Source organism: Kitasatospora sp. NPDC001660, from assembly GCF_053596725.1.
Genome location: NZ_JBSFGU010000032.1, coordinates 1 through 56,489, shown reverse-complemented (window position 1 = coordinate 56,489; position 56,489 = coordinate 1). Strand labels below are relative to the sequence as shown.

The following is a 56,489-nucleotide window of genomic DNA, read 5'->3' as shown; positions in this document are numbered from 1 at the left end:
TTGGTCAGCTGGCCCGCGTTGGCCTGGACCTCGACGACCTTGCCGACCGGGACGCCGGGCACGAACGGGCGGCCGCTCTGCGAGCCGAAACTGACCAGCCGGTCGCCGGTCTTGACCTGCGCCTTGCCGTTGAGCAGGGAGACCTTCATCGGGCTGTCGCCGCCGCCGGAGGCGAAGCCGATCTCCCCGGTGCCCTCCAGCCGGGCGCCGGCGGTGAAGCCGGGGTCGGAGGCGAGCAGGACGGTGGCGGTGGTGGGGGCGACGGTGGTGATCCGGCCGACCAGCCCCTGGCCGTTGATGACGGTCATGTCGCGGGTGAGGCCGTCGTCGCTGCCGGCGTCGATGGTGATGGTCCAGGAGAAGCCCTGGGCCGGGCCGATCGCGATGACCTGGGCGGCCTTGACGGTGTATCCGCCGGCGCCGGCGGTGCGCAGCAGGTCGTCGAGCTGCTTGGTGCGGCCGGCGGCCATGTCGGAGGAGGCGAGCTTCTGCCGCAGTTCGGTGTTCTCGCGGGCGAGTTGGTCGGTGCGGCCGCTGTTGGTGGCGGTGTCGCGGAAGGCCCGGACGGTGTTGGCGACCGGGTCGACGACGGTGGCGGCGCCACGCTCGACCGGGCCGAGGATGCGCGCGGCGGCGCGCCGGGCACCGCCGAGCGGGGAGCTCTCACCGCCCTTGATGTCCACGGTGATGAGCGCGAAGGCGACGGCCACCAGCAGGATGAGCAGCAGCCGGCTCTCTCGTGTGTCCCTCACGGTGCTGGTACTGCCCCTTCGTACCTGGCCGGCCGCCGGGGCTGTGGGGCCCGGGCGGCGGCGGCCCGTTCAGTTGAGTGTCGGATGTGTCGTCGGTACTAACGGCGCGGCTGCGCGTCGAGTACCTGCTGGAGCGCCTCGAACTCCTCGACGCACTTGCCGGAGCCGAGCGCGACCGAGTCGAGCGGGTTCTCCGCGATGTGGATCGGCATGCCGGTCTCGCGGCGCAGCCGCTCGTCGAGGCCGCGCAGCAGGGCGCCGCCACCGGTGAGCACGATGCCGCGGTCCATGACGTCGCCGGCGAGCTCGGGCGGGCACTGGTCGAGGGTGGTCTTGACGGCGTCGATGATCGAGTTGACCGGCTCGTCGATGGCCTCGCGGACCTCGGCGGCGGAGATGACGACGGTCTTGGGCAGGCCGCTGACCAGGTCGCGGCCGCGGATCTCGGCGTGCTCGTCCTTCTCGCCCTCGAGGCCGAAGGCGCTGCCGATGCTCATCTTGATCTGCTCGGCGCTGCGCTCGCCGAGGAGCAGCGAGTACTCCTTCTTGATGTGCTGGACGATCGCGTTGTCCAGCTCGTCGCCGGCGACCCGGATGGACTGGGCCGTGACGATGCCGCCGAGGGAGATGACCGCGACCTCGGTGGTGCCGCCGCCGATGTCGACGACCATGTTGCCGGTGGCCTCGTGGACGGGCAGCCCGGCGCCGATGGCGGCGGCCATCGGTTCCTCGATGATGTGCACCTGGCGGGCGCCGGCCTGCGAGGAGGCCTCGATGACGGCGCGGCGCTCGACCCCGGTGATGCCGGAGGGCACGCAGACGACCACGCGGGGGCGGGCGAGGTAGCGACGGCGGTGGATCTTGAGGATGAAGTAGCGGAGCATCCGCTCGGTGATCTCGAAGTCGGCGATCACGCCGTCCTTGAGCGGGCGGATGGCGACGATGTTGCCCGGGGTTCGGCCGATCATCTTCTTGGCCTCGGCGCCGACCGCGAGGATGCCGCCGGTGTTGGTGTTCACCGCGACGACGGACGGCTCGTTGAGCACGATCCCCTTGCCCCTGACGTACACCAGCGTGTTGGCAGTTCCGAGGTCGATCGCCAAGTCGCGGCCGATGAACGACAGGTTGCTCGCCATGGGGTGTGGGTGCCTTCCCGGGCTCGGAGTTCTGGGGGTGGACGAATGCGCACGCCCACGCTTGGGCGGAGACCAGCTGAGCTGCCTTACCGGGCCCTTGAGTCGCGTCCATCGTAGTCACGCCCCGCGGCACGGACGTCGACGTGGGGGCATACCGTCCATTGTCCGGAGCGTGATCGCTTCTCCGAGGATTGGGACGCCGTGTCGGCATCGCCAGTTCCCTATTTCCCGATAAGAATGCCCCGGCCGGGCCAATGGTCCCGACCGGGGCAGTCCCCGGGTCCTGCGGGCGTGTCGCCCGGGCCGGATCAGGCGTGCGCCGGGAAGAAGATCTTGATCTCGCGCTCGGCGGACTCGGGCGAGTCGGAGGCGTGGATCAGGTTCTCGCGGGTGATCGTCGCGTAGTCGCCGCGGATGGTGCCGGCCCCGGCCTCCAGCGGGTTGGTGGCGCCGGCCAGCATGCGGATGCCCGGGACGACCTCCTCGCCCTCGACGATCATGGCGATCGACGGGCCGGAGGTCATGAACTCCAGCAGCGGCTCGTAGAACGGGCGGCCGACGTGCTCCGCGTAGTGCTGCTCCAGCGTCGCCCGGTCGAAGGTGCGCAGCTCGACGGCGGCGAGCCGCCAGCCGGCCTTGCGCTCGATGCGGCTGATGATCTCGCCCGCCAGGCCGCGGCGGACGGCGTCGGGCTTGAGCAGGACGAGAGTGCGCTGGGACACGGTGCGTCTCCTGGGGATTCGGTCCGGCAGATGGTATGCGGTACGGCAGAGATTACCTTGCGTGAACGACCTGCCGGTTCCGCCGGTCTAGGCCTTCGCTGCTGCCACGGCGGCGGCGCGGGCGGCCTTGAACTCGTCCACCTTGCGGCCGTAGTGGACCGAGCACCACCACAGGGCGGCGAAGACCGCCCCGAGCCCGAACATCGTCGGCAGGATGAAGCCGCTGACGATCAGGCCGATCTGCAGTGCCCAGCCGAGCGCCACCGCGCCGGGGCGGTTGATCATGCCGCAGAGTGCGATGCACAGCGCCATGGCGATGCCGCTGACGATCCAGACCGAGGCCGTCGAAACGCTGGAGAGCCGCATCGCGACCAGCGCCGCGAACATGATCAGGAGAGCCTCGCCGATCAAGGTCGAGGAGCAGAGCGTCCTCATCTCACTTCCTCCCGAGCAGCAGGCGGGCCTCGCCCACCGTGATGACCGAACCGGTGACCAGCACCCCGGCGCCGCCGAGGTCGCCCTCCTCCTCGGCGAGGGTGACGGCGGCGGCGATGGCGTCGTCGAGGCGGGGCTCGACCTGGACGCGGTCCTCGCCGAAGATCTCGACGGCGAGCGCCGCGAGGGCGTCGACGTCCATCGCGCGGTGGGTGGAGTTCTGGGTGATGACGACCTCGGCGAGGATCGGCTCGAACGCCTCCAGCAGGCCGGCCACGTCCTTGTCCCCGGAGGTGCCGATCACACCGACCAGGCGGGTGAAGCCGAAGGACTCGCTGATCGCGGAGACCGTGGCCCGGGCGCCGTGCGGGTTGTGGGCGGCGTCCAGGAGGATCGTGGGGCTGCGGCGGACGACCTCCAGGCGGCCCGGCGAGGAGACGCCGGAGAAGGCCTGGCGGATCTTGTCCGGGTCGAGCTGCCCGCCGCGGGCGCCGCCGACGCCGAAGAAGGCCTCGACCGCGGCCAGCGCGAGCGCCGCGTTGTGCGCCTGGTGCTCGCCGTGCAGCGGGATGAAGACGTCCTCGTACTCCTCGCCGCCGATCCCGCGCAGCGTCACCAGCTGGCCGCCGACGGCGAGTTCACGGTGGATCACGCCGAACTCCATGCCTTCGCGGGCGACGGTCGCGTCCACCTCGACGGCGCGCCGCAGGATGACCTCGGCGGCGTCCAGCTGCTGCTGGGCGACCACGGCGACCGCGCCGGACTTGATGATGCCGGACTTCTCGACCGCGATCTCACCGGTGGTCCCGCCGAGCTTGTCGGTGTGGTCCAGCCCGATCGGGGTGATCACCGCGACGACGGCGTCGATGACGTTGGTGGCGTCCCAGGAGCCGCCCATGCCGACCTCGACCACGGCGACGTCCACCGGGGCGTCGGCGAAGGCGGCGTAAGCCATGCCGGTCAGCACCTCGAAGAAGGACATCGGCACCGGCTGCTGCGCGTCGACCATCTCGACGTAGGGCGCGATGTCGCGGTAGACCTCGACGAAGCGCTCGGGGGTGATCGGGGCGCCGTCCAGGCTGATGCGCTCGGTGACGGTCTCCACGTGCGGGCTGGTGTAGCGGCCGGTGCGCAGCTCGAAGGTGTTGAGCAGCTGCTCGATCATCCGGGCGGTGGAGGTCTTGCCGTTGGTGCCGGTGATGTGGATGGACGGGAAGGACCGCTGGGGCTGGCCCAGGATGTCCATCAGCGCCTCGATCCGGTCGAGCGAGGGCTCCAGCTTGTTCTCCGGCCAGCGCTTGGCCAGTTCCAGCTCGACGTCCCGCAGGGCGTCGCCGGTGCCGCCGTCGGCGGGGCGGAGGGTGTACGGGTTCGGGTCGGCCTTGTCGCTCACGACCACAGTCTACGGAGGGTCGGCGGCGCGTCCTCACGGGGTGAGAGCGACCACTTTGCCCGTTCTCGACCCATCCCCTCCAGTTTCCTCCCTTTACTATTGATTTAGCGAGTTCGAGCTGCAAGAAGCATCGATTCACATCTCCGAGGAGTCATCAACCTTTGATCACTAGGGACGCCGCGCCATGCCTGCCGTCCTGCACAACTGAATCGTCCTCCGACAGGACGCGGTCGTCCGGTTCGCCGGGCTGATCTCGCCGACGCTCGTCGCCCACATGCTCCGGGCGTTCAGCCGCTTCCTCGCCCACTGGGCCGGCTCCCGGCACGCCTTCAAGTGCCTCGTCGGGCAGTCCGGTCGCGAACACCATCGGCACGCACCCGCACCTCATGTCGTGACGCACCCCGGCAGCCCGACCCCGGCGAGGTCTCAGACCCCGGCCCGGGCCTCCGGCACGTGCGGCGCGCCACCGTGCCGGCGGCGCAACTCGGCGGTGATCTCGGCGAGTTCGCCCTCCGACAGGAACGGCAACATCATCGCGACGCCCTGCAGCAGGCCGCCCAGCAGGAAGGTGGTGTCGGAGGTCGAGGCGACCAGGGCGCGAACCCCGGCCACGTCCCCGACGGCCACGGCCTCGATCAGCCGGGCGGCGTCGGCGGTCTCCTCGTCCACGGCGACCGCGCCGGTGTCGGCCGGGGCGCGCCGGGCCATCGCGCGCAGCACCTTGTCGCCGACCGCGGGGGCGTAGGCCTTGCGGACCGCCTCCGCGGCGATCCAGACGAGCAGGGTCGTCACCTCGCGCTCGGCGTGCTCGGCGAACAGCACGTCGAGCTCGTGGTCGAACGCGAGCTGGTTCCCGTGCCGGAACGCGAGCAGCAGGGTCGCCGCCCTGGCCTTGGCCTCCTCGACCGCCTCGGCAGGAAGTTCGTCGACCAACTCTTCGGTCACCACCACGCCATGCCCTCCCGTTTGTCGGCTCAGCAGAACGCCCAGCAGAAACGCCCGCAGGAGCGCCCGCAGGAACGCTCCGCGCAAACTCAGAGCACACCGTACACATCCGACCTGCAAACTTCCGCGAACCCGCGCAGGCAAGACCGGAATGAATTCGAGCGGAATAGGACCTCACCCGGTCCAGGATGAATATTCGCCGGAAGGGAGCAATGTTGCTGGGCTATTCGGTGCAAACGGCGAGGGGCCGTACTCCGCTCCTCGCGGAATACGGCCCCTCGTTGGACCGGTGGGGCGGCTCAGCCCTGCGGCAGCGCCGCGAGCTGGGCGGTGATCCGGGCGATGTCGGCCTCGGCGGCCTCCTGGCGGGTCCGGATCTTGGCGACCACGTCGTCCGGCGCCTTGGCGAGGAACGCCTCGTTGCCGAGCTTGGCGGTGGTCTGGGCCTTCTCCTTCTCGGCGGCCGCGAGGTCCTTGGCGAGGCGCTTGCGCTCCGCCGCGACGTCGATGGTGCCGGAGAGGTCCAGCGACACGGTGGCGCCGGCGACCGGGAGCGAGGCGGTGGCCGCGAAGCCCTCCTCGGGGACGGTCAGCCGCAGCAGCGAGCGGATCGCGTCCTCGTGGGCGGCCAGCGCGGTGCCGTCCAGCTCCAGGGCGGCGGGAACGCGCTGGCCCGGCTTGAGGCCCTGGTCCGTACGGAACCGGCGGACCTCGGTGACGACCTGCTGCAGCGTCGCGATCTCGGCCTCGGCCCCGGCGTCGCGGTAGCCGCTGTCCTTCGGCCAGTCGGCGATGACGACGGACTCGGCGCCGGTCAGCGTGGTCCACAGGGTCTCGGTGACGAACGGCACGACCGGGTGCAGCAGGCGCAGCGTGACGTCAAGGACCTCGCCGAGCACCCGGCGGGCGGCGTCGGCCTGCGGGCCGCCCTTGGCCAGGGTGGTCTTGGAGAGCTCGACGTACCAGTCGAAGACCTCGTCCCAGGCGAAGTGGTACAGCGCCTCGGAGAGCTTGGAGAACTGGTAGTCCTCGTACAGCCCGTCCACCTCGGCGACGGTGCTGCCCAGGCGCGACAGGATCCAGCGGTCGGTGGCGGTCAGCTCCTCCGGCGCGGGCAGCGGGCCCTCGACGGTGGCGCCGTTCATCAGCGCGAAGCGGGTGGCGTTCCAGATCTTGTTGGCGAAGTTGCGGGCCGCCTGGACCCAGTCCTCGCCGATCGGCACGTCGACGCCCGGGTTGGCACCGCGCGCGAGCGTGAAGCGCAGCGCGTCGGAGCCGTACTTGTCCATCCAGTCCAGCGGGTTGACCACGTTGCCGAAGGACTTCGACATCTTCTTGCCGTTCTGGTCACGGACCATGCCGTGCAGCGCGATGGTGTGGAACGGCGGGGTGCCGTCCATCGCGTAGAGGCCGAACATCATCATCCGGGCGACCCAGAAGAACAGGATGTCGTAGCCGGTGACCAGGACGGAGTTCGGGTAGAACTTCGCGAGGCTCTCGGTCTGCTCCGGCCAGCCGAGCGTGGAGAACGGCCACAGGCCGGAGGAGAACCAGGTGTCCAGGACGTCGGTGTCCTGGTGCCAGCCCTCGCCGGCGGGCGGCTGCTCGTCCGGGCCGACGCAGACGACCTCGCCGTTCGGGCCGTACCAGACCGGAATGCGGTGGCCCCACCACAGCTGGCGCGAGATGCACCAGTCGTGCAGGTTGTCGACCCAGTCGAAGTACCGCTTCTCCATCTCCTGCGGGTGGATCTTGACCTTGCCGTCGCGGACCGCGTCGCCGGCGGCCTTCGCGAGCGGGCCGACCTTGACCCACCACTGCATGGACAGCCGCGGCTCGATGGTGGTCTTGCAGCGCGAGCAGTGGCCCACCGAGTGGACGTACGGACGCTTCTCGGTGACGATCCGGCCCTCGGCGCGCAGCGCGGCGACGATCGCCGAGCGGGCCTCCAGCCGGTCCAGGCCGAGGAACGGGCCGTGCGCGGTGATGACGGCGTGCTCGTCCATCACGGCGATGTTCGGCAGGCCGTGCCGCTGGCCGATCTCGAAGTCGTTCGGGTCGTGCGCGGGCGTCACCTTGACGGCGCCGGTGCCGAACTCCGGGTCGACGTGCGCGTCGGCGACGATCGGGATCCGGCGGCCGGTGAGCGGCAGCTCGATCTCGGTGCCGACCAGGTGCCGGTAGCGCTCGTCCTCCGGGTGGACGGCGACCGCGGTGTCGCCCAGCATCGTCTCGGCGCGGGTGGTGGCCACGACGATCGAGTTCTCGCCCTCGCCGTAGCGGATCGAGACGAGCTCGCCGTCGTCGTCCTGGTACTCCACCTCGATGTCCGAGATGGCGGTCAGGCAGCGCGGGCACCAGTTGATGATGCGCTCGGCGCGGTAGATCAGCTCGTCGTCGAAGAGCTTCTTGAAGATGGTCTGGACGGCCTGGGAGAGGCCCTCGTCCATGGTGAAGCGCTCGCGCGACCAGTCCACGCCGTCGCCGAGGCGGCGCATCTGGCCGGAGATCTGGCCGCCGGACTCCGCCTTCCACTTCCAGACCCGCTCCACGAAGGCCTCGCGGCCCAGGTCGTGGCGGGACTTGCCCTCCTTGGCGAGCTCGCGCTCGACCACGTTCTGGGTGGCGATGCCGGCGTGGTCCATGCCGGGCTGCCAGAGCGCCTCGTAGCCCTGCATCCGCTTGCGGCGGACCAGCGCGTCGATCAGCGTGTGCTCGAAGGCGTGGCCCAGGTGCAGGCTGCCGGTGACGTTCGGCGGGGGGATGACGATGGTGAACGGGGGCTTGTCGCTCTTGGCGTCCGCGGTGAAGTAGCCACGCTCTACCCAGCGCTCGTACAGCTCGCCCTCTACGTCCGCGGGGGTGTAGGTCGTCGGGAGGGTTGCCGCATCGTCCCCGGTGGTGCTCACGGGGCGCTGGTTCGTCGTGTCGGTCACGACGCACAGTTTACGTAACCGCGGGCGCGGGTCACGAACCGCTTTCGGTCCGGGCACTGCGCGCTCCCGGCCGGGTCCGCCGTGGGCGGGGTGCGGTAGCGTGCCCGGACAATCGTCCGGATTTCCGGACGTACACGGGAACAACTCCACACCAGAGACAGGCCGCGGGTGCGGCGGGGGAGCACAGACAGATGTACGGCCAGGGTCAGCAGTATCCGCAGGGACAGCCGCAGCCCTACGGGGGACAGCCCCCGTACGGCGCACCGCAGCCGCAGCCGCCGTACGGGGCACCGCAGCCGCAGTACGGGTACCCGCCGCAGGGGCAGCAGCCCTACGGCCCGCCCCAGCAGCCCTACGGCGTGCCGCCGCAGGCCCCGTACGGCCAGCCCGGGTACCCGGCGCCGCCGAAGAAGGGCAAGGGCGGCCTGGTGGTCGGCCTCGTGATCGGCGCGCTCGTGCTCGGCGGCGGCGGCTTCGCCGCCTGGAAGTACCTCGGCAAGGACGCCGCGGGCGGCAACTACAAGATCTCCGCCCCGCAATCGCTGCCGGACGGCTACGTCAAGAAGTCCTCCGAGGAGAAGCCCGCCGACAACAGCAAGCCCGAGACGGCGAAGTACGGCTCGAACCTCACCGGTGTGATCGCCAGCTACACCAAGGGTTCCGACCCGCTCGACACGATCTCGGTGATCGGCATCTACGGACAGCTGAACAACCCCGACCAGATCATCCAGGAGTCGAAGCAGGACAGCGGCGGGCTCACCTGGTCCTCGCCGATGGCGGACTTCCCCGCCCAGGACAGCACGAGTTCCTCGGCGAAGCTCGCCTGCGGCGCGTCCAGCATCATCGGCAAGCCCGGGCCGGTGATCTGCGTGTGGGCCGACAAGTCCACCTACGGCCGCGTCAGCTTCAACCACGTCAGCCTCGGCGGCAACGCCCCGGCCCAGCTCACCCCGGCCCAGGCCGCGGACAAGACCCGCGCCATCCGCGACGCGATGAAGGTTGCCAAGTGACCGACCAGAGCCCTTACGGCGCCCCGCCGCCGCCCAACCAGCCGTACGGTGCCCCACCCCCGCCGCCCAACCAGCCCTACGGAGCCCCGCCCCCACCGCCCAACCAGCCCTACGGAGCGCCCCCGCCGCCCGTCGGCCAGCCGTACGGCGCGGTTCCGCCGCAGGCGCCGCCGCCCGGGTACCCCGCACCCGACCAGGCCGGCTACCCCGGGTACGGCATGTACCCGCCCCCGCCGCCCCGCAAGTCGCGCAAGACGCTGTGGATCGTCCTCGGCGCCGTCTTCGGCGTGCTGCTCCTCGGCGGCGGCGCACTCGCGTACTTCGTCTTCGACCTGACGAGCAACGCGGGCACCCAGAAGATCGTGATGCCGACGGCCTTCAAGGACCTGAAGGCCAACGACGACCCGTCGGTGACTCAAAAGATCCAGGACGAGATCACGTCCAAGATCGGCAACGGCGACGGCAACTGGAAGCCCACCGGGGTGGCCGCCGTCTACCAGGACGCGAACTCCGACCCGCAGTTGGTCGCCGTCGGCGTCTACGGCAAGGTGCTGCTGCCGAAGCAGGAGCTGGACCAGATGTTCCAGGGGTTCTCCGGTGCGGGTGGGACGGTCAACGACCGGCACGCGGTGGACCCCGGCCCCAAGGGCGGCACCATGGAGTGCGGGACGTCCGTGGACGGCGACACCAAGATGGCCCTGTGCGCCTGGGCCGACAGCAGCAGCCTCGTCATGGTGATGAAGGGCGCCGACGACGGCACCCAGCCCGACGTGGAAAAGCTCGCCGCCGACACCCGCGACCTGCGCGCGGTCGCCGAGATGCCGAAGTAAGCCGGTAAGCCGAAGCAATCCACTGGTGGACACGCGAGAGGGCCCCGCACCATCGTGGTGCGGGGCCCTCTCGCGCTGAACTGCCGGGCTCAGGCGCTCTTCTCGCGCCGCTCGCGCTTGATCATGTCGCGCGGGACGAGCGTCGGGATCGCGTGCTTGGAGACCACGTCCCCGGTGACCACCACGCGGGCGACGTCCTGGCGCGAGGGAACCTCGTACATCACCGACATCAGCACCTCCTCCATGATGGCCCGCAGACCACGCGCGCCGGTGCCGCGCAGGATCGCCTGGTCGGCGATCGCCTCCAGCGCGTCCCGCGAGAACTCCAGTTCCACGCCGTCCAGTTCGAAGAGCTTGCGGTACTGCTTGACCAGCGCGTTCTTCGGCTCGGTGAGGATCTGCAGGAGCGCCTCGCGGTCCAGGTTGTGCACGCTGGTGATCACCGGCAGACGGCCGATGAACTCCGGGATCATGCCGAACTTCACCAGGTCCTCGGGCATCACCTGGCGGAAGTGGTCGCTCGCGTCCGACTCCCGCTTGGAGCGGATGTTGGCGCCGAAGCCGATGCCCTTGGCACCCGCGCGGCCCTCGATGATCCGCTCCAGACCGGCGAACGCGCCGCCGACGATGAACAGGACGTTGGTGGTGTCGATCTGGATGAACTCCTGGTGCGGGTGCTTGCGCCCGCCCTGCGGCGGCACCGAGGCGGTGGTGCCCTCCAGGATCTTCAGCAGCGCCTGCTGCACGCCCTCGCCGGAGACGTCCCGGGTGATCGACGGGTTCTCGCTCTTGCGCGCGACCTTGTCGATCTCGTCGATGTAGATGATCCCGGTCTCGGCCTTCTTGACGTCGTAGTCGGCCGCCTGGATCAGCTTGAGCAGGATGTTCTCGACGTCCTCGCCGACGTACCCGGCCTCGGTCAGCGCCGTGGCGTCCGCGATCGCGAACGGCACGTTGAGCATCCGGGCCAGGGTCTGCGCCAGCAGGGTCTTGCCGGAGCCGGTGGGGCCCAGCAGCAGGATGTTGGACTTGGCCAGCTCGATCGCGTCATCGCGGCCGTTGCCGCCGCTGCGGCCCGCCTCGCCCGCCTGGACGCGCTTGTAGTGGTTGTAGACGGCCACCGACAGCGCCTTCTTGGCGAGGTCCTGGCCGACCACGTACTGGTCCAGGAACTCGTAGATCTCGCGCGGCTTCGGGAGTTCCTCGAAGCGCACCTCGGAGGTCTCGGCGAGTTCCTCCTCGATGATCTCGTTGCACAGGTCGATGCACTCGTCGCAGATGTACACGCCTGGGCCGGCGATCAGCTTCTTCACCTGCTTCTGCGACTTGCCGCAGAACGAGCACTTGAGCAGGTCGCCACCGTCTCCGATGCGTGCCACGAGGTGCTTCCCCTTCGCCAGGGGCCCCGCAGGGGTTCCGGGGCCTGGTGCTGTGGACCGTCAACGCCGACGGCGATCGGTCTCGCTATCCGACGGTACTCTGCCGGGCCCCTGATTCCGTCCTCTTCGCCGGGTCTGCCCTACGCCCTGGGCGAATTGATACCGAACAGATGCCGTTGCGGAGGCCGCCGACGGGTCCGGGGCGGGGCGCGCAACCCGTGCGCGCCCCGCCCCGGACTGGGCCCCTCTCCCCCCCGCCTGACGGCTGGGCGGTGCCCCCAGCCCGCCGGCGGGCAAGAGGAGGGGGATGCCGGCCTCAGGAGGTCAGCGAGGTCTTGCGGGTGGAGATGATCTGGTCGATCAGGCCGTACTCGACGGCCTCCTCGGCGGTCAGGATCTTGTCGCGCTCGATGTCATCGCGCACCTGCTCCACCGACTTGTTGGAGTGCTTGGAGAGCATCTCCTCCAGCTGCTCGCGCATCCGGAAGATCTCCTTGGCCTGGATCTCCAGGTCGGACACCTGGCCGCGGCCGGTCTCGGTGTACGGCTGGTGGATCAGGATCCGGGCGTTCGGCAGCGCCATGCGCTTGCCGGAGGTGCCGGCCGCGAGCAGCACGGCCGCGGCGGAGGCCGCCTGGCCCATGCAGACCGTGGTGATGTCCGGCTTCACGTACTGCATGGTGTCGTAGATGGCCGTGAGGGCCGTGAACGAGCCGCCGGGCGAGTTGATGTACATCTGGATCTCGCGGTCCGGGTCCATCGACTCCAGGCACAGCAGCTGCGCCATGATGTCGTTCGCCGAGACGTCGTCGACCTGCGAGCCGAGGAAGATGATGCGCTCCTCGAACAGCTTGGCGTACGGGTCGTACTCGCGGATGCCCTGCGTGGTGCGCTCGACGAAGCGCGGGACGATGTAGCGGCCCTCGGCGCGCATGTCCTCGACGCGGGCCTGGGCGGCCGACAGGCTGGGGATGTTCATGGGGGTTCTTGTCCTCCGGGGCGTTGGGGCTGTGGTCTCGTGGGCCGGGCCGAGGCTCAGGCGCCCGTGCCGCCGCCGCCGGGAACGTCCGCGGCGCTGTGCATGATCGCGTCGATCAGGCCGTACTCCAGGGCCTCCTCCGGCGTGAACCACCGGTCGCGGTCGGAGTCCCTGGTGATCTGCTCGAAGGACTGGCCGCTGTGGAAGGCGATCAGCTCGGACATCCGCTTCTTGGTGCGCAGCAGCTGCTCGGCCTGGATGCGGATGTCCGTGGCGGAGCCGCCGAGGCCGGCGGACGGCTGGTGCATCAGGATGTTGGCGTTCGGCAGCGAGAAGCGCTTGCCCTTGGCGCCGGCGGTCAGCAGGAACTGGCCCATCGAGGCCGCCATGCCCATCGCGATGGTGACGACGTCGTTCTTGATGTACTGCATGGTGTCGTAGATCGCCATGCCGGCCGAGATCGAGCCGCCCGGGGAGTTGATGTAGAGGAAGATGTCCTTTTCCGGGTCCGCGGCCAGCAGCAGCAGCTGCGCGGTGATCTTGTTGGCGATGTCGTCGTCGACCTGCTGGCCGAGGAAGATGATCCGCTCGTTGAGCAGCCGGTTGTAGACCTGGTCGCCCAGGCCGCCGAGCACGTCACCAGAGGCGGCGTGCGGCGCCATCGGGCCCATCTGCATCTGCGGGAACGTCACTTAGCCACCTGCTCAGTCGATTTGGACGGTCGCGTGGCGGCCGTCACGGTGTCGCACAGCTTCCGGGTATCACGTCGTGATTGTTGCTGTCCAAGGACCCTAACGCGCAGGCCGGGCCGCAGAATCCCCCACGCAGAACTGTTCGCTGTGAGCGCAGGGTCGCACGCGCCGGACCGGGCTCCTCCGCTTGGGACGGCTCCCGGGCGGGCCGAATCCGGGTGGGACGGCTGCGGGCCCGGACGCCTTGACGGCGTCCGGGCCCGCTGCGTGCCTCAGGGGCTACCGGGGCGATCAGGCCTCGGTCTTCTCCTCGGCAGCGGCCTCGGTGGCCTCGACGGTCTCGCCCGACTCGTCCTCGTCGTCGAAGTTGACCTCGTTGCCCTCGGTGTCGACGACCTTGGCGGCCTCGACCACGGTGGCCAGCGCCTTGCCGCGGGCGACCTCGCCGACCAGCAGCGGCACCTGGCCGCCCTGGACGACCTGCTGGGCGAACTGGTCCGGGGTGAGGCCGGAGCCGGCGGCGCGACGGATGAGGTGCTCGGTGAGCTCCTCCTGGTTAACACCCAGCTCCTCGTCGGCGACGATCTGGTCCAGGACGAACTGGGTCTTGATGCCCTTCTTCGCCTGCTCCTCGATCTCCGCGTCCCACTCCTCGCGGGACTTGCCCTGGGTCTCCAGGTAGGCGTCCAGGGTCAGGCCCATGGGCTCCAGCTGGTGGTGCTCCAGGTTGTGCTTGCGGGTCTGGATCTCGTCCGCGAGCAGCTTCTCCGGGTACTCGATGTCAACCAGCGCGAGGAGGGCGTCCAGCACCTTCTCCTGGGCCTGGGTGGCCTGGTCGTACTCCTTCATGCGCTCCAGGCGCTTGCGGGAGTCGGCGCGCAGGTCCTCCAGGGTGTCGAACTCGCTGGCCAGCTGGGCGAACTCGTCGTCCAGCTCGGGCAGCTCCTTCTCCTGGACGGCGGTGACGGTGACGGTGACCTCGGAGGTCTTGCCCGCCTGGGTGCCACCCTTGAGCTCGGTGCTGAAGGTCGCGGTGCCACCGGCCTCCAGGCCCGTGACGGCGTCGTCGATGCCGTCGATCAGGCGGCCGGAGCCGATCTCGTAGCTCACGCCGTTGGCGGTGCCGTCCTCCGGCACCTCGCCGTCGACCTTGGCGACCAGGTCGACGACCACGATGTCACCCGCGGCGGCGGCGCGCTCGACGTCCTTGACCGAGGAGAAGCGCTCGCGCAGCTGCTCCAGGGACTTCTCGACGTCCTCGTCGGCGACGACGATCGGGTCGACGGTCACCTCGATGGAGGAGTACTCCGGCAGGGTGATCTCCGGACGGACGTCCACCTCGGCGGTGAACTTCAGGTCGCCGCCGTCGGCGATCTTCTCGACACCCTCGATGTTGGTGATGTCGGGCTGGCCGAGGACCTCGATCTTGCCCTCGTCGACGGCCTGCGTGTAGAAGCGCGGCAGGGCGTCGTTGACGGCCTCCTCCAGCACGGCGCCACGGCCGAAACGCTGGTCGATGACGCGAGCCGGGATCTTGCCCTTGCGGAAGCCCGGAACCGTGACCTGCTGGTTGATCTTCTTGTACGCCGCGTCGAGGCTGGGCTTGAGCTCCTCGAAGGGCACCTCGACGGTGAGTCGAACCCGGGTCGGGTTCAGAGTCTCGACGGCGCTCTTCACGGTTAGGTCTCCTATGGGCTTGCGGTCAGGTTGCCTCCGCCATCCCCGGTTCCGCCGGCCGGGGCCGGTACGGGTGGGTCTGGCGAGACGGGCGATGGGCGGTTGGAGCTGCATCTCCCGTGGGGGGTGGACGGTGAGCGTGACTCCTCGCCCTCGTGCGGTTGACCTGGGTGGACGCCGCAGGGACTACCGCCAGCGCCCCATCCTACCGGTACCACGAAAGGCGGACGCCAGACGCCACCGTACCCGGGAAACAGAACAGGGCCCCGCCCGGTGGGCGAGACCCTGCCGCACGTCGGGGTGACCGGATTCGAACCGACGGCCTTCCGCTCCCAAAGCGGACGCGCTACCAAACTGCGCCACACCCCGTGGTGCCGAGAGGAAGCGTACACGCCGGGCCCCGGCGGTTCGCCGACTTATTTCGGGGCCGCCGGACGGGGTTTCGGGAGACCGCCGGGGGCGTGCGCGGAAATGCGGTGTGCACGGGAGCGACCGGACCAGGTAGTCTGTTCCCCGAACTTCCGGCTCCGCCCGGAGGATCGTGCGGGCGTAGCTCAATGGTAGAGCCCTAGTCTTCCAAACTAGTCACGCGAGTTCGATTCTCGTCGCCCGCTCTCCGGCCCGGCCCCGGTGCGTCCTCGCACCGGGGCCGTCGGCGTTGTGGCGGCGGACCGCGGGGTCGTCGCGGGTCACAGCGCCAGGCGGGCGGCGCGGGCCGCGGCGCGGTCGAGCAGCAGGTGGACGTCGGCCTCCCGGGTGGTCGGACGGTCGTTGTACTCGTCCGGGGAGCTCGCCGGGCGGCCGGTCGCGTGCAGGACCTCCATCAGCTGGACGCGCGCGGCGCGGACGGTGCGCGGGGTGCCGTAGCCGTGCGCGAGGACGGCGGCCTGGGCGCCGAGCAGGCAGACCCGGCCGCGCGTGTCCCACATCGCCCCCTGGAGCCAGCCGAACGCGCCGATGTAGCGCGAGGCGAGCCGCAGGTGGTCGGCGGCGGTGACCGGCACCGGGCGGGCGGGGCGGCGCAGCACCCGGTCCAGCAGGGTGGCCCGGGGCTGCGGGTGGCCTGCGTGCCAGGGGCGGAGGGCGGCGCCGTACGGGCAGACGTACGGCACGGGGGTGCGCGCGGGGGCGGGCAGGGAGGCGAGGTAGGCCTCGACCTCGGCGGCCAGGCCGGAGCCGTCCGCGCCCCTCAGGATCGGTGAGGAGAGGGGCACGAGCGGCGGAGGGGGTGTCAGGTCGGTGCGGGGCATGCGGGTTCTCCGGGCGGACGGCCTTCAGGTTCCGCTCCCCAAAATGGTGCATTCAGGGCATTTCCGCGACCGGAGGACCGGGCGGTCCGGGCGGTTTCCCGGCAGGCTGTCGGGCCGATAGCCTCGGCGGCGTTCGAGCGCAGTTCGAGCGCGCGTCCGGAGCGGCACGCGGAACAGGGCATCACGCAGATCGCTGCGGTCCCGAGGTGGAGGAGTCCCGGTGCGTCCGGAGGAGCGGCTTGCCGTCATACAGCGCTGCGTGGTGCGGGAGATGGCGCAACTCGGGCAGGTGTTCACCGTGGACGGCGAGGTGGTGCGCGGCCCGGGCACGACGGCGGTGGCCGTGCGCGAGCACCCGGGGGGCGACGGGGGCGGCCACGTCGACCTCGGCTTCGCGCTCCACCTGGGCCGGGCGGACGCGCCGGTGGTGTGGGATTGCGCTGCGGGCCTCGGCAAGACCGAGGAGGAGAAGCTCGCCAACGCGGTGAAGATGTGGGCGACCACCACCGCCTCGGTACTGGTCGAGCTGACGGACGGCCGGGGCGTCTTCGCCGACCACGCCGACCACCCCGAACTGCCCGGCCGGCACGCCGTGCAGGGGCCGGCGGCGGTGTTCGGCTTCGGCAACGAGCGGCTGGCGGCCTGGCTCGCGGAGCACCGGGTGCTGCCCGCGCTGGCGCCGGCGCTGCGGCCGGAGCTGACCGGGACGGGCCCGGTCGGGGTGAAGCTCTTCCTGGGCGGGAAGGCGGGCGACGACGTCGCCGAGGTCCGGGTCAACGGCGAGGTGTCGGAGGCGGCTTCGGCGGCGCTGCGCGCGCTGGACTGGCCGCGCGGCGAACGGCTGTGCTGGGCAAGGCTGTTCGTCCTGCTGACGACGGTGGAGCCGGCCCGGCCGACGGTGGCACCGACGGGTGCCGGGGCACCCGCGCCGCTGCGCACGTCGGCCCCGGCGGCGGTGCGCCCCCGGGGACTGTTCGCTCGTTGGCGGCAGGCCAGACGGGCCGGCCGGTGACCTCGCGCGGGTGCCGCCGGCTCTCCCGGCGGCCGGTCAGCCGCCGGTGATGCCGGAGATGCTGTGGGCCAGGTTGGCGAGCAGGGAGTTGATCGAGCCGGCGACGGTGGTCTCGTGGAGCATGAAGCCGAACAGGGCGGCGATGATCGCGTGCGGGATCTTCAGCTGCTTGTTGCGGATGAAGATGATGCACAGGATCGCGAACAGGACCAGCGCGGAGACGGAGAGTGCCACCCGGACTCACTTCCTCGTTTCATAGCGGGGCGCCACCGGCCGGCGGCACCTGCGAAGCCGGACCCCGGCCTGTCCGACGGTCCCGAGGCGGAATCGCGGACCGTCCGGCACACCCCGGCCGGGCAGGGAGCACACAGCGATCGCACAAGGTCTGCCGTGCCGCACGTGACGCCCCCCATCCCCCGAATCCTGACCAGTCCCGCCCGGACTCAGTGTGGTCGAACGTGCCGATTGCGTAAAGGTCTGACAGTCAGCCCAACGCCGATATCCTGCGATGCGAGACGAGTTTCCGCCGTCCGAGACGATAGCCGAGCCGCTCCGACGAATCGTCGGCGGGGCCTCGCTGAGCGGCCGGGAAACGTGCGGGGGCGGGGAACGGAAGGCTCAGGTCCGCTCCGCTGACGGGGCGCCCGATTTGGCCGAAGATCGGCACCCGAACTTGACAGTTCATGCCGACGGCACGTGCCACCAGCGGGCGCTTGGCGCCGGCCGACGGCCCGCCGGACGGCCCGTCAGCCGCTCAGTCGCGCCAGAGGAGCAGCACCGCGCGGTCGTCGTTGATGTCCCGGGCGACCGTCTCGATCAGCGCGGCCGCGGCGCCGGCGCCCGCGCCCGGACCGCTGCCGGGTACCAGCCGGTCGGCCTCCCCCATCAGCCGGTCCATGCCCTCGGCGAGGTCCCGGCCGGGCTCCTCGACCATGCCGTCGGTGCACAGCAGCAGGACGTCGCCGCGGTCCAACCGCCCGCGCACGCCCTCGAACTTGGCGCCGTCGTAGATGCCGAGCAGCGGGCCCTCGGCGGCCTCCTTGACCTCCCAGCGCCCGGCGCCGGCGAGGCGCTGCATGCCCGGCAGGTGCCCGGCGGACAGCAGTTCGTACTCGCCGGTGTCCAGGTCCAGCACCAGGTGGACGGCGGTCGCGAAGCCCTCGTCCCAGGACTGGCGCAGCAGGTAGCCGTTGGCGGCGGGCAGGAAGTCGTGCGCGGGCAGCGAGCCCACCAGGCCGCCGAAGGCGCCGGACAGCAGCAGCGCCCGGGATCCGGCGTCCATGCCCTTGCCGGAGACGTCCGCGAGGACCACCTCCAGCACGCGCTGGCCCGGGCCGGTGCGGGCGGCGACGACGAAGTCCCCCGAGAACGACTGCCCGCCGGCCGGGCGCAGTGCCATGTCGGCGTGCCAGCCGTCCGGCAGCGCGGGGACGCGGCTCTGCACCCGCAGCCGCTCGCGCAGGTCGAACAGCATGGTCGATCCGCCCCACCAGGGCACGCCGACCCGGGCCCGGAACTGGGCCAGCAGCAGGCCGCCGACCCCGGCGGCGCCGACCACGAGGGCCGCGCCCGGGGTGACGCCGTAGACGTAGGCCTCGGGGTTCAGGCTGGCGACCCGCTCGCCGGTGTGGATCACGGACTCGGCGGACAGGCCGAGCGCGGCGAGCGCGTACAGCACCACCAGGCTGCCGGGACGCAGCAGCAGGGCGCCGGCCAGGATCGGCAGGACGAGAGCGGTGGGCGGGGCCCAGGCGGGGATCCAGATGTTGAGCAGGATCAGCAGGGGGACGAGCAGGGCGAGCGCGCAGAGCACCGGCCAGTCGGCGGCACCGCCGCGGAAGTAGTCGACTCCGGCGGTGCGCAGCCTTCGGCGGACCCGGCGGAGCATCCTGCGCAACCGAGCCGTCACGGGCTCGGGCGCCGGGGCGGCGCCGGGCCTCGTCGCAGTCGTCTGGGGCGGTGCGCCCGGCGGTCTGCCAGCCATGGGCTCCGACCTTATCCACGGGCACCGCCCGGCGTCGACGGCCCGGCCTGGCGCGGTCGCGCCGAGACGCGGGCGCGTCAGCGGGTTTCGGCCGATCGGTGCGGTGGCGGGCGCGGCGTCAGGAGGCGTACGCCGGTTGGGCGTACGAACCAGGCGGACGGCGCATGCTCCCCGCGTGCGGGGGTGTCCGCGCGCTGGTGGGTTGTGGCCGATGCCACAGGGTGCACCGGGCTCGGAACGACGGCGGCCGGCCGCGCCGGGGTGCGCGGCCGGCCGCCGAGGGGGTCGGTGGGGAATTCGGGGGAGGAGCGTCTCAGCCCTGGGGGTGGTGGGCCGGGATGGGCGGGAGCTCGCCGGTGGTCTCGTACTCGCTCAGCATCTCGATCCGGCGGGTGTGCCGGGGCTCGCCGCTGTAGGGGGTGTCGAGGAAGACCTCGACGAACCTGGTGGCCTCCTCGACGGTGTGCATGCGGCCGCCGATGGAGATCACGTTGGCGTTGTTGTGCTGGCGGCCGAGCTCGGCGGTCTGCACGCTCCAGGCCAGCGCGGCCCGCACGCCCTTGACCTTGTTGGCGGCGATCGCCTCGCCGTTGCCGGAGCCGCCGATCACGACGCCGAGGGCCTCGGCGTCGGCGGCGGTGCGCTCGGCGGCGCGCAGGCAGAACGGCGGGTAGTCGTCCTCGGCGTCGTAGATGTGAGGCCCGCAGTCGACCGGCTCGTGGCCGGCCTCCTTCAGCCACTCCACGAGGTGGTTCTTCAGTTCGTATCCGGCATGGTCGGAGCCCAGGTACACGCGCATGCCCATGAGTGTGGCATGCGCGGGCACCCGGGCTCCGCAGGGGGCGCTCGGCGTGGGTCAGCGCCGGCCGAGGAGCTTCCAGACCAGCGGGAGGGCGCCGGCGGCGAACGCGGCCTTGATGGCGTCACCGACGAGGTACGGGTAGAGGCCGAGCTCGGCGGCGCGGGCGAGCGGCACGTGCAGCGAGAACGCCAGGTACGGGACGCCGACGGCGTAGATGGCGAGGGTGCCGAGGACCATCGTCACGGCGGTGTTGACCGGGGTCCGGTCGGCGCCGCGGCGGGCCAGGGCGCCGGTCAGGCCGGCCGCCAGGACGAAGCCGAGCACGTAGCCCAGCGACGGCATCGCCCAGCCCGAGGTGCCCTCGGCGAACCAGGGCAGGCCCGCCATGCCGGCCAGCAGGTAGAGCGCGAGCGAGGCGACGCCGCGGCGGGCGCCGAGCGCGGTGCCGACCAGCAGGGCGGCGAAGGTCTGGCCGGTGACGGGCACCGGCGAGCCCGGGACGTTGACCGACAGCTGGGCGGCGACGCCGGTCAGCGCGGCGCCGCCGGCGACCAGGGCGAGGTCGCGGGCCTGGGCGCCGAGGCGGGTGGTGGCGGCGGGCAGCAGGTCGGCGAGGACGGCGCGGGTCGGTATCGACGTGCCGGCAGTGGCCATGGGGGTCTCCTCGTGGGGGTCCAGGTGAGTGAACACCTGTGAACCTACGTGGTGATCGACTCCGTCACCGGCACGGTTTCGGACAAACCGCCACCGGAGGCGTTGTCGGAACCGCCCGATCGACGGAGCGTGACCGCATTCCCGACCCAGCGTCACGGCGGGGTCCGCATGGTGGGCCCGCCTCCCCCGCCCTTGGCATGGACAGCGGTGTCCCCGGATATTGGACAACCCATGCCGCATTCCGCACAGTCTGGATCCACCTCCATGGCCCCAACCTCCGCGCCCCCGGCGCCCGGGAGCAGCGACACCGCTCCCCCGGCCGCCGGCCAGCAGCTCTCGCACGGGCTGAAGCAGCGCCACCTGTCGATGATCGCGCTCGGCGGGGTGATCGGCGCCGGCCTCTTCGTCGGCTCCGGCGCGGGCATCGCGGCGGCCGGGCCCGCCATCATCCTCGCGTTCACGCTCTCCGGCCTGCTGGTCATGCTGATCATGCGGATGCTCGGCGAGATGTCCGCCGCCCGCCCGGCCTCCGGCTCGTTCTCCGTCCACGCCGAGAAGGAGATCGGCCCCTGGGCCGGCATCACCGCCGGCTGGATGTACTGGGTGATGCTGTGCTGCGGCGTCGCCGCCGAGGCCACCGCGGCCGGGAAGATCGTCAACGGCTGGATACCCGGCGTCTCGGCGTGGGTCTGGGTCGGCCTGTTCATGGTCTTCTTCTGCGCCAGCAATCTCACCGCCGTGAAGAACTTCGGCGAGTTCGAGTTCTGGTTCGCCACCATCAAGGTCGCCGCGATCGTCACGTTCCTGGTCCTCGGCGGGCTCGGCATCGCCGGCGTGATCGGCCCCGGCACCCCCGGCACCACCAACCTGACCGGCCAGGGCGGCTTCCTGCCCAACGGCGTCAGCGGACTGATCGTCGGCCTGCTCGCGTCGGTGTTCGCGTACGGCGGCCTGGAGACGGTCACCATCGCCGCCGCCGAGTCCGACGACCCGAAGAAGAACGTCGCCAACGCGGTGCGGACGGCGGTCTGGCGGATCGCGATCTTCTACATCGGCTCGATGGCCCTGGTCGTCACCCTGGTGTCCTGGAAGGACCCGGCGGTCGTCCAGGACGGCCCGTACGTCACCGTGCTGCGCCACCTCGGGGTGCCCGCCGCCGGGACGATCATGGAGGCGGTGGTGCTGATCGCACTGCTGTCCGCGATGAACGCCAACATCTACGGCGCCTCCCGGATGGCGTACTCGCTGGTCGGCCGCGGGCAGGGCCCCAAGGCGCTGGCCAAGGTCGGCGGGGGCGTGCCGCGCCGGGCGGTGCTGGCTTCCTGCCTGTTCGGCTTCGGCGCCGTGCTGGCCGCCAAGTTCTGGCCGGCGACCGTGTTCACCTGGCTGATGAACACCACCGGCGTCGCGATCCTCGTGGTCTGGCTGTTCATCTGCGCCGTCCAGCTGCGGATGCGCCGCCGGCTGGAGCGCGAGGCGCCCGAACTGCTCACCGTGAAGATGTGGGGCTACCCGTACCTGACCTGGGTGGCGATGGCCGCCGTGGCCGGCATCCTCGCGCTGATGACCACCACCGAGGGCGACCGGCAGCAGCTGTACGCGGCCGGCGTGCTGGTCGCCGCGCTGACGGCCGCCGGGCTGCTCAAGCAGCGCCGGGACGCGGCCGCGCGGTAGCCGCACGTACCCGAAGGGGCCCGGTACCACCTGGTACCGGGCCCCTTCGCACGACTCACGTGCACGACTTCACGTGTGCGACTTCACGTGTGCGACGCGAACCTCACTCGAAGGACGGGCCCGCCGTCCGGGTGCGCTTGATCTCGTAGAAGCCCGGGGTGGAGGCCACCAGCAGGGTGCCGTCCCACAGCCGGGCCGCCGCCTCGCCGCGCGGGGTCGGGGTGACCACCGGGCCGAAGAAGGCGACCCGGTCGCCGTCCGCGCCCTCCACCGCGATCACCGGGGTGCCGACGTCCTCGCCGACCAGCGAGATGCCCTCCTTGTGGGAGGCGCGCAGGGCCTCGTCGTACGCGTCCGTGTCGGCCGCGTCCGCCAGCTCGGCCGGCAGGCCCGCGGCCACCAGCGCCGCCTCGACCGTCGCCCGCTCCAGCGGCATCGCCTGGTTGTGCAGGCGCAGGCCCAGCTCGGTGTAGAGGCGGCCGAGCACCTCCTCGCCGTACTGCTGCGCGGCCGCGATGCACACCCGCACCGGGCCCCAGCCCTTGTCCATCAGGTCGCGGTACTGCTGCGGGAGGTCGCGGTCCTCGTTGAGCACCGACAGGCTCATCACGTGCCAGTTCACGTCCACCGGACGAAGCTGCTGGACCTCGATCAGCCAACGGGACGTCATCCACGCCCACGGGCAGATCGGGTCGAACCAGAAGTCGGCGGTCTTGCGCTCGGCGGCGGTCGTCACTGCGGTCGTCCTTCGTGAGGTGTCCGAGGAATGGGGGAAAGGCTTTCCCCCCATCCGAGGGCCAACGCCCGCCCGGCCCCGCTGATTCCGCCCCGGCCCACCGGCCTGTGCAATGGTACCGGCGCGGGACGGCGTGAAAGGATGCCCCTGATGCGCCGAACCCCGCGCAGGACCGCACAGACAGAAGCGCACCACCGTGCGAGCCGGACAAAGGAGTACCGCCGTGCCGGGCAAGAACCTGAGCCGCGACGAAGCCCAGCAGCGGGCCAGCATCCTGACCGTGGACGGCTACCAGGTCCGGCTGGACGTGACCTCCGCCCCCGACCCCGCGGCCGCGACCTTCCGCTCCACCACCACCGTCGCCTTCCGCTGCACCCGGCCCGGCACCGGCACCTTCCTCGACCTGCTCGCCCCCGCCGTCCGCTCGATCACCCTGAACGGCCGCGCGATCGACCCGGCCACCGCCTTCGACGGTGCCCGTGTCCACGTCGACGGGCTCGCCGCCGACAACGTCCTCACCGTCGAGGCCGACTGCGCCTACAGCCGCACCGGCGAGGGCCTGCACCGCTTCGTCGACCCGGCCGACGGCGAGACCTACCTCTACACCCACTACGAGCCGGCCGACGCCCGCCGGGTCTTCGCCAACTTCGAACAGCCCGACCTGAAGGCCCCGTTCACCTTCACCGTGACCGCCCCGGCCGCATGGGACGTGTGGTCCAACGCCGTCTCCGAGAACGTCGGCACCGAAGGCGCGGCCCGCACCTGGGAGTTCGCGCCGACCAAGCCGATCTCCACCTACCTCACCGCCGTCGTCGCCGGCCCGTACCACGTCGCCCGCGACCACTACAGCCGCGAACTGGCCGACGGCACCACGCTGGAGATCCCGCTCTCCGCGATGTGCCGCAAGTCGCTCGCGCGCTACTTCGACGCGGACGAGATCCTCGGCGTCACCAAGCTCGGACTCGACTTCTTCCACGAGGAGTTCGACTACCCGTACCCGTTCGGCAAGTACGACCAGGCCTTCGTGCCCGAGTACAACATCGGCGCCATGGAGAACCCCGGCTGCGTCACCTTCAAGGAGGACTTCGTCTTCCGCTCGAAGGTCACCGACGCCGCCTACGAGGGCCGCGCCAACGTCATCCTGCACGAGATGGCGCACATGTGGTTCGGCGACCTCGTCACCATGCGCTGGTGGGACGACCTGTGGCTCAAGGAGTCCTTCGCCGACTTCATGGGCTCCTACGGACTGATCGGCGCCCGCACCCGCTACAGCTCCGCCTGGATCACCTTCGCCAACCAGCGCAAGGCCTGGGCCTACCGGCAGGACCAGTTCCCCACCACCCACCCCATCACCGCCGACATCCGCGACCTCGAGGCCGCCAAGCTCAACTTCGACGGCATCACCTACGCCAAGGGCGCCTCCGTCCTCAAGCAGCTCGTCGCGTACGCCGGTTCGGAGGCCTTCTTCGAGGGCGCCCGCCGCTACTTCGAGCGCCACGCCTTCGGCAACACCGAACTCGCCGACCTGCTGAACATCCTGGAGGAGACCAGCGGCCGCGACCTCAAGTCCTGGGCCGCCGCCTGGCTGCAGACCGCCGGCGTCAACTCGCTCACCCCCCAGGTCACCCCCGACGCCGAGGGCCGGATCACCGAACTCGCCGTCCTCCAGGACGGCACCGTGCTGCGCCCGCACCGGATCGCCGTCGGCCTCTACGACCGCGACTGCGACGGCGCCCTCGTGCGCACCGCCCGGATCGAGCTCGACGTCACCGGCGCCCGCACCGTCGTCGCCGAGGCCGCCGGCCGCCCCCGCCCGGCGCTCGTCCTGCTCAACGACGACGACCTCACCTACTGCAAGATCCGCTTCGACGCCGACTCGCTGGAGACCCTGCGCACCGGCCTCGGCGAGATCCGCGACGACCTCGCCCGCGCCCTCGCCTGGTCCGCCGTCTGGAACCTCACCCGCGACGGCCTCATGCCCGCCCGCGACTACGTCGCCCTGGTGCTGCGCTTCGCCGGCCAGGAGGGCAACATCGGCGTCCTGCAGTCCCTGCACACCCAGGCCAAGGCCGCCGTCGACCTCTACGCCGACCCGGCCTGGCGCGCCGAGGGCGGCCGGCTGCTCGCCGACGGCGCCCTGCGCGAACTGCGCGAGGCCGTCCCCGGCAGCGACCACCAGCTGGCCTGGGCCCGTTTCCTCGCCCAGACCGCGGGCGGCGCCGAGCACCTCGGCCTGGTCCGCGGCCTGCTCGCCGGCAGCGCCCGGATCGACGGCCTGGAGGTCGACCAGGAGCTGCGCTGGTCGCTGTGGCTCGCCCTGGCCGCCGCCGGGCACGCCGCCGACGAGGAGCTCGCCGGGGAGCTGGCCGCCGACAACACGGCCAGCGGCAAGCGCCAGTACACCCAGTGCCTGGCCGCCCGCCCCACCCCCGAGGCCAAGGCTGCCGCCTGGTCGGCCGTCGTCGACTCGGACGAACTGCCCAACGCCCTGGTCGAGGCGAACATCGCGGGCTTCGCCCTGCCCACCCACCGCGACCTGACCGCCCTCTACGCGGCGCCCTACTTCAAGCTGCTGGAGAAGATCTGGGCCGAGCGGACCATCGAGATCGCGATGCGTTTCGTCGGCGGCTTCTTCCCGAGCGCCCAGATCAGCGAGCAGACCCTCGCCGAGGCCGACGCCTGGCTGGACGGCCACCCGGGCGCGGCGCCCGCGCTGCGCCGCCTGGTGATCGAGCGCCGGGACGACCTGGCCCGGGCCCTGCGCGCGCAGGCCTGCGACCGGGCCTGACGGCCGCCGCGTGAAGGGGCCCGCCGCAGTGGCGGGCCCCTTCTGCGTGCGGCGTCACCCGCCGGGCTGCGCGTCGTCGCCGTCGACCGGAGCTGTAGAAGGTGCTGCCGCCGTACTTCCAGGTCGCCGGCACTGAGGTTCGGTCCGTCGGCCGCACAACGCACAAGGGGGCGGGCCCGGTTGGCGCAGCATGCGAAAGAGGCCGGACCGCGAGGTGCGGTCCGGCCTCTCAGCCACTAGCGCGGTGCTCAGCCGATGAGCGAGCGCAGCACGTACTGCAGGATGCCGCCGTTGCGGTAGTAGTCCGCCTCACCGGGGGTGTCGATGCGGACGACCGCGTCGAACTCGTTGCTGGTCCCGTTCGGGCCAACGGCAACGACCTTGACGGTCTTCGGGGTGCGGCCCTCGTTGAGCTCGGTCACGCCGGCGATGGAGAAGGTCTCCTCGCCGGTCAGGCCGAGGGAGTCGGCGTTCTGGCCCTCGGGGAACTGCAGCGGCAGGACGCCCATGCCGATCAGGTTCGAGCGGTGGATGCGCTCGTACGACTCGGCGATGACGGCCTTGACGCCCAGCAGCGCGGTGCCCTTGGCGGCCCAGTCGCGGGACGAGCCGGAGCCGTACTCCTTGCCGGCCAGGACGACCAGCGGGATGCCGGCGGCCTGGTAGTTCTGCGAGGCGTCGTAGATGAACGACACCGGCGCGTCGGCCTGGGTGAAGTCGCGGGTGTAGCCGCCCTCGGTGCCCGGCGCGATCTGGTTGCGCAGGCGGATGTTGGCGAAGGTGCCGCGGATCATGACCTCGTGGTTGCCGCGGCGCGAGCCGTAGGAGTTGAAGTCGCGCTTCTCGACACCGTTGGCGGTCAGGTACTGCGCCGCCGGGGTGCCCGGCTTGATGTTGCCGGCCGGGGAGATGTGGTCGGTGGTGACCGAGTCGCCCAGCTTGGCCAGGACGCGGGCGCCGGCGATGTCGGTCACCGGGCTCGGGGTCTTGGCCATGCCCTCGAAGTACGGGGGCTTGCGGACGTAGGTGGACTCGGCGTCCCACTCGAAGGTGTTGCCGGTCGGGACCGGGAGCGACTGCCAGCGGTGGTCGCCGGCGAAGACGTCCTGGTAGCCCTTGTCGAACATGTCCTGGTCGATGGAGCCGGCGACGACGTCGGCGACCTCCTGCTCGGACGGCCAGATGTCGGCGAGGAAGACGTCGTTGCCGTCGGCGTCCTGGCCCAGGGCGTCCTTGGTGATGTCGACGTTCATGTTGCCGGCGAGGGCGTAGGCGACCACCAGCGGCGGGGAGGCCAGGTAGTTCATCTTGACGTCGGGGTTGATCCGGCCCTCGAAGTTGCGGTTGCCGGAGAGCACCGAGACGACGGCGAGGTCGGCCTCGTTGACGGCGGCCGAGACCTCCTCGGGCAGCGGGCCCGAGTTGCCGATGCAGGTGACGCAGCCGTAGCCGACCAGGTTGAAGCCCAGCTTCTCCATGTACGGGAGCAGGCCGGCCTTCTCGTAGTAGTCCATGACGACCTTGGAGCCGGGCGCCAGGGTGGTCTTGACCCAGGGCTTGACCGTCAGGCCCCTCTCCACGGCCTTCTTCGCCAGCAGGGCGGCGCCCAGCATGACGGAGGGGTTGGAGGTGTTGGTGCAGGAGGTGATCGAGGCGATCACGACCGCGCCGTTGTCGATCTCGTACTTCGAGCCGTCGGGGGCGGTGACGGTGGTCGGCTTGGAGGCCTCGGCCGAGTAGGCCGGCAGCGCCTCGGCGAACTTCTGCGCGGCCTCGGCCAGGATGACGCGGTCCTGCGGACGCTTCGGGCCGGAGATCGACGGGACGACGGTGGAGACGTCCAGCTCCAGGTACTCGGAGTAGACCGGCTCGACCGACGGGTCGTGCCAGAGGCCCTGCTCCTTGGCGTACGCCTCGACCAGGGCGAGCTGCTGCTCGTCGCGGCCGGTGAGCTTCAGGTAGTTGATGGTCTCGGCGTCGATCGGGAAGATCGCGCAGGTGGAGCCGAACTCCGGCGACATGTTGCCGATGGTGGCGCGGTTGGCCAGCGGGATGGCGCCGATGCCGTCGCCGTAGAACTCGACGAACTTGCCGACCACACCGTGCTTGCGCAGCATCTCGGTGATGGTGAGGACCAGGTCGGTGGCGGTGGTGCCGGCCGGCAGCTGGCCGGTCAGCTTGAAGCCGACGACGCGCGGGATCAGCATGGAGACCGGCTGGCCCAGCATGGCGGCCTCGGCCTCGATGCCGCCGACGCCCCAGCCGAGCACGCCCAGGCCGTTGACCATGGTGGTGTGCGAGTCGGTGCCGACGCAGGTGTCCGGGTAGGCCTGGCCGCCCCGGACCATGACGGTACGGGCCAGGTGCTCGATGTTCACCTGGTGGACGATGCCGGTGCCCGGCGGGACGACCTTGAACTCGTCGAAGGCGGTCTGGCCCCAGCGCAGGAACTGGTAGCGCTCCTTGTTGCGGCCGTACTCGATCTCGACGTTCTGGACGAAGGCGTCCGGGGTGCCGAACTTGTCGGCGATGACGGAGTGGTCGATGACCAGCTCGGCCGGCGCCAGCGGGTTGATCTTGGCCGGGTCGCCGCCCAGCTCCTTGACGGCCTCGCGCATGGTGGCGAGGTCGACCACGCACGGCACACCGGTGAAGTCCTGCATGATCACGCGGGCCGGGGTGAACTGGATCTCCTGGCTCGGCTGGGCGGTGGCGTCCCAGTTGCCGAGTGCGCGGATGTGGTCGGCGGTGATGTTCGCGCCGTCCTCGGTGCGGAGCAGGTTCTCCAGCAGCACCTTGAGGCTGTACGGCAGCCGCTCGGAACCCTCGACGGCGGAGAGCTTGAAGATCTCGTACGACTCGTCGCCCACCTGCAGCGAGCTGCGGGCGTCGAAGCTGTTCGCGGACACGACTGACTCCTTCTGTGTGCTTCACGCGATATCCGGCCACCACGGTGGTAAGGTCAGCCTTAGTTAGGCTTACCTTGCCGCATCGCCGGCGAGCGCCTCTCGGCAAGTATCTTGATGTCGAGATATACGGTAATGGGCAGTTATCTCGATGTCGAGATAAACCATAGTGCATGCCGCCGCGTTCACCACCGCAGGCATGCCCGGATCGACGTCCGCCCAGTTCAGCGGCCGTCCGGGCCGCGCCGCTTGCGCTCCAGCCGAATCAGCCACACCGCCCCCGCCACCACCCCGCCGAGCAGCAGCAGGACCAGCAGCATCCCGCCTCCGGCGGCGACCGGCCCAGGGGCGACATCGGCCAGCAGGGTCGTCGTCATGCGTCCTCCTCGATTCGCGCGGGGGCGCCCCGGTGGGCGGCCCCCAGGACCAGCATCAGCAGCACCGGGAACTCCAGGTAGGCGTGGTAGCTCGCCACCGCCGCGTACAGCGCACGGCCCTGCGCGTAGTCCGCCGCGAACAGCACCGCCAGCACCCCGCCGGCCGCCGCACCCAGCGCCCAGGCGCGAGCACCCCGCAGAGCCGGCACCCGGGCCTCGAAACCCTCCGTGGCCTCCGCCGCGTAACGCGGCAGGAACCACACCCACACCACGTAGTGCATCGTCTGCAGGAACGCGAACACCGCCAGGAAGCGCAGGCCGAGGTTGGAGGCGAGCCAGGCGGGCGGGGTGTAGGCGGCTTCCAGGCGGGCCGTCCAGCCGCCCGCCGCGCCCGCCAGCAGGCCGTCCAGCAGCCCGCTCAGCAGCAGCGCCGGCACCAGCAGCACCCACGTGAACTGCAGCGCGAGAAACAGCGCGCGCCCCCGCGCCAGCCGTCGCGACCACTCCCACAGGAACAGCAGCGGCACCACGTTGTGCAGGTGCGCCAGCACCACGAAGTGGTACGCCGGGAAGGACAGCGACCCCGCCGCCGCTACCGCCAGCACCACCGCGGCACCCGCCAGCAGCAGCGGACGGCCGCGCAGCCCGTACCAACAGGCCGCCGCCAGCAGCCCGTACGCCAGCAGGATCTCCGCCGACCGGGAGAACGCGGACGGCGGCAGGAGCCGGCACACGACGATGCCGGTGACCAGGATGAGCAGCAGCCGCAGCAGCGGACCGGCCAGCACCACCGCGAACCGGCCCGCCACGTACCGCAGTTCCAGCACGTTGTGGAGCAGCCCGAAGGCCGCCAGCCCCAGCACCGCCAGCCCGGTCGGCGTTCGCAGCGCCAGCACGAGGGCCAGCACCACCGCCACCACGAAACCCGCCTGCGGGCCCACGCCCAGCCGCAGCCCCGGCCCGGCCGCGGGCCAGGCGCCGGAGGCCGTCCCCGTATCCGTGATCGCCGTACCCGTGATCGCCACGCTCCCCCTCCCCATGGCACGATTCCCTGCCGTGCGCTACCCGGTGGCCCTCGCCCTCACCCTGCTGACCGAGACGCCCGTCTACACCGCCGCCCTGGCCCTCGCCGGGCGGGTCCGCCCGGGACGGGCCGTGGCCGCGGCCGTGCTGGTCAACCTGGCGACGCACCCGGTGCTCTGGTGGACCCTCCGGCACTGGACCGGCGGGCCCGCCGCAGCGTACTGGACGGCCTTCGGGCTCAGCGAGGCGGCGGTCTGCGCGGTCGAGGCGCTCCTGCTCTGTCCGGTCACCGGCCTGCGCCCGCGCGACCCGCTCCCCTGGATCGCCTCCGGCACCGCCAACGCCGCCTCCATGCTCGCCGGACTGCTCGCCGGACTGCTCGCCGCACCGCTCCTCGGCGGCTGACGCGTCCGCCGCCGCTCCCCGCCGCGGCGCCCGTCCGGCGTCCGTCCGGCACCCGGCCCGAATCCCGCCGCCACCGGCCGGGGCACGGGCGGGTACGGTGGCCGTGAAGTGACGTTTCGGGAAGGACCGGGGCCGACCGATGATCGTGGTGGACGCGTCCGCGCTGGTGCTCGCGCTGGCCGACGAGGGCCCGCGCGGTGCTGCGGCCCGGGCCGAACTCGCCTCCGACGGCGAGTGGTTGGCGCCCGAGCACATCGTCGTCGAGGTGATGCAGTCGCTGCGCGGCCTCTACCTGGCCAAGGAGCTGACCGCCGAACGGGTCGCCGAACTCACCACCGAGCTCGCCGCGGTGGCGATCCGCAAGGTCGAGGTGGCGCCGCTGCTCGGCCGGATCTGGGAACTCAAGGACAACCTCACCCCGGACGACGCCGCGTACGTCGCCGTCGCCGAGCGGTACGGGGTGCCGCTGATCACGGCGGACCTGCGGCTGATGCGGGCCAGCGGGCCGCGCTGCGAGATCCGGGGCATCCACCGCCCGCCGCAGTGAGCCGGCCGGGGGTGTCCCGAGCGGCCCGGCGGCGTTGAGCAGGGCGACCGTCGCCCTGCCCGTGGAAGGCCCGCCGATGCCCGTCCCGTTCGCCAGCGCCCTGCTGCCGCTCGCCCTGCTCGCCCCCGCCGCCTCGCCGGTGTCCGTCATCGAGGCCGACTTCGACCCGGCGTCGGCCTTCGTCCCGCCCTCCGCCATCAGCTACGCGAGCGACCTCGTGCCGTACGGCTCGCACGCCACCGTCGTCACCGACCGCTCGGCGCCCGGGCGGACGGTGCTCACGCTCACGGTCGCCGGGCTCGCGCCCGGGCACGAGTTCCCGGTGCACCTGCACACCGGCACCTGCGGGGCCGACCCGGCCGCGTCCGGGCCGCACTACCAGCACGCCGTCGACCCGGTGCAGCCGTCCACCGACCCGGCGTTCGCCAACGACCGGAACGAGCTGCGGCTCGTGCTGCGCACCGACGAGCGGGGCGGCGGCAGCACCTCGGCCGCGGTGGACTGGCAGGCGCGGCCGGGCGAGGCGCGCTCGCTGGTGCTGCACGCGGGCACTCCGGCCGGCCCGCACGCGGCGGGCGACCGGGTGGCCTGCGTCAAACTGGACGGCTGACGGTCAGGATCCGAGGGTCGCGACCAGGACCGCCTTGATGGTGTGCAGGCGGTTCTCCGCCTGGTCGAACACGATGGAGTGCGCCGACTCGAACAGCTCGTCGGTGCACTCCAGCTCGGTCATCCCGGTGGCCTCGTGCATCTGCCGCCCGACCTCGGTGCCGAGGTCGTGGAAGGCGGGCAGGCAGTGCAGGAACTTGACGTCCGGATTGCCGGTGGCCCGGACGGTGTCCATCGACACCTGGTACGGCCGGAGCAGCTCGATCCGCTCGGCCCAGACCTCCTTGGGCTCGCCCATCGAGACCCAGACGTCGGTGTAGAGGAAGTCGGCGCCGGCCACGCCCTCCGCCACGTCCTCGGTGAGGGTGATCCGGGCGCCGGTGGTCTCGGCGAGCGCCTGCGCCGCCTTCTGCACGTCCTCGGCCGGCCACACCGCGCGGGGCGCGACGATCCGGACGTCCATGCCGAGCAGCGCGCCGGTGACCAGCAGCGAGTTTCCCATGTTGGAGCGGGCGTCGCCGAGGTAGGCGAGGGCGACGTCGGTGAGCGGCTTGGTGGTGTGCTCGGTGATGGTGAGCACGTCGGCCAGCATCTGGGTCGGGTGCCACTCGTCGGTCAGGCCGTTCCAGACCGGCACGCCCGCGTGCGCGGCGAGCTCCTCGACGACCGCCTGGCCGTGCCCGCGGTACTCGATGCCGTCGAACATCCGGCCCAGCACCCGGGCGGTGTCCTTGACGGACTCCTTGTGGCCGATCTGCGAACCGGCCGGGTCCAGGTAGGTGGTGCTCGCGCCCTGGTCGTGCGCGGCGACCTCGAAGGCGCAGCGGGTCCGGGTGGAGGTCTTCTCGAAGATCAGCGCGATGTTCCTGCCGCGCAGCCGGGGCTGCTCGGTGCCCGCGTACTTCGCCGCCTTGAGCTGGGCCGCGAGGTCCACCAGGAAGCGGAACTCCTGGGGAGTGAAGTCGAGCTCCTTGAGGAAGTGCCTGTTCCGGAGGTTGAAGGCCATGCCGGGCTCCTGGGGTGACGGGACGAACGGGAAAGCGGCAAGTGTATACGATATGTGGAATTAGTATGCAGCGCGCGGGTGAACGAGGGGGAGCCCGGGGCGGACTCCCCCTCGGTTCCCGGTCGGCTAGAGGCGCGGGTCGACCGGCTCGGACTCCAGCGCGAGCACGGCGAACACCGCCTCGTGCACCCGCCACAGCGGCTCGCCGGCCGCCAGCCGGTCCAGCGCCTCCAGACCCAGTGCGTACTCGCGCAGCGCCAGCGAGCGCTTGTGCCCGAGCGCGCGCTCGCGCAGCCGGTCCAGGTGCTCGGTGTAGTCCGGGCCGTAGATGATCCGCAGGTACTCCCGGCCGCGCACCTTGACGCCCGGCTGCACCAGCCCGCCCGGACGGCCCTCGCCCCGCTCCGTCCGCACCAGCGAGCCCAGCGGCTTGACCACCATGCCCTCGCCGCCGGCCCCGGTCAGCTCCTCCCACCAGGCGACGGCGGCCGCCACGGACGCCTCGTCGGCGGTGTCCACCACGAGTCGGCCGGTGCGGTGCAGCAGCGGCGCGTCGGGGTCCTCCGCGTCCGCCATGCGGTCGATCCAGGCCAGGTGCTCGTCGTGCGGGCGCACCGCGAGGTTCGCCCCCTCGGCGGCCAGCACCTGGAACGGCGCGAGCCGGATGCCGGAGAGCCCCTCGGTCGGCCAGCAGTAGCGCCGATACGCCTCGGTGAACGCCCGCGCGTCGGCCGCGCGCTGCTGCTGCCGGGCCGTCAGCCCCTCGACGTCCAGACCACGCCCGGCCGCCCGCTCCAGTGCCGACAGCGCCACCGGCAGGGCGGCGCCCGCCGCCGCGCCGACCGCCGCGTACTGGCGGCGCAGCAGGTCGACGGCCTTCAGCGACCACGGCATCAGCTCGGCGTCCAGCAGCAGCCAGCCGGTGCCCAGCTCCTCGAACAGCCCGGCCCGCTCGGCGGCGGCCCGGACCCGGCCGAGCACGGCGGCCGTCAGTCCGCCGTCGGCGAGGAACGCGCGGCCCGTCCTGGTCCAGATCGCGCCGGGGCCGGCCACGCCGAAGCGCTTCTCCAGCGCCGCGTCGTCCCGGGCCACCAGCACCACGGCGCGCGAGCCCATGTGCTTCTCCTCGCACACGACCTGCCGGACGCCGTCCGCGCGGTAGGCGGCGAACGCCTCCTCGGGGTGCTCCAGGAAGCCGTCCCGGCGGGACGTGGCCGTCGGGGCCATCGTCGGCGGCAGGTAGGCGAGCAGCCGCGGGTCCAGCGCGAAGCGGCTCATCACCTCCAGTGCCGCCGCCGCGTTCTCCTCCCGGACGGCGACCCGCCCGTGCAGCCCGGTCTCGACGATCCGCCGGCCCGCCACGTCGGCGAGGTCCAGCGGGCGGCCCTCGCGGGCGCCCGGCGCGTCGGTGAGCACCGGACGCACCGGCGCGTACCACTCGCGCTCGGCCGCCACGCTGACCAGCTCGCGCTCCGGGTAGCGCAGTGCCGTCAGGCTGCCGCCGAACACGCAGCCGGTGTCCAGGCAGATGGTGTGGTTGACGAAGCTCGCGGTCGGCACCGGCGTGTGGCCGTAGACCACCAGCGCCCGGCCCCGGTACTCCTCCGCCCACGGGTAGCGCACCGGCAGGCCGTACTCGTCGGTCTCGCCGGTGGTCTCCCCGTACAGCGCGTGCGAGCGCACCCGGCCGGAGGCGCGGCCGTGGTACTTCTCCGGCAGACCGGCGTGGCACACCACCAGCGCGCCGCCGTCCAGCAGGTAGTGGCTGACCAGGCCGCGCATGAACGCGCGCACCTCGGCCTTGAACTCCTCGCTCTCGCCGGCCAGCTGGTCGAGCGACTCCTGGAGTCCGTGCGAGACGGTGACCTTCCGGCCGTCCATCGCGCGGCCCAGCTTGTTCTCGTGGTTGCCCGGCACGCACAGCGCGTGGCCGGCCGCCACCATGCCCATCACCAGGCGCAGCACGCCGGGGGTGTCCGGGCCGCGGTCGACCAGGTCGCCGACGAAGACGGCGGTGCGGCCGGCCGGGTGCGCGGCGTCCACCGGGCGGCCCTCGGCGTCCCGGGCGAGGGTGTAGCCGAGGCGGGTCAGCAGGGTCTCCAGCTCGGAGCGGCAGCCGTGGATGTCGCCGACGACGTCGAACGGGCCGGTGAGGTGGCGCAGGTCGTTGTAGCGCTTCTCCAGCTCGATCTCGGCCGCCGCCACCTCGGCCTCGCCGTGCAGGATGTGCACCTTGCGGAAGCCCTCGCGCTCCAATCCGCGCAGGGAGCGCCGCAGTTCGCGGTTCTGGCGGGGGATCACGTGGGCCGGCAGCTGGCGGTCCGGTCGGGTGCGGTTGCGCTCCGCGCAGACACCGGGCGGCACGTCCAGGACGATCGCGATCGGCAGCACGTCGTGGTCGCGTGCGATCCGCACCAGCTGGCGGCGGGACTCGGGCTGGACGTTGGTGGCGTCCACGACCGTCAACCGGCTGGCGGCGAGGCGCTTGCCGACGATGTAGTGCAGGACGTCGAAGGCCTCGGCGGAGGCGGACTGGTCGTTCTCGTCGTCGGCGACCAGGCCGCGGCAGAAGTCGGACGAGACGACCTGGGTGGGCAGGAAGTGACGGCGGGCGAAGGTGGACTTGCCCGAGCCGCTGGTCCCGATCAGGACGACCAGGGAGACGTCGGTGACGGGGAGGCGACGGGGGGCGCTCGGCCCTGCTGCAGAGGGCGTCGCGTCGGGCGTCGGCTCGGGCGTCGGCTCGGGCGTCGGCTCGGGCGTCGCGGTCGCTTCGTCGGTCATCGGGGTTCGCCTCCTCCGGGCGTCGTGGTGGTGATCTCGCTTGCGGTCGTCCCGGTCCCGGTGCGGAACAGGGCCAGCTGGGTGGGCGGGCCGACCTCCGGGTCCTCCGGGCCGACCGGGCACAGCTCGACGGTGTAGCCGTACGCGGAGGCCACCCGCTCCGCCCAGACCCGGAACTCGGCCCGCGACCACTCGAAGCGGTGGTCGGCGTGCCGGACGGCGCCCGTCGGGAGGCTCTCCCAGCGCACGTTGTACTCGGCGTTCGGCGTGGTGACGACGACGACGCCCGGGCGGGCGGCGCCGAACACCGCGTACTCCAGCGCGGGCAGGCGGGGCACGTCCAGGTGCTCGATCACCTCGCACAGCACCGCCGCGTCGAAGCCCTTCAACCGCGCGTCGGTGTACGTCAGCGCGCCCTGCACCAGCGTCACCCGGGCCGCCTGCCGCTCCGGCAGGCGCTCCAGGCGCAGCTTGCGGGCCGCCACCTGCAGCGCCCGCACGGACACGTCCACGCCGAGGATCCCGGTGAACCGGGGGTCCTTCAGCAGCGCGCCGATCAGCTCGCCCTGGCCGCAGCCGAGGTCGGCGACCTTCGTCGCGCCGGTCTCGCGCAGGGCGGCCAGGATCGCGGTGCGGCGCTGCTCGGCGAGGGAGGGCTGCTTCTCGGGTGCGAGCGCGGTGTCGGTGGTCCCGCTCGACGCTTCCCGGGTGCCGTCGTCGGGCTGGGGGCCCTCATCCGGCTGGTCGTCGACCGCGTTGTCGATCTCCTCGACCTCGCGGTCGTCCGCCTCCGCGAGACGGGCCAGCTCCAGGCGCTCCATCGCCGCCCGGGTCAGCGACCAGCGCCGCGACAGGTAGCGGCGGGCGATCAGGGCGCGCTCGGGGTGATCGGCCAGCCAGCCCTGCCCCGCCGCCAGCAGCTTGTCCACCTCGTCCGGGGCCACCCAGTAGTGCTTGGCACCGTCCAGCACCGGCAGCAGCACGTACAGCTGCTGCAGCGCGTCGGACAGGCGCACGGACTCCGCGGCCAGCTCGATCCGCACGTACCGGGACTCGCCCCACTCCGGGAACGCCTCGTCCAGCGGGATCGCCCCCGCCTCGACCCGCCAGCCCAGCGGCTCGAACAGCCGTGCCACCATCGCCGGGCCGCCGCCCTCGCCCGCGCCGTTCGCGGGCACCGCGGGCAGCGCGATCCGCAGCGGGCGCGCCTGCTCGGGCAGCTCGGGGCGGGCCTGGCAGACGCCCTTCATCGCCGACCGGAACACCGTCCGCAGCGCCACCGCGAGCAGCGAGGACGCGGCGTAGGGCCGGTCGTTGACGTACTGGGCGAGCGCGAAGTCCGGCGAGCCGCCGCGGCCCTTGCCACGGCCCTTGCGGACCAGCGCGATCGGATCGACGTCCAGCAGCAGCGCCGCCGTGCAGAGCTCGTCCCCCGCCTCCGGGTAGAAGACGTGGGCCTCGCCGTGCGACGTCGTGAACCGCTGGACCTTGCCGGGGTGCTTGTGCAGCAGGAACCCGAGATCCGTGGCCGGGTTCTCGGCGCTGCCGGTTGTGGAGATCGACATGAACACCCGTCCGAGTATTGCCGAGCGGTGATCCCGTCGGCACCGGGTTTTCCCAGCCCACGCCCGGTCGGCGGCGGCCCGCACCGGGCACGTCCGCACGGTGGGCGTTTTCGGCACCGGGCCCCCGCATTGGTTAACGTGCACGATGTGACTGCTGAATCCACCACGCTCCCGAACGGTGCCGTCGCCTCCGGCCTGGCCACCATCGCCGCCGACGGAACCGTCCTCGACACATGGTTCCCCGCCCCCGTCCTGACCGCCGAGCCCGGCCCCGCCGGGACCGTCCGGCTCACCGCCGAGCAGGCCGAGGCCGAGCTCGGCGCCGGCGCCGCCGAGGCGCTGCGCGCCGACGCCCGGCGCGGCGTCGAGGTGGTCGCCGTGCGCACCACCGTCGCCTCGCTGGACGAGAAGCCGCTCGACACGCACGACGTCTACCTGCGCCTGCACCTGCTCAGCCACCGGCTGGTCCAGCCGCACGGCCTGAACCTGGACGGCATCTTCGGCCTGCTCGCCAACGTCGCCTGGACCAGCATCGGCCCCGTCCCGGTGGACCGGGTCGAGTCGGCCCGCCTCGCCGTCCGCGCGCAGGGCGGCCAGCTCGCCGTGTTCGGGATCGACAAGTTCCCGCGGATGACCGACTACGTCGCCCCGTCCGGCGTTCGCATCGCCCACGCCGACCGCGTCCGCCTCGGCGCGCACCTCGCCACGGGCACCACCGTGATGCACGAGGGCTTCGTCAACTTCAACGCCGGCACCCTCGGCACCTCCATGGTCGAGGGCCGGATCAGCGCGGGCGTCGTCGTCGGCGACCACAGCGACATCGGCGGCGGCGCCTCGATCATGGGCACCCTGTCCGGTGGCGGCAAGCAGGTCGTCTCGGTGGGCGAGCGCTGCCTGCTCGGCGCCAACGCCGGCATCGGCATCTCGCTCGGCAGCGACTGCGTCGTCGAGGCCGGCCTCTACGTCACCGCCGGCACCCGGGTCACCACGCCCGACGGCAAGATCGCCAAGGCCGTCGAGCTGTCCGGCCAGGACAACCTCCTCTTCCGCCGCAACTCCCAGACCGGCGCCGTCGAGGTCATCGCCCGCTCCGGCTCCTGGGGCGGCCTCAACGCCGACCTCCACGCCCACAACTGAGCCACCCCTCTCGGTCCAGTGCCCCGGCCCCGCGCACTCGCGGCGCCGGGCGCTGTGCTGTCGGGGCCGCTTTCCCCTGGGCTGCTCGGCGCCGGGTACACCGGCGCCGAGCAGCCAATCCCAGCCCATCACCCACCTCTTCTTCGCCCGCCCTCCTCCTAGCCCAGGCCTCTTCGCGGCGGCAACCCTGGGATCACCCGGGAGGCTGATCGGCCTGCCCGCATGGACCGCATCGGGTGGTGTGCGGTGACCCGGTACCGGAGCGGGTCGTTGGACGCTGCGGCGGGAGCGTGCGCCCCGGTGGCAAGGCGTCAGCCACCCCCGCCGCGCGGGCCGAGCCACCGTCGGCCGCTTCACGTCGCACTACCGATCCGAAGAGGTCCCGTCATGTCCGAACCCTGGTCCGAGACATCCGCCGCGCCGCAGCTCCCGAGCAGCCCGGTGGACCCGGCCGCCACTCCGAAGAGCCTGCTGGAGCAGATGCAGGAACTGCTCGCCTCGGTGACCGCGGACCTCGCCGAACTCCGGTCCTCCGGCGTCCGCGTCGCCGGCACGGCCGCCTACCCCACCGGCACGGACACCTCCGAGGCTCCGGCCGCCGCGCCGGGCACCCGGTAGCCCGACGCCCGTGCCCCGTCCGTCGGCCCGCTCTCACCCGGCGGGCCGAGCCGGACCACCAGTAAGGGCGCGCCCCGGCCCGCCGGCTCGGCCTCCGCACCGCCGAGCGCCGTCTCCGCCGCTCCCAGGGGCCGTCCCGCGACCTGCCGGAGCCGCGCCACGAGGTCCTTGCACTCCGCCACCGCGTCGACGGTGTCGATGCACGTCCAGTACACGCTCTCGGTGTCGGCCCCGCAGGCCAGCACCACCAGCGTCTCGCCGAGCTCCCGCAGCAGCCCGTCGAGCGCCTCCAACATCACCTCCAGCTCGCCGAGTTCGCCGAACCGGCCGGCCCGTCCGCCGCTCAGCACGGCGGCCCTGACCATGGACCGGTCCAGGCAGACCGAGGCGTGCGCGCCCGCCTCGGACAGCTCCCTGCCCAGCCCTGCCAGCTCCTCGTCGTCCAGCTCCCCCAGCCGGGCTCCCACCGCCTCGGTGAGCAGCGCCGCCTGCCGCGCCTCCGCCAGCACGTCCGGTACGTGCCTGGCCTCCACCAGGGCGTGCCGGGCCGTCTTGATCAGTCGCAGCGCCTCCATGGCCGCCACCCCTTCCGCTCGCCGTCGCCGTCCGACCACGGCCGCCGCGGGGGCGGTTCGTGGTCACGGCGAAAGCGTGCGCCGAGGGCGGGAAGTCCGCATCGACCCTTTCCAAAGCTGTGGACAACCCCCGGGTTGTGGACAACTTCCGTCCCCCGTAAGGGTTATTCGCGCACCTCCGGCCTGACGGACGCGGTCGAACCCGGCACCGGGAAGCGCTCCTCGTTCCGCTCGATCTTGGCCGCGAGCGCCTCCAGCGGATCCACCCCCACCACCGTGCAGAACTGCACCAGGTACGCGAGGACGTCGGCCACCTCGTCCCGCACCCGGTGGGCGCGCTGCGGGTCGGACATCACCGCGGCGGCCTGCTCCGGCGTCAGCCACTGGAAGATCTCCAGCAGCTCGCCCGCCTCCACGGTCAGCGCCGCCGCCAGGTTCTTCGGTGTGTGGAAGGGCTCCCACTTCCGCACCGCCGCGAACTCCACCAGCCGCTGCCGCAGGCTCTCCAACGTCGGTGCCGCGGGGCCGGCAACGGGTTCCTCAGGTCGTTCGTTCACTCGTCCAGGTCTACCGCATCCGCGCCCGCCCCTGCCTCGCCGCCCACCGTGCCGTCCACGGGGCCGTCCACCCTGCCGTCCGCGGTTCCGGCGTCTTCACCGCGTCCGAACTGGGCCGGCACCCGCGCCGTCTCGGGCCGCAGCACCGTGTGCCCCGAGTCCGGGTCACGCCGGCACTCGACCAGCACGACCCCACCCGCAGACCCCCCGTGGCCGCCCAGCGCCTCCCGAGCCGCCGCCGGCTCCTGGAGCGCGGCGAGCACCCGCAACTGGTCGCGCCCCGACATCTCCCGCGCCAGTCGCAGCAGCGAGGCCGTCTGCTCGGTGGACAGTCCCGCGCCCAGGTCCCCCGCGAGCACCGTGAGCTGCCGGTGCGCCCACGGCACCTCGGCGGCCACGTCCAGGTCGAGCACTCCGGCGCCGGTGAGCAGCACGGCGGCGAACGCGAGGTGGCGCAGCATCCCGTCGGAGGCCTGGTCGGCCCCGGTGCGCCCGAGGACGCCCTCGTCGAAGACCGCGAGGACGCGCTGCTCGGCCCCGGTGCCGCGGTGCGCGAGGTCGAGGCCGAGCAGCGGGTGCGGCGCCGCGGACTGGACGACCCGCAGGAGCTGGCCGTACCGGCGCGGGCACTCGCCGGCGAGCCGGGCGATGAGGGCGGAGATGTTGGCGGCGTTGCTGGTCAGGCGGGCCTGCGGGTCGGGCCGGGCCCAGTCGCGCATGAGGGCCGGCACGGGGTGGACGGGGAAGACCTCGCGCAGCGCGGTGAGCGCGTGCTCGGTGGCGCCGAGGACGGTGCGCTCGCCGGGCGAGGAACCGGCGACCCGCAGCGGCAGCTGGGCGGTGATCATGGTGCCGCTGGGGAAGGGCGCCCGGATGTCGCCCTGGCGGGTGTCGTTGTGCCAGCAGACGTTGACGCGCCGGCCGCGGAGGTCCTGCTCGCCGGTCTCGACCAGGGTCCGGCCGTCGAGGCTGAGCGATTCGCGGGCGATCCGGACCGGCCCGTCGGTGCGGATGACGATGTCGAGCCGGATGCGGCCCGCGGGGGAGCGGACGGTGCAGCCGAGGATGATCGCGTCCCGCCCGTGCGGGACGCACCCGGCCAGGCCCCCGCGGACGGGCGTGGCGAGCGGACCGACCGCGCCGGGGAGTCCGTCGAGGGACTCCGCGATCTCCTCGCCGAGGGCGAGCCGGGACAGGACGGCGAGCGCGTCGAGCGCGTTGGACTTGCCGACGCCGGCCGGTCCGTGCAGGACGGTGAGCGGTGCGAGCGGCAGCACGGCGCGCCGGTAGGACTTGAAGGAGGTGAGCCGGAGCTCCTCGACGGTGGGGCGCGGCACGGGCGGCCGGTCGGGCGCCCGGGCGTCCGGTCGGGGGTGGGCCGGCGCGGCGGTGCGGGTGGCGTCGCGGTTCACCCGTCGGACCCTAGCTGCAGGCCAGGCGGCAGAAACGTGCCTGCACGGCAGATTCATCCCATCGGGGCGGCACGCGCACGGCCCGGGCATGGGAGGTGCACAGGGTGCGCACAACGCCACAGGGGGCGCACGTCGAGGGCGCGCGCGAGCGCCCTCGACGCCCGTGACCGCCCCAGACGCTCGTGACCGCCCCCGACGCCCGTGACCGCCCCCGACGCCCGTGACCGCTCTCAGCGCCGGTACGCCGCGACCGTGACCGACGCCGTGACCTCGACCGGCTCCGGCAGTCCGGCGAGCGTCGCGGCCAGCCGCTCCGGGTCGGTGTGCCAGGCGCTGGGCCCCATGCCGACCACCGTGCGCACGTCCTGCGGCCCGAGCCGCAGCGTGAACTCGACCTCCCGCCGCCCCTCGGGCGTCAGGTACGGCCCGAGCTTCTCGTCGATCCGCCGCTGCTTCTCCTCGTCGACCGACAGCAGCCCGAGCGCGGTGACGAGTTCGCGCAGGTGCCGCGAGGTCGGCGAGACCAGCAGCAGGGTGCCGCCCGGGCGCAGCACACGGCGGATCTCGGGCCCGTTGCGCGGCGCGAACACGTTGAGCATCAGCCCGGCGGACTCGTCGTGCAGCGGCAGCGGGCGCCAGGCGTCGCAGACGACCGCGCCGATCCGGGGGTGGGCCTTGGCGGCGCGGCGCAGCGCGTACTTGGAGATGTCGAGCGCGGCGCCCGGGCGGCCGGGCAGGGCGTCGAGGACGTGGGCGAGGTAGTGGCCGGTGCCGGCGCCGAGGTCGGCGACGAGGCCTTCGGGTTCGGCGGCCGCGGCGGCTTCGGCGAGGGCGTCGGCGATGGGCCGGTAGTGGCCGGCGGCGAGGAAGTCGGCGCGGGCGGCGACCATGTCGGCGGTGTCGCCGGTGCCGGTGTGGGCGTCGCCGGCGAGGAGGCTGACGTAGCCCTGCTTGGCGAGGTCGTAGCTGTGCCCGGCCGGGCAGCGCAGGGTGCGCTCGTGCCGGGTGAGGGACTGCGCGCAGTGCGGGCAGGCCAGGTAGGGCTCGATGTCCTGCAGCAACGTTCCGTCTTCTCTCGCCGTACGCCCCGAGGGCCGTCCCGGGCGTTCCCCGAGGTCACTCGGGGGATGCCAGCCTAACGACCCTGCCGGCCAACGCCCCCGCCGGCTGACACCACCCCGCCGACGGTCCCGCCGGCCGACGACGCCCTCGGCCAACGCCCCACACCGGCCGCGACGCGCAGGGCGAGGGCGGCCAGCGCCTCGGGAGCGCCCGCGCGGCCGCGGATGCCGGGGAACGCGTTGACGTCGACGACGACGGGCTCGGCGAGGCCGTCGAGCAGGTCGACGCCGTAGACGTCGAGGCCGAACACCTCGCCGACGCGCAGCGCGAGGGCGGCGCGGTCGGCGGGCGGCTCCCACTGCGCCGCGGGCCCCGTGTCGCCGACGGGCGGTGCGAGTTCGGAGCGCCGCCGGGCGGCGAACACCCGGCCGTCGACGACCCACAGCTTCTGGTCCCAGCCGGTGCCGTCGAGGAAGGGCTGGGTGACGACGGCCTCGTCCGGCCAGCGCTCGGCGAGTTCGCGCAGCCGCACGGCATCGTCGACCCGGGCGACGAGGTCACCGCGCCGGCTGTGCCGGCTCTTCACCACGAACGGATAGTCCGGATCGGCGAGTTGGCCCAACCGCCCGACCGCGCGCGTCTCGGCGAAGGGCAGCCCGGCCGTCCGCGCCAGTTCCGCCATCCGCACCCGGTCCTGGCAAAGCTCGGTCGCCGCCGCCGAGTTGACCACCGGCACTCCATGCGACTCCAACTCCCTCGCGAGCGCCAGCGCTTGCGCCGTCCGAGCCTTCAGCAGACAGACGTCCCCTGCCCAGGCCACCCCCGGACCGACGACGTCCACCCCGTGCCCCCGCCCACGCAGGACCGCGGCCGTGGCCGCCAACACCGGATGCCCCGGATCCGCAGCGATCAGCCCGACCCTCACAGCGCGCCTCCGCCCGCCCCCACCAGCGCCGGGGCCGGGACCGACACGGCCGTCCCGCCGCGCGCGAGCCGCAGCACCGCCCGTCCGACCCGGGCGACGGCGTCCGGCACCTGCCGGAAACTCGGGAAGTCGTTGACGTCCACGACGACCGGCCCGTGCGGCCCGAGCAGCACGTCGACGCCGTACAGGTCGAGGCCGAACACCTCCCCCACCTGCGCGGCGATCCGCGCCACCTCGCCCGCCAGCGGCACCCTCCGCTCCCGCACCCCCTGCCCGGGGTGCAGCGGCGAGCAGCGCTCGGTGGCGTGGAACTCGCCGTCGACGCAGTAGATCTTGAGGTCCACACCGGAGTTGGGCACGTACGGCTGCGCTATCAGCAGCCCCTCCCCGCCAGTGAAGGGCCGAGCGTGAGCAGGTGGTCGGGGTGCGGACGAGCCGCACGGCGCGCCCCGAGCTGCCGTCGGCCGGTTTGACGACGAGCGGGTACTCCGCCGCGGGGAAGCTGTGACGGCATCAGCATGTCACGCGGTGCGCGGCCAAGATCGCCACGCCTGTAAGCGTTCGGAAACAATCAGGGGAAGGCCGGTGCGTGTCCGGACGATCGCCCGTCGCCCGGCGGTCAAACCAGTGGCGGCCGGTCCGCAGTCCTGCTTGGATGCCGCCGTGACTTCTGCTGATCATCCACCCGCCGCCCCGGACCCGCATCTCCTCGACGAGATCGAGCGCTACTACGACGCGGTACCGCGCAGCGCCGCGCGCGTCGAGGACTTCGGTCCGTTGACCCTGTTCGTCCGCGAGGGCGCCGGCTGGCCGTACTACGCCCGCCCGACGCTCGGCCACGAGGGGCCCGCCGCGACCGTCGACGACGTCCGGCGAGTGCTGGCGCGCCAGCGGGAGTTGGGCGCGCCGGAGGCCTTCGAGTGGGTGGCCGAGCACGACCCCGGGCTGCGCGCCGCGGTCGAGGAGGCCGGGCTGACGGTGCACGAGCACCCGCTGCTGGTGCTGGGCCCGGAGAACGAACCGGCCGCCTCGCCCGTCCTGGCGGGGCCGGTGGAGGTGCGCGTCCTGGCCGCGGACGCACCGGAGTTGGCGAGCGCGGTCGCCGTCCCGCACCTGGCGTTCGCCGAGCCGGGAACCGGCATCGGAACCGCAGGGACCGATGAACTGTCGGCAACGGAGCGTCGGTTGAGGGCGGACGGCACCGTGGAGCGGATCGCAAAGCGGATCACCACGGGCACCACCGCGCTGGCCGCGGCGCTGGAGGGCGGCACGCCGCTGTGCGCGGGCCAGCACAACCCGGTGGGCCCGGTGACGGAGGTCGCCGGGGTCGGCACGCTGCCGACGGCACGCCGGCGCGGCCTGGGGCTCGCGGTGACGGCGGCGCTGGTCGCCCACGCCCGTGCGAACGGCGTGCGAACGGTGTTCCTGTCCGCCGCGGACGAGAACGTCGCCCGGATCTACCGCCGGGCCGGCTTCCGCCCGTTCGCGACGGCCCTGATCGCCGAACCGGCAGGCCCGGACGGAACCGGGAGGTGACCGCGGCGGCCGACGGGGAGGACCGTCAGTCGTCGTCCCCGTCCTCGTCGTCCGCCCCGCTGACGCCCTCCCCCTCCGCCTCGTCCACGACCCACGCGGACAGCCGCTCGGCGACGCCCGACACGCCGAGCCGCCCCTCCCGGATGGCCCGGGCGAGGCTGCGCACCTCGCGGGCGGTGGTCGCCACCGTGCAGCCGCTCGCGACGAGGTAGGCGTAGGCGGCGGCGGTGGCGAACAGCTCGTTGGTCTTCTCCAGGGCCGGCACCCGGATCAGCTGGTGCATCAGGGCGGCGGCGCGGTCCTGCGGTTCGGGGTAGACGGCGATGTCGAAGATTTCGGCCTGGTGCCGGGAGACCGCCGCGAGCAGCGATCCGTAGTCGGTGACCTGCGGGTCACCGGGCGTGTACTGCTCGGCGGTCATGAGCAGCCACGAGAGGTCGACCTCCAGTTTCAACGGCGCACGCCCTGGAGGTCGCCCGGCTCCGCGAACTCCGCCAGGAAGGCCGTCTCGTACTCCTTCATGAACTTCGCGGCGGCGTCGACGAAGGCCCGCCCGGACTCGCCCATGTCCTGCTGGACCAGGCGCTCGATGTACTGGTTCATGCTGATCCCCTGCTGCTCCGCCCGCTCCCGGGCCATCTCCGCGGTGGCGGCGTCCACCCTGACGTTCAGCTGCTTTTTACCCATGGGCCTCAAGCTAGCGCTGAAGTGCTAGCACAACAAGGGCGCGGATCCCGCCCCCACACGCACCCGCCGCACGCCCCCGCACAACCCCGGAGGCGCCCCGAACTCATACCCACCGTCCGCCGCCCCACCCCCGCCACGAGGGGCGAGACTTGAAGAGTCCTGCCCCTTCCGAGACTCTGAACACTCCTGCGCGTTCCGTGAAGCGGCACCGACCGGTGTGGAGGCCGGCAATGACAGCCATGTTCGACCAGGAGCTGCGCGAGCAGCTCACCCAGGCCCGGCGCGACCTCGCGGCGGCCCGGGCCGAAGGGGACGCCGACGGCGTCCAGGCGTACGAGGGCCGGATCGCCGAGCTGCTCCGGCTCGCCGCCCTGCACGGGATCGACCTTCCCCACAGCACCGACGAGGAAGAGCACAACGAGCCCTGACCGGTCCGCGAGCAGCCCGGAAACGACCGGAGGCGGCCCCCGGAACACCCCGGGTGCCGCCTCCTCGGCGCCTGCCTGAACCGTCCTACGTCACTCGGCGAAGCCCCCGACCGGCTCCAGGATCGCCACGCACTCGAAGTGGTGCGTCATCGGGAACAGGTCGAAGGCCCGCAGCGAGACCGGCCGGTAGCCGCCCTCGCGGAAGAAGCCGAGGTCCCGGGCGAGCGCCGCCGGGTCGCACGCGACGTACGCGATCCGGCGCGCCTCCAGGCCCACCAGGTGCGCGACGGTCTCGCGCCCGGCGCCCGAGCGCGGCGGGTCCAGCACGATCAGGTCGGTGGCGGTGATGCCGGTGCGCGGCAGCAGCGTCTCGACCCGGTCGCACTCGATCCGGACGTTGTCCAGCGCGGCCAGGTTGTGCCGGGCGTCGACGACGGCCTGCTTCGCCGACTCGATGCCGAGCACCGCACCGTCCTCGCCGACCCGGTCCGCCAGCGCACCCGCGAACAGGCCCACGCCGCAGTACAGGTCGAGCGCGTTCTCGCCCCACTGCGGGTCCAGACCGTCCAGGACGGCGTCCACGAGCGTGTCCGGCGCCTCGGGGTGGATCTGCCAGAAGCCGCCGTTACTGACCCGCCAGGTGCGCCCGGCGGCCCGCTCGCGCACGAAGGTCCGCCCGTGCACGCGGTGCACGTCGCCCTGCTCGTCCACCCGGGCGATCGACACCGGCTTGTCCAGCTCGACCAGCGGCAGCTGGGCGCCGGGCCGCGGGGTGAGCACCACCTGGCGGTCCGAGGAACCGGCCGCGGCGACGGCCTCGACCGAGGCGACGCCCGGCCAGTCGCGCGCCTCGATGCCCAGCTCCGTGACGCCCTCCGCCGCGATCATGCAGTGGTCGACCGGCTGGATCTCGTGCGAGCGGTGCTTGCGCAGGCCGACCTTGCCGGTCTCCCCGTCCACCGCGTACTGCACCCGGGTGCGCCAGGCCGGCACCTGCCCGGCCGGGAGCTTGCCGCCGACCGGCTCGACGCTGCCGTCCCAGCCCGCCTCGGCCGGGGTGAGCCCGGCCAGCTTCGCCAGCTGCTCGGTCAGCACCGCCGCCTTGAGCTTGCGCTGCCCGCCGGGGGTGACGTGCTGCCAGTCGCAGCCGCCGCACTTGCCGGGCCCGGCGAACGGGCACGGCGGGGCGATCCGCTCCTTGGCGGGCTCCAGGACCTCCACCGCGTCGGCCCGCAGGAACCGCGAGGTCGTGGTGCCCTCGGTGACCAGCGCGACCACCTTCTCGCCGGGCAGCGCGTGCCGGACGAACAGCACCCGGCCCTCGTGCCGGGCCACGCAGTGCCCACCGCCGTGCGCGACCGGGCCGACCTCGACCTCGTAGCGCTGCCCGACCAGCGGGTCCCCGGACGGCGTCTCGGCCCGCTGCGCCCGCGGCTGCTGGGTGCGCAGCGCCTTCGGCGGCCGCACGGCCTGCTTGCGCGGCGCCTTGCCCTTGCCCGCAGCACCCGAACCCGCACCCGAACCCGCACCTGCAGCGCCCTTGCCGGAAGCCGCGCCCTTGCCCGAAGCCGGACCCCTGCCAGAGGCCCCGGAAGCGCCAGGAGCCCCGGAAGCCGCACGGGCCTCCGGCTCCGCCAGCTCACCCGGGGCGAGCGGCGCGGTCCGCGCGGTGTACCCGTCGCGGTCGGTGGCTTCCGGGCGGGTCGGCCGGCCCCAGCGCGGCCGGGCGACCTGCCCGGGCTGGGCGCCGCCCCGGCGGGCGCCCTTGCCGGAGCCGGCGCCGGACCGGCCGGAGTTGCCCCCGGATTTGCCCGAGGAGCGGGGCGGATTGTTGCGGGTCACTGGGAGGAGTCCTTGCTGCGGTCGGAGGTCGCACCGGTGCTCGCACCGGTCCGAACGGAATCCTTCGACTTTACGGCCTTCGGAGCCCGCGGTTCGCCACGGCGGACGGCCCCCGGCGCCGACCAGGCCTTCTGCGGCCTGCGCCGCTCGAAGGACTCCAGCTGCCACGGCACCGAGGTGACCATCACCCCGGGCTTGAACAGCAGCCGCCCCTTGAGCCGCAGCGCGCTCTGGTTGTGCAGCAGGTGCTCGTACCAGCGGCCGACGACGTACTCGGGGATGTACACCGCCACGACCTCGCGCGGGCTGCCGCGGCGCAGGTTCTTGACGTGGTCCAGGACCGGCCCGGTGATCTCGCGGAACGGCGAGTCGAGCACCTTCAGCGGTACCTCGATCCCGCGCTCGTGCCACTCCCTGCGCAACGCCTCGGTGTCCGCCGGGTCGACGTTGACGGTGATGGCCTCCAGCGTGTGGGGGCGCGCCAGCTGTGCGTACGCCAGGGCACGCAGCGCGGGCTTGTGCAGCTTGGAGACCAGGACGATGGCGTGCACCCGGGTGGGCAGCACGACGTCGTCGGGCTCCTCGGCGGCCGTCAGCTCCTCGGAGACGCGGTCGTAGTGGCGCCGGATGCCCTTCATCATCACGAACAGCACGACCATCGCGGCGATCGCGATCCAGGCATGGCCGATCTTGGTGACCAGGACGACGATCAGCACGGCCGTGGTCATCACCAGGCCGAAGGTGTTGATCGCCCGGCTGCGCTGCATGTGGCGGCGCTCGGCCGGGTCGGTCTCGGTGCGCAGCAGCCTGGTCCAGTGCCGGATCATGCCGGACTGGCTCATGTTGAAGGACACGAAGACGCCGACGATGTAGAGCTGGATCAGCCGGTTGGGGTCGGCGTCGAAGGCGATGACGAACAGGACCGCGGCGATCGCCAGCAGGATGATGCCGTTGGAGAAGGCGAGCCGGTCGCCGCGGGTGTGCAGCTGGCGGGGCAGGTAGCGGTCCTGGGCGAGGATCGAGCCGAGCACCGGGAAGCCGTTGAACGCGGTGTTGGCGGCGAGCACCAGGATCAGGCCGGTGACGGCGGCGACGAAGTAGAAGCCGGGGGTGAAGTTCGAGAAGACGGCCTCGCTGATCTGGGCGAGGGCGGTCTTCTGGTGGTAGTCGGGGGCAGCGCCGACGAGCTGCTCGGCCGGGTTCTCGGCCATCTGGACGCCGGTGAGCCGGGCCAGCCAGATGATGCCCATGAACATCACCACGGCGACGCTCGCCATCATCAGGAGCGTGGTGGCGGCGTTCCTGCTCTTGGGCTTGCGGAAGGCCGGGACGCCGTTGGAGATGGCCTCGACGCCGGTGAGCGCCGCGCAGCCGGAGGAGAACGACTTGAGCAGCAGGAAGACCATCGCGAACCCGGCGAGCGACCCGTTGCCGGGGGTGGCGGCGAGGTGGAAGCCGGAGCTCTCGGCGGGCAGGTCCTGGCCGAGCGCGAAGTGCCGGAAGAACCCGTAGCAGACCATGCCGATGACGCCGATCATGAAGGCGTAGGTGGGCACGGCGAAGGCGGTGCCGGACTCCCGGACACCGCGCAGGTTCATCCCCATCAGCAGCACGATCACGATGACCGACAGGGTCAGCTCGTGGCCGCGCAGTGAGGGCACGGCGGAGACGACGTTGGCGACGCCGGAGGTCGTGGAGACGGCCACGGTGAGCACGTAGTCGACCATCAGCGCGCTCGCCACGACGAGCCCGGCGGCCGGGCCGTGGTTGACGGTCGCGACCTCGTAGTCGCCGCCGCCGCTCGGGTAGGCGTGCACGTTCTGCCGGTAGGAGGCGACCACGGCGAGCATGACGATCGCGACGACGACGCCGATCTGCCAGGAGAAGTGGATGGCCGACGCCCCGGCGACCGACAGCGTGAGCAGGATCTCCTCGGGGGCGTAGGCGACCGAGGAGAGCGCGTCCGAGGCGAACACGGGCAGCGCGATCCGCTTCGGGAGCAGCGTTTCGCCCAGTTTGTCGCTCCGCAGGGCGCGTCCGATCAGGATGCGTTTCGGAAGGTCAGTCGACATAGGCACGTTAAGGAATCGTAGGGGTTTCCCGAGAAGGCTTGCGCAGCACTCCCCACCCTTCGTCGCGACTGTGTTCGGTGGACCGGCTAGCGTGTCGGATACGAGCCGGCGGGCAACATCTCGTTGTCGTGCCGGTACCGAAACCAGAACGCTCGCCCCCAACAGACGTCTGACAGACAGCCGCCGGACGTCCGACGGCGGGGCGGGAAAGGGAGATGAACGGTGTTTGCGCAGGTCAAGAACCCTACGGGACGGGTGAGGTAGCGCCGGTGCACATCGTCATCATGGGCTGCGGCCGCGTGGGCTCGGCCCTCGCGAGAGCGCTGGAGAAACAGGACCACTCCGTCGCGGTGGTCGACCAGGACCCGACGGCGTTCCGCCGGCTGGGCGCCGGGTTCAACGGACGCCGGGTGACCGGGGTCGGCTTCGACCAGGACACCCTCCGGGAGGCGGGCATCGAGGAGGCCGGCGCGTTCGCGGCCGTCTCCAGCGGCGACAACTCCAACATCATCGCGGCGCGGGTCGCCCGGGAGACCTTCGGCATCGAGAACGTCGTCGCCCGGATCTACGACCCCCGGCGCGCCGAGGTCTACCAGCGCCTGGGCATCCCGACCGTGGCGACGGTCCGCTGGACCGCCGACCAGATGCTGCGCCGGCTGCTGCCGAGCGGCGCCGAGCCGCTGTGGCAGGACCCGAGCGGCAGCGTGCAGCTGGCCGAGGTCGCGTACGACCCGCGCTGGGTCGGCCGCCGCCTGAGCGAGCTGGAGGAGTCCTCGGGCGCCCGGGTGGCGTTCGTCACCCGGCTCGGCGAGGGCCTGCTGCCCACGTCGCAGATGGTGGTGCAGGAGGGCGACCTGGTGCACGTGATGCTGCGCCGGGCCGACCTGACGGCCGTCGAGGCCGCGTTCGCGCAGGGACCGAAGGAGGAGGGTCGCTGATGCGGGTCGCCATTGCCGGGGCCGGTGCCGTGGGCCGCTCGATCGCGGGCGAGCTCCTGGAGAACGGGCACGAGGTCCTGCTGATAGACAAGAACCCCAACGCCATCTCGGTGGAGCGGGTCCCGCTGGCGGAGTGGCTGCTGGCCGACGCCTGCGAGATCACCTCGCTGGACGAGGCGGCGCTGCAGCGCTGCCACGTCGTGATCGCCGCGACCGGCGACGACAAGGTCAACCTGGTCGTCTCGCTGCTCGCCAAGACCGAGTACGCGGTGCCGCGGGTGGTCGCCCGGGTGAACAACCCGAAGAACGAGTGGCTCTTCAACGAGTCCTGGGGCGTGGACGTCGCCGTCTCCACCCCGCGCCTGATGTCCGCCCTGGTCGAGGAGGCGGTCAGCGTCGGCGACCTGGTCCGCCTGATGCGCTTCAGCCAGGGCAACGCCAACCTGGTCGAGCTGACCCTGGCGGCCGACACCGAGCTGGTCGGCACCCGGGTGGGCGACGTCGCCTGGCCGCCGGACACGGCGCTCGTGACGATCATCCGCGAGGGCCGGGTGCTCGTGCCCGGCAAGGACGACACCCTGGAGGGCGGCGACGAGCTGCTCTTCGTCGCCGCGCAGGAGCGTGAGGAGGAGCTGGAGGACCTCCTCTCGGCCACCTCCGGCACCCGGTAGGGACTTGGCGATGCGGCAGGGCCCGCCCCCCACCCGGGGTGCGGGCCCTGCCGCATCAGGTCCGAACAGCCGCTCCGCGAACGGGCTACTTCGCCGGCTCCTCGTCGTCCTCGTCCAGCTGCGCCTTGATCGGCGGCGGCGCCTTCAGCAGGATCTGCCAGGTCACGTACATCGCCAGCAGCATCGGCGGGATGCCGAGGGCGACCTTCAGCCAGCCGAGCAGGTTGACGTTGTGGGTGAAGTACAGCGGGAAGAGGATCAGCGGCTTGATGCCCATGATCACGACCCAGGCCCAGGTCGCCTTGGTGTAGGCGGTGAGCCGGCCCGGGTTCTCCTTGCGCCAGGTGAACATCTCGCCGGTGATCGGGCCGAGCATCAGGCCGATCAGCGGCCAGCGCACCAGGGCGGAGACCGCGAGCCCGATGCAGTAGCCGACGTTCCACAGCAGGCCGGGCAGGTAGAAGTCCTCGGCCCGGCCGCTCTTCATCGAGATCCAGGCGCCGATGGCGACACCGAACACCCCGCTGAAGGCGTGCTGGAGGGTCTCCCGCTTCGCCAGCCGGACCACCACGAACAGGGCGCTCAGCGCGAGCGCGGCCCACGCGGCAGCGCTGACCTGGTGGGTGATGTTGTACGTGACGATGAAGACCAGGCCGGGCAGCGTCATGTCGACCATGCCGCGCACGCCGCCGAAGGCCTGCAGGACGGTGTCGGCGGCCTCCTTGGAGGCGGCCTTGCGGGCGGCCTCGGCGGTCGCCGGGTCGAGGGGCTGGTCGGTGGCGGCGTCCTGCCAGGCGGCCAGGTCGGCGGCGTTCAGGTCGAGCCGGGCGGCGGCGTCGCCGCCGGGGTGGTTGCTCACGCTCATTCGCTCCCGTGTCCGACCGGACGCAGCTCGTAGCGGGGGTTGAACAGCACGCGGCGCCCGCGTGCGTGGCTGATCCGGCCGCTGGCGACGAGCCGGCGGCCCGGCTCTATGCCCGCGATCGAGCGGCGGCCCAGCCAGACCATCTCCAGCGCCTCGGTGCCGTCGAAGAGCTCGGCCTCCAGCGCGGGCACCCCGGCCCGCGGGCGGAGCGTCACCGTGCGCAGCGTGCCCGCCACGGTGACCAGCTCGCGGTCCGCGCAGCCGACGATCGGCCTGCAGCCCGACTCGGCCGCGTTCTCCTGGCGCAGCTCCTCGGCCCGCAGCTCCTCCGCCGACGAGGTCAGTCGGCTGAGCATGCGGCGAAAGCGCCCCTGCGGCTGGTCGCTGCTGTTGTCACCACTCATGCGGGAAGGGTACCGGTTTCCGGGCCCCCGCCGGCAGGCCGCACAGCCGCCGGGCGGCCGCCGCGGGGGCCGGAGCGCGGGCGGGTCGTCAGCTCTCGAAGCGGTAGCCCATGCCCGGTTCGGTGATGAAGTGGCGCGGGTGCGAGGGGTCGCGCTCCAGCTTGCGGCGCAGCTGGGCGAGGTAGACGCGCAGGTAGTTGGTCTCGGTGCGGTAGGCCGGGCCCCAGACCTCCTGGAGCAGCTGGGTCTGGCTGACCAGCCGACCGGCGTTGCGCACCAGCACCTCCAGCAGATGCCACTCGGTCGGGGTAAGCCGGACGTCGGTGCCGTCACGGTTCACCTTCTTGGCGGCGAGGTCGACGGTGAAGCTCTCGGTGACCACCAGCGAGTCGTCCTCGCCGGCCACCGGCTCGGCGCGGCGCACGGCCGCGCGCATCCGGGCGAGCAACTCGTCCATGCCGAACGGCTTGGTGACGTAGTCGTCGGCGCCCGCGTCCAGCGCCTCGACCTTCTCGTCGGAGGCGTGCCGGGCCGACAGCACGATGATCGGCACCCGGGTCCAGCCGCGCAGCCCGCGGATCACCTCGACGCCGTCCATGTCGGGCAGGCCGAGGTCGAGGACGACGACGTCCGGATGGCGGGCGGCGGCCAGTTCCAGGGCGCTCGCGCCGTCATGGGCCGCGTCGACCTCGTACTTGCGGGCCTTGAGGTTGATCACCAGCGCGCGGACGATCTGCGGTTCGTCGTCCACGACGAGGACCCGGGTCATACGGGCTCCGCCTTTCAGGGCTGTGTCGGACTTGCAGGCTGTGGGACTTGCGGACGGTGGTACGGACGGACGGGAAGCGCGCCCGGGTGTCACGTGATGAGCCGCGACAGGGGGTCGTGACCGTCGCCGGACGACTCGTCCGGTTCCGGTGGCCGCTCGGCGGCGGGCAGGGTGACGACCATGGTGAGACCGCCGCCGGGAGTGTCCTCGGCCGTGACGGTACCGTCCATGGCCTCGACGAACCCGCGCGCCACCGCGAGTCCGAGGCCCACCCCGGCGCCGCGCGGCGCGTCCCCGTAGCGCTGGAACGGCGCGAAGATCCGCTCCTTGGCCTCCTCGGGGACGCCGGGGCCGCGGTCGACTATCCGCAGCTCGACCCGGCCGGGCCCGCCCGTCGGGTGCAGCGCGTCGGCCTTGACCAGCACCTTCACTCCGTCGGGGCTGTACTTGACGGCGTTCTCGACCAGGTTGGCCAGGGAGCGCTCCAGCAACCCGCCGTCGGCCCGGATCATCGGCAACGTCTCCGGGACCTCCAGCCGGACGGACTCCGGCGGGACGCCGCCGAGCGCGAACGGCACGACCTCGTCCAGATCGGTCTCCTGGATCAACGGGGTGACGGTGCCGGTCTGCAGACGGCTCATGTCCAGCAGGTTGTTGATGAGGTGGTCGAGCCGGTCGGCCCCGGCCTCGATCCCGGCCAGCAGCTCCGCCTCGTCCTCCGGGGCCCACTCGACGTCGGCCGAGCGCAGCGAGGTGACGGAGGCCTTGATGCCCGCCAGCGGGGTGCGCAGGTCGTGCGAGACGGCGGCGAGCAGCGCGGTGCGGATCCGGTTGCCCTCCGCCTCCCGGCGGGCCGCGGCGGCCTCGCGGGCCAGCCGGCGGCGCTCCAGCACCACGGCGGCCTGCGCGGCGAACGCCCCGAGCAGCCGGCGGTCCGCCGCGGGCAGCACCCGGCCGCGCAGCACCAGCGCGAGGCTCTCGCCGACGGGGACGTCCACGTCGGCCTCCTCCGGGCGCACCGGCGGGTGCGGCCCGGCGGCCGCGACCGGCGCCCAGGCACCGAGCGGGTCCGGGCGCTCCAGCAGCGCGGCGCTCTCCTGGCCGAAGGTCTCGCGCACCTGCTCCATCAGCGCGGTCAGCACGCCGTCCCCGTTGGGCGCGCCGCGCAGCACCGTGCCGGCCAGCGCGCTGAGCGTCTGTGCCTCGGTCTGGTTGCGGGCCGCCTGGAGGGTGCGGCGGGCCGCCAGGTCCACGACGGAGGCGACCGAGATGCCGACGACCGTGAATATGGCCACCGCCATGATGTTCTGCGGCTGGTTGATGGTGAACGTGTGGATCGGCGGCGTGAAGTAGTAGTTCAGCACCGAGGATCCGACCAGCGCCGACCCGATCGCCGGCAGCAGCCCGCCGACCAGCGCGGCGAGCACCGTCAGCGACAGGAACAGCAGCATGTCGGTGGACAGGCCCAGCCCGCCGATCGCGGTCAGCGCCAGCGCCAGCAGCGGCGGGCCGGCCAGGCCGATCAGCCAGCCGGCGACCGTCCGGGTGCGGCCCAGGTCGGTGATCCGGCGGATCGGGATCCTGCCGCGCCCGCTCCCGGCGTGCTCGTGGCTGACCATGTGGACGTCGATGTCCCCGGCCTCCCGGGTCACCGTGGTGCCGACGCCCGGCCCGTAGAGGTACTGCCAGGCGGGCCGGCGGCTCGTGCCCAGCACGATCTGGGTGGCGTTCACGCCCCGGGCGAAGTCCAGCAGCCCGCCGGCCGGATCGTCGCCCAGGACGGCGTGGAACGTGCCGCCCAGGCTCTCGACCAGTGCCCGCTGCTCGATCAGCGTCTGCGGCGACTGCCCGGTGCCCGCCAACCCGTCCGAGCGGGAGATGTGGACCGCCATCAGCTCGCCGCCCGACGTCCGGGCCGCGATCCGGGCCGCGCGACGGATCAGCGTCGCCCCCTCGGGCCCGCCGGTCAGGCCCACCACGATCCGCTCCCGGGCCTGCCAGGTCCCCTCGATGCCCTGCTCGGCCCGGTACTTCTGCAGGTATTCGTCCACCCGGTCCGCGGTCCACAGCAGCGCCAGCTCGCGCAGCGCCGTCAGGTTGCCCGGGCGGAAGTAGTTGGCGAGGGCGGCGTCGATCTTCTCCGGCGCGTACACGTTGCCGTGCGCCAGCCGGCGGCGCAGGGCCTGCGGGGACATGTCGACCAGCTCGATCTGGTCGGCCCGCCGCACCACCTCGTCCGGCACGGTCTCACGTTGCCGCACCCCGGTGATGCCCTCGACCGCGTCACCGAGCGACTCCAGGTGCTGGATGTTGACGGTGGAGATCACGTCGATCCCGGCCGCCAGCAGCTCCTCCACGTCCTGCCAGCGCTTCTCGTTGCGGCAGCCCGGGACGTTGGTGTGGGCCAGTTCGTCCACCAACGCGACCTGCGGACGGCGGGCGAGGACGGCGTCCAGGTCCATCTCGGAGAACCGCGCACCCCGGTGCACCACCTGCTGCCGCAGCACGACCTCCAGGCCGGCGACGAGATCCCCGGTCAGCCGCCGACCGTGGTCCTCCACGAAGGCCACGACGACTTCCGTACCACGCTGCTGCCGCCGGTGCGCCTCGGCGAGCATGGCGTACGTCTTGCCGACCCCGGGGGCAGCCCCGAGGTAGATGCGCAGCCTGCCACGTCCCATGAGCACCATTCTTGATCCGGCCCTGCCCGGGAGCCACCCCCGGACACTTGTTCCCCTCCCCTTCGAGACTACGGCGTGGGAGACGATTTTCCGCTGATCCATGCACTGAGCATGCCGTTTTAGCGACATATTGACGGTGCCACAGCCCGGCAGCCGGCCTGCACCCGCCATCCGATGGGAAACCTGCACGGATTTTCCCGAAATGCAAAGAACCCCCATCCGGAATCCGGATGGGGGTTCTTCAGAAGAATTGTTCGGCGGCGTCCTACTCTCCCACAGGGTCCCCCCTGCAGTACCATCGG

Annotated in this window: 51 protein-coding genes, 2 tRNA genes and 1 pseudogene (1 of these 54 running past the window's edge); 15 read left to right on the top strand and 39 right to left on the bottom strand. The window is 72.3% G+C overall.

What is annotated here, in order from left to right:
- From mreC to ACWCXH_RS28095, 8 genes are all read right to left on the bottom strand, one after another.
- A protein-coding gene (mreC, locus tag ACWCXH_RS28130; RefSeq protein ID WP_449804276.1) for a rod shape-determining protein MreC crosses the window boundary here: on the bottom strand, positions 1 to 752 show its 5' portion. Its footprint begins 211 nt before the window's first position; 752 of the gene's 963 nt are visible here — the first part of the coding sequence; it begins with the start codon at positions 750 to 752; its stop codon lies beyond the left edge, outside the window.
- 98 nt (positions 753 to 850) lie between these two features.
- Positions 851 to 1,876 carry a rod shape-determining protein gene (locus ACWCXH_RS28125; protein ID WP_030256393.1) on the bottom strand — a complete coding sequence of 342 codons (1,026 nt, stop codon included), beginning with the start codon at positions 1,874 to 1,876 and terminating at the stop codon, positions 851 to 853.
- Positions 1,877 to 2,196: 320 nt separating this feature from the next.
- On the bottom strand, positions 2,197 to 2,610 hold the full coding sequence (gene ndk, locus ACWCXH_RS28120) for a nucleoside-diphosphate kinase (RefSeq protein ID WP_449804275.1): 414 nt from the start codon (positions 2,608 to 2,610) through the stop codon (positions 2,197 to 2,199).
- Positions 2,611 to 2,697: 87 nt separating this feature from the next.
- Positions 2,698 to 3,045, bottom strand: coding sequence for a DUF4233 domain-containing protein (locus tag ACWCXH_RS28115; protein ID WP_449804274.1), 348 nt, complete (start codon positions 3,043 to 3,045; stop codon positions 2,698 to 2,700).
- Between the two features lies 1 nt (position 3,046).
- A complete protein-coding gene (gene folC, locus ACWCXH_RS28110; protein WP_449804273.1) occupies positions 3,047 to 4,438 on the bottom strand; it encodes a bifunctional tetrahydrofolate synthase/dihydrofolate synthase in 1,392 nt (463 codons plus the stop codon).
- A gap of 154 nt (positions 4,439 to 4,592) precedes the next feature.
- Positions 4,593 to 4,811, bottom strand: coding sequence for a hypothetical protein (locus ACWCXH_RS28105; RefSeq protein ID WP_449804272.1), 219 nt, complete (start codon positions 4,809 to 4,811; stop codon positions 4,593 to 4,595).
- Between the two features lie 53 nt (positions 4,812 to 4,864).
- On the bottom strand, positions 4,865 to 5,389 hold the full coding sequence (locus tag ACWCXH_RS28100; RefSeq protein WP_449804271.1) for a hypothetical protein: 525 nt from the start codon (positions 5,387 to 5,389) through the stop codon (positions 4,865 to 4,867).
- Between the two features lie 293 nt (positions 5,390 to 5,682).
- On the bottom strand, positions 5,683 to 8,319 hold the full coding sequence (locus ACWCXH_RS28095; RefSeq protein ID WP_449804270.1) for a valine--tRNA ligase: 2,637 nt from the start codon (positions 8,317 to 8,319) through the stop codon (positions 5,683 to 5,685).
- A gap of 191 nt (positions 8,320 to 8,510) precedes the next feature.
- Here ACWCXH_RS28095 and ACWCXH_RS28090 point away from each other — a divergent pair, with 191 nt between their 5' ends.
- A complete protein-coding gene (locus tag ACWCXH_RS28090; protein ID WP_449804269.1) occupies positions 8,511 to 9,329 on the top strand; it encodes a hypothetical protein in 819 nt (272 codons plus the stop codon).
- Entirely contained in the window at positions 9,326 to 10,159 is an 834-nt protein-coding gene (locus ACWCXH_RS28085; RefSeq protein ID WP_449804268.1) for a hypothetical protein, read from the top strand. Before ACWCXH_RS28090 ends, ACWCXH_RS28085 begins: the two co-directional genes overlap by 4 nt.
- 89 nt (positions 10,160 to 10,248) lie before the next feature.
- On the opposite strand, the gene clpX is transcribed toward ACWCXH_RS28085, so the two are convergent.
- The 5 genes from clpX to ACWCXH_RS28060 form a co-directional block, all read right to left on the bottom strand.
- Positions 10,249 to 11,538: an ATP-dependent Clp protease ATP-binding subunit ClpX gene (gene clpX / locus ACWCXH_RS28080; protein ID WP_196950255.1), complete on the bottom strand. Its 1,290-nt coding sequence runs from the start codon at positions 11,536 to 11,538 to the stop codon at positions 10,249 to 10,251.
- A 316-nt stretch (positions 11,539 to 11,854) separates the two neighbouring features.
- Entirely contained in the window at positions 11,855 to 12,517 is a 663-nt protein-coding gene (locus tag ACWCXH_RS28075) for an ATP-dependent Clp protease proteolytic subunit (protein ID WP_449804267.1), read from the bottom strand.
- 56 nt (positions 12,518 to 12,573) lie between these two features.
- The gene (locus ACWCXH_RS28070; protein ID WP_329931219.1) at positions 12,574 to 13,188 is read right to left on the bottom strand and encodes an ATP-dependent Clp protease proteolytic subunit; all 615 of its coding nucleotides are present in this window, start codon (positions 13,186 to 13,188) and stop codon (positions 12,574 to 12,576) included.
- A gap of 312 nt (positions 13,189 to 13,500) precedes the next feature.
- Positions 13,501 to 14,886 carry a trigger factor gene (tig, locus tag ACWCXH_RS28065; protein ID WP_449804266.1) on the bottom strand — a complete coding sequence of 462 codons (1,386 nt, stop codon included), beginning with the start codon at positions 14,884 to 14,886 and terminating at the stop codon, positions 13,501 to 13,503.
- Positions 14,887 to 15,181: 295 nt separating this feature from the next.
- Positions 15,182 to 15,255, bottom strand: a tRNA-Pro gene (locus tag ACWCXH_RS28060).
- A 174-nt stretch (positions 15,256 to 15,429) separates the two neighbouring features.
- Here ACWCXH_RS28060 and ACWCXH_RS28055 point away from each other — a divergent pair.
- Positions 15,430 to 15,500 (top strand) — tRNA-Gly (locus tag ACWCXH_RS28055).
- Positions 15,501 to 15,575: 75 nt separating this feature from the next.
- On the opposite strand, the gene ACWCXH_RS28050 is transcribed toward ACWCXH_RS28055, so the two are convergent.
- The gene (locus ACWCXH_RS28050) at positions 15,576 to 16,136 is read right to left on the bottom strand and encodes a DUF6197 family protein (RefSeq protein WP_449804265.1); all 561 of its coding nucleotides are present in this window, start codon (positions 16,134 to 16,136) and stop codon (positions 15,576 to 15,578) included.
- A 220-nt stretch (positions 16,137 to 16,356) separates the two neighbouring features.
- On the opposite strand from ACWCXH_RS28050, the gene ACWCXH_RS28045 reads away from it, so the two are divergent.
- A complete protein-coding gene (locus tag ACWCXH_RS28045; RefSeq protein WP_449804264.1) occupies positions 16,357 to 17,148 on the top strand; it encodes a DUF6348 family protein in 792 nt (263 codons plus the stop codon).
- A 36-nt stretch (positions 17,149 to 17,184) separates the two neighbouring features.
- Here the strand turns inward: ACWCXH_RS28045 and ACWCXH_RS28040 are convergent, their stop codons facing one another.
- The 4 genes from ACWCXH_RS28040 to ACWCXH_RS28025 form a co-directional block, all read right to left on the bottom strand.
- A complete protein-coding gene (locus ACWCXH_RS28040; protein ID WP_363648347.1) occupies positions 17,185 to 17,382 on the bottom strand; it encodes a hypothetical protein in 198 nt (65 codons plus the stop codon).
- Positions 17,383 to 17,902: 520 nt separating this feature from the next.
- On the bottom strand, positions 17,903 to 19,036 hold the full coding sequence (locus ACWCXH_RS28035; protein ID WP_449804263.1) for a PP2C family protein-serine/threonine phosphatase: 1,134 nt from the start codon (positions 19,034 to 19,036) through the stop codon (positions 17,903 to 17,905).
- Positions 19,037 to 19,445: 409 nt separating this feature from the next.
- Entirely contained in the window at positions 19,446 to 19,931 is a 486-nt protein-coding gene (locus ACWCXH_RS28030) for a ribose-5-phosphate isomerase (RefSeq protein ID WP_449804262.1), read from the bottom strand.
- 57 nt (positions 19,932 to 19,988) lie between these two features.
- Positions 19,989 to 20,588, bottom strand: a complete 600-nt coding sequence (locus tag ACWCXH_RS28025) for a biotin transporter BioY (RefSeq protein WP_449804261.1) — start codon at positions 20,586 to 20,588, stop codon at positions 19,989 to 19,991.
- Positions 20,589 to 20,852: 264 nt separating this feature from the next.
- On the opposite strand from ACWCXH_RS28025, the gene ACWCXH_RS28020 reads away from it, so the two are divergent.
- Entirely contained in the window at positions 20,853 to 22,262 is a 1,410-nt protein-coding gene (locus ACWCXH_RS28020; RefSeq protein ID WP_449804260.1) for an amino acid permease, read from the top strand.
- Positions 22,263 to 22,365: 103 nt separating this feature from the next.
- Here ACWCXH_RS28020 and ACWCXH_RS28015 read toward each other — a convergent pair whose 3' ends face one another.
- The gene (locus ACWCXH_RS28015; protein ID WP_449804259.1) at positions 22,366 to 22,998 is read right to left on the bottom strand and encodes a mycothiol-dependent nitroreductase Rv2466c family protein; all 633 of its coding nucleotides are present in this window, start codon (positions 22,996 to 22,998) and stop codon (positions 22,366 to 22,368) included.
- A gap of 223 nt (positions 22,999 to 23,221) precedes the next feature.
- Here ACWCXH_RS28015 and pepN point away from each other — a divergent pair, with 223 nt between their 5' ends.
- Positions 23,222 to 25,786 (top strand): aminopeptidase N, encoded by a 2,565-nt coding sequence (gene pepN, locus ACWCXH_RS28010; protein WP_449804258.1) that lies wholly within the window; start codon positions 23,222 to 23,224, stop codon positions 25,784 to 25,786.
- A 248-nt stretch (positions 25,787 to 26,034) separates the two neighbouring features.
- On the opposite strand, the gene acnA is transcribed toward pepN, so the two are convergent.
- The 3 genes from acnA to ACWCXH_RS27995 all read right to left on the bottom strand — a co-directional run bounded on the left by acnA (position 26,035) and on the right by ACWCXH_RS27995 (position 30,094).
- Positions 26,035 to 28,695 (bottom strand): aconitate hydratase AcnA, encoded by a 2,661-nt coding sequence (acnA, locus tag ACWCXH_RS28005; RefSeq protein WP_449804257.1) that lies wholly within the window; start codon positions 28,693 to 28,695, stop codon positions 26,035 to 26,037.
- Between the two features lie 221 nt (positions 28,696 to 28,916).
- Positions 28,917 to 29,069: a hypothetical protein gene (locus tag ACWCXH_RS28000; protein ID WP_449804256.1), complete on the bottom strand. Its 153-nt coding sequence runs from the start codon at positions 29,067 to 29,069 to the stop codon at positions 28,917 to 28,919.
- Positions 29,066 to 30,094 (bottom strand): hypothetical protein, encoded by a 1,029-nt coding sequence (locus ACWCXH_RS27995; RefSeq protein ID WP_449804255.1) that lies wholly within the window; start codon positions 30,092 to 30,094, stop codon positions 29,066 to 29,068. Before ACWCXH_RS27995 ends, ACWCXH_RS28000 begins: the two co-directional genes overlap by 4 nt.
- A 13-nt stretch (positions 30,095 to 30,107) precedes the next feature.
- Between ACWCXH_RS27995 and ACWCXH_RS27990 the strand changes: the two genes are divergently transcribed.
- From ACWCXH_RS27990 to ACWCXH_RS27980, 3 genes are all read left to right on the top strand, one after another.
- Entirely contained in the window at positions 30,108 to 30,497 is a 390-nt protein-coding gene (locus tag ACWCXH_RS27990) for a hypothetical protein (RefSeq protein ID WP_449804254.1), read from the top strand.
- A gap of 139 nt (positions 30,498 to 30,636) precedes the next feature.
- A complete protein-coding gene (locus ACWCXH_RS27985; protein ID WP_449804253.1) occupies positions 30,637 to 31,044 on the top strand; it encodes a type II toxin-antitoxin system VapC family toxin in 408 nt (135 codons plus the stop codon).
- Between the two features lie 76 nt (positions 31,045 to 31,120).
- Positions 31,121 to 31,654: a superoxide dismutase family protein gene (locus tag ACWCXH_RS27980; RefSeq protein ID WP_449804252.1), complete on the top strand. Its 534-nt coding sequence runs from the start codon at positions 31,121 to 31,123 to the stop codon at positions 31,652 to 31,654.
- A gap of 3 nt (positions 31,655 to 31,657) precedes the next feature.
- Here the strand turns inward: ACWCXH_RS27980 and argF are convergent, their stop codons facing one another.
- The 3 genes from argF to ACWCXH_RS27965 all read right to left on the bottom strand — a co-directional run bounded on the left by argF (position 31,658) and on the right by ACWCXH_RS27965 (position 37,014).
- Positions 31,658 to 32,659, bottom strand: a complete 1,002-nt coding sequence (gene argF / locus ACWCXH_RS27975) for an ornithine carbamoyltransferase (RefSeq protein WP_449804251.1) — start codon at positions 32,657 to 32,659, stop codon at positions 31,658 to 31,660.
- Between the two features lie 126 nt (positions 32,660 to 32,785).
- A complete protein-coding gene (locus tag ACWCXH_RS27970) occupies positions 32,786 to 35,443 on the bottom strand; it encodes a polynucleotide kinase-phosphatase (protein WP_449804250.1) in 2,658 nt (885 codons plus the stop codon).
- Entirely contained in the window at positions 35,440 to 37,014 is a 1,575-nt protein-coding gene (locus ACWCXH_RS27965; protein WP_449804249.1) for a 3' terminal RNA ribose 2'-O-methyltransferase Hen1, read from the bottom strand. The genes ACWCXH_RS27970 and ACWCXH_RS27965 overlap by 4 nt, the downstream gene beginning before the upstream one ends.
- 141 nt (positions 37,015 to 37,155) lie before the next feature.
- On the opposite strand from ACWCXH_RS27965, the gene dapD reads away from it, so the two are divergent.
- Positions 37,156 to 38,145, top strand: a complete 990-nt coding sequence (gene dapD / locus ACWCXH_RS27960; protein WP_449804248.1) for a 2,3,4,5-tetrahydropyridine-2,6-dicarboxylate N-succinyltransferase — start codon at positions 37,156 to 37,158, stop codon at positions 38,143 to 38,145.
- 387 nt (positions 38,146 to 38,532) lie between these two features.
- Entirely contained in the window at positions 38,533 to 38,763 is a 231-nt protein-coding gene (locus ACWCXH_RS27955) for a hypothetical protein (RefSeq protein ID WP_449804247.1), read from the top strand.
- On the opposite strand, the gene ACWCXH_RS27950 is transcribed toward ACWCXH_RS27955, so the two are convergent.
- The 6 genes and pseudogenes from ACWCXH_RS27950 to ACWCXH_RS27925 form a co-directional block, all read right to left on the bottom strand.
- Complete coding sequence (locus ACWCXH_RS27950) at positions 38,706 to 39,338, bottom strand: DUF6099 family protein (RefSeq protein WP_449804246.1); 633 nt, start codon at positions 39,336 to 39,338, stop codon at positions 38,706 to 38,708. The two genes, ACWCXH_RS27955 and ACWCXH_RS27950, sit on opposite strands and share 58 nt — an antisense overlap.
- A gap of 164 nt (positions 39,339 to 39,502) precedes the next feature.
- Complete coding sequence (locus tag ACWCXH_RS27945; RefSeq protein WP_449804245.1) at positions 39,503 to 39,895, bottom strand: nucleotide pyrophosphohydrolase; 393 nt, start codon at positions 39,893 to 39,895, stop codon at positions 39,503 to 39,505.
- Entirely contained in the window at positions 39,892 to 41,307 is a 1,416-nt protein-coding gene (locus ACWCXH_RS27940) for an AAA family ATPase (protein WP_449804244.1), read from the bottom strand. Before ACWCXH_RS27940 ends, ACWCXH_RS27945 begins: the two co-directional genes overlap by 4 nt.
- Positions 41,308 to 41,537: 230 nt before the next feature.
- The gene (locus ACWCXH_RS27935; RefSeq protein WP_449804243.1) at positions 41,538 to 42,368 is read right to left on the bottom strand and encodes a putative RNA methyltransferase; all 831 of its coding nucleotides are present in this window, start codon (positions 42,366 to 42,368) and stop codon (positions 41,538 to 41,540) included.
- Positions 42,369 to 42,442: 74 nt separating this feature from the next.
- Positions 42,443 to 43,120, bottom strand: a complete 678-nt coding sequence (locus ACWCXH_RS27930; protein WP_449804242.1) for an ATP-grasp domain-containing protein — start codon at positions 43,118 to 43,120, stop codon at positions 42,443 to 42,445.
- Positions 43,121 to 43,290: 170 nt separating this feature from the next.
- Positions 43,291 to 43,792, bottom strand: a pseudogene (locus ACWCXH_RS27925) (ATP-grasp domain-containing protein); the annotation flags it as partial.
- A gap of 165 nt (positions 43,793 to 43,957) precedes the next feature.
- Here ACWCXH_RS27925 and ACWCXH_RS27920 point away from each other — a divergent pair.
- Complete coding sequence (locus ACWCXH_RS27920; RefSeq protein WP_449804241.1) at positions 43,958 to 44,830, top strand: GNAT family N-acetyltransferase; 873 nt, start codon at positions 43,958 to 43,960, stop codon at positions 44,828 to 44,830.
- Positions 44,831 to 44,855: 25 nt separating this feature from the next.
- Here ACWCXH_RS27920 and ACWCXH_RS27915 read toward each other — a convergent pair whose 3' ends face one another.
- Both ACWCXH_RS27915 and ACWCXH_RS27910 read right to left on the bottom strand, forming a co-directional pair.
- Complete coding sequence (locus tag ACWCXH_RS27915; protein WP_449804240.1) at positions 44,856 to 45,284, bottom strand: fic family toxin-antitoxin system, toxin component; 429 nt, start codon at positions 45,282 to 45,284, stop codon at positions 44,856 to 44,858.
- Entirely contained in the window at positions 45,281 to 45,517 is a 237-nt protein-coding gene (locus ACWCXH_RS27910; protein ID WP_449804239.1) for a toxin-antitoxin system HicB family antitoxin, read from the bottom strand. The genes ACWCXH_RS27915 and ACWCXH_RS27910 overlap by 4 nt, the downstream gene beginning before the upstream one ends.
- A 230-nt stretch (positions 45,518 to 45,747) precedes the next feature.
- On the opposite strand from ACWCXH_RS27910, the gene ACWCXH_RS27905 reads away from it, so the two are divergent.
- Positions 45,748 to 45,945, top strand: a complete 198-nt coding sequence (locus ACWCXH_RS27905; RefSeq protein ID WP_449804238.1) for a hypothetical protein — start codon at positions 45,748 to 45,750, stop codon at positions 45,943 to 45,945.
- A gap of 90 nt (positions 45,946 to 46,035) precedes the next feature.
- On the opposite strand, the gene ACWCXH_RS27900 is transcribed toward ACWCXH_RS27905, so the two are convergent.
- The gene (locus ACWCXH_RS27900; protein WP_449804295.1) at positions 46,036 to 47,394 is read right to left on the bottom strand and encodes a class I SAM-dependent RNA methyltransferase; all 1,359 of its coding nucleotides are present in this window, start codon (positions 47,392 to 47,394) and stop codon (positions 46,036 to 46,038) included.
- Between the two features lie 389 nt (positions 47,395 to 47,783).
- On the bottom strand, positions 47,784 to 49,859 hold the full coding sequence (locus ACWCXH_RS27895) for an APC family permease (RefSeq protein WP_449804237.1): 2,076 nt from the start codon (positions 49,857 to 49,859) through the stop codon (positions 47,784 to 47,786).
- Between the two features lie 269 nt (positions 49,860 to 50,128).
- Between ACWCXH_RS27895 and ACWCXH_RS27890 the strand changes: the two genes are divergently transcribed.
- Together ACWCXH_RS27890 and ACWCXH_RS27885 are read left to right on the top strand one after the other, a co-directional pair.
- Positions 50,129 to 50,797 carry a potassium channel family protein gene (locus tag ACWCXH_RS27890; RefSeq protein WP_449804236.1) on the top strand — a complete coding sequence of 223 codons (669 nt, stop codon included), beginning with the start codon at positions 50,129 to 50,131 and terminating at the stop codon, positions 50,795 to 50,797.
- Entirely contained in the window at positions 50,797 to 51,468 is a 672-nt protein-coding gene (locus tag ACWCXH_RS27885; protein WP_449804235.1) for a potassium channel family protein, read from the top strand. Before ACWCXH_RS27890 ends, ACWCXH_RS27885 begins: the two co-directional genes overlap by 1 nt.
- A gap of 85 nt (positions 51,469 to 51,553) precedes the next feature.
- Here ACWCXH_RS27885 and ACWCXH_RS27880 read toward each other — a convergent pair whose 3' ends face one another.
- The 4 genes from ACWCXH_RS27880 to ACWCXH_RS27865 all read right to left on the bottom strand — a co-directional run bounded on the left by ACWCXH_RS27880 (position 51,554) and on the right by ACWCXH_RS27865 (position 56,187).
- The gene (locus ACWCXH_RS27880) at positions 51,554 to 52,327 is read right to left on the bottom strand and encodes a DUF3159 domain-containing protein (RefSeq protein ID WP_449804234.1); all 774 of its coding nucleotides are present in this window, start codon (positions 52,325 to 52,327) and stop codon (positions 51,554 to 51,556) included.
- Positions 52,328 to 52,329: 2 nt separating this feature from the next.
- Positions 52,330 to 52,737, bottom strand: coding sequence for an OB-fold nucleic acid binding domain-containing protein (locus ACWCXH_RS27875; RefSeq protein ID WP_449804233.1), 408 nt, complete (start codon positions 52,735 to 52,737; stop codon positions 52,330 to 52,332).
- Between the two features lie 88 nt (positions 52,738 to 52,825).
- Complete coding sequence (locus ACWCXH_RS27870) at positions 52,826 to 53,506, bottom strand: response regulator (RefSeq protein ID WP_033351413.1); 681 nt, start codon at positions 53,504 to 53,506, stop codon at positions 52,826 to 52,828.
- 89 nt (positions 53,507 to 53,595) lie between these two features.
- Positions 53,596 to 56,187, bottom strand: coding sequence for an ATP-binding protein (locus tag ACWCXH_RS27865; RefSeq protein WP_449804232.1), 2,592 nt, complete (start codon positions 56,185 to 56,187; stop codon positions 53,596 to 53,598).
- Between the last annotated feature and the right edge of the window lie 302 nt (positions 56,188 to 56,489).

Bases quoted from the DNA above. Each gene is read 5' to 3' on its own strand.
- ACWCXH_RS27970 (WP_449804250.1), bottom strand. From the start codon at position 35,443: ATGACCGACGAAGCGACCGCGACGCCCGAGCCGACGCCCGAGCCGACG.
- ACWCXH_RS28025 (WP_449804261.1), bottom strand. From the start codon at position 20,588: ATGGCCACTGCCGGCACGTCGATACCGACCCGCGCCGTCCTCGCCGAC.
- ACWCXH_RS28090 (WP_449804269.1), top strand. From the start codon at position 8,511: ATGTACGGCCAGGGTCAGCAGTATCCGCAGGGACAGCCGCAGCCCTAC.
- ACWCXH_RS28000 (WP_449804256.1), bottom strand. From the start codon at position 29,069: ATGACGACGACCCTGCTGGCCGATGTCGCCCCTGGGCCGGTCGCCGCC.
- ACWCXH_RS27885 (WP_449804235.1), top strand. From the start codon at position 50,797: ATGCGGGTCGCCATTGCCGGGGCCGGTGCCGTGGGCCGCTCGATCGCG.
- ACWCXH_RS28070 (WP_329931219.1), bottom strand. From the start codon at position 13,188: ATGGGCCCGATGGCGCCGCACGCCGCCTCTGGTGACGTGCTCGGCGGC.
- ACWCXH_RS27990 (WP_449804254.1), top strand. From the start codon at position 30,108: ATGGCACGATTCCCTGCCGTGCGCTACCCGGTGGCCCTCGCCCTCACC.
- ACWCXH_RS27905 (WP_449804238.1), top strand. From the start codon at position 45,748: ATGACAGCCATGTTCGACCAGGAGCTGCGCGAGCAGCTCACCCAGGCC.
- ACWCXH_RS27955 (WP_449804247.1), top strand. From the start codon at position 38,533: ATGTCCGAACCCTGGTCCGAGACATCCGCCGCGCCGCAGCTCCCGAGC.
- ACWCXH_RS28075 (WP_449804267.1), bottom strand. From the start codon at position 12,517: ATGAACATCCCCAGCCTGTCGGCCGCCCAGGCCCGCGTCGAGGACATG.
- ACWCXH_RS27985 (WP_449804253.1), top strand. From the start codon at position 30,637: ATGATCGTGGTGGACGCGTCCGCGCTGGTGCTCGCGCTGGCCGACGAG.
- ACWCXH_RS27950 (WP_449804246.1), bottom strand. From the start codon at position 39,338: ATGGAGGCGCTGCGACTGATCAAGACGGCCCGGCACGCCCTGGTGGAG.
- ACWCXH_RS28030 (WP_449804262.1), bottom strand. From the start codon at position 19,931: ATGCGCGTGTACCTGGGCTCCGACCATGCCGGATACGAACTGAAGAAC.
- ACWCXH_RS27870 (WP_033351413.1), bottom strand. From the start codon at position 53,506: ATGACCCGGGTCCTCGTCGTGGACGACGAACCGCAGATCGTCCGCGCG.
- ACWCXH_RS28035 (WP_449804263.1), bottom strand. From the start codon at position 19,036: ATGCTCCGCCGGGTCCGCCGAAGGCTGCGCACCGCCGGAGTCGACTAC.
- ACWCXH_RS27910 (WP_449804239.1), bottom strand. From the start codon at position 45,517: ATGGGTAAAAAGCAGCTGAACGTCAGGGTGGACGCCGCCACCGCGGAG.
- argF (WP_449804251.1), bottom strand. From the start codon at position 32,659: ATGGCCTTCAACCTCCGGAACAGGCACTTCCTCAAGGAGCTCGACTTC.
- ACWCXH_RS28050 (WP_449804265.1), bottom strand. From the start codon at position 16,136: ATGCCCCGCACCGACCTGACACCCCCTCCGCCGCTCGTGCCCCTCTCC.
- ACWCXH_RS27980 (WP_449804252.1), top strand. From the start codon at position 31,121: ATGCCCGTCCCGTTCGCCAGCGCCCTGCTGCCGCTCGCCCTGCTCGCC.
- ACWCXH_RS27865 (WP_449804232.1), bottom strand. From the start codon at position 56,187: ATGGGACGTGGCAGGCTGCGCATCTACCTCGGGGCTGCCCCCGGGGTC.
- ACWCXH_RS27875 (WP_449804233.1), bottom strand. From the start codon at position 52,737: ATGAGTGGTGACAACAGCAGCGACCAGCCGCAGGGGCGCTTTCGCCGC.
- ACWCXH_RS27895 (WP_449804237.1), bottom strand. From the start codon at position 49,859: ATGTCGACTGACCTTCCGAAACGCATCCTGATCGGACGCGCCCTGCGG.
- ACWCXH_RS28020 (WP_449804260.1), top strand. From the start codon at position 20,853: ATGGCCCCAACCTCCGCGCCCCCGGCGCCCGGGAGCAGCGACACCGCT.
- ACWCXH_RS28115 (WP_449804274.1), bottom strand. From the start codon at position 3,045: ATGAGGACGCTCTGCTCCTCGACCTTGATCGGCGAGGCTCTCCTGATC.